This is a genomic window from Zhouia amylolytica, from assembly GCF_900116365.1.
In the GTDB taxonomy this organism is placed as follows: Bacteria; Bacteroidota; Bacteroidia; order Flavobacteriales; family Flavobacteriaceae; genus Zhouia; species Zhouia amylolytica.
The window spans coordinates 1-57671 of record NZ_FPAG01000006.1; the positions used below are offsets into that span (position 1 = coordinate 1).

Below are 57671 nucleotides of genomic sequence, written 5' to 3' on the forward strand. Positions count from 1 at the left end.
GAGAATGGAACTGACTTAAGATATATTCAGTTGCTATTAGAGCATAACAGCACCAAAACTACAGAAATTTACACTCCTATAGCCAGAAATAGTTTTATTAAAATATAAAATCTGTTAGATTTGTAGGTGAACATATTAAATATAAATGCCATATGGGGTTTATGTAATTTTTGTAGGTAATTTAAGAAATGATATGAATAAATATTCTCCTTATTGGATTTTAAATCCTCTAAAAAATGACATAGACATTAAAAATCATGGAAATTGGAATTTTTATACATCTAAAGAAGTCATTGATGGCATATCTCCAGTAAAAGACTTAGGAGCTAAGTTTTATCAAATGTCACATCATCATGTAAGCCTTTATGACCACTGTTTATGGATATTTAATAATTCAGAATTTGATAGTGAAAATAGAAATAAGCTTGCAAGGATTTTAAAATCTGTTGCAGAATCATTTTGTAATTCTCTACTCTCTCAAACGGGAATTATTGTAACACTTGAAAATGGGGATATAATTAAACAACCTGCAACTCCTATACATTACGAATCAATTGGTGGAGAGAATTTAACAAACAATAAACTTATAACAATCATAAACATTACTGAAAGTATTTACCGAAAAAACCTAATTGAATATTTAGCTATTTTCGAATATTTAAGAGAAATTAAAAAATCAAGTACTTTTATAAGCGAATTAGCTTTATGGTCTTTCATTGAACAACATTGGATTGAAAACATTAATAGTAAAAATAGATTAGCCGAAAGTTTAAAAAAACTTAGCACAAAAGTATATGATAGAAAAGAACCTGTTTATGTCTTGTTTAAAGACAACCTAAAAAAGCTTATAGAAAGTACAGGAGGAAAAAAGAGTAATTTATCAGATTTAAGGAATCTTTTAGCACATGGGATATTTTACAAACAAAAAGACTCTTGGGATGACAACCAATGGAACCAATACTTTGAGGTTCATGAATTTCTGAATGAGATGGTTCTTTTGGGACTTGAAAAAGAAATAATTGAATTAAAAAACAAATAACAAAACGCACTACAACACCTTATAAAAATAATGCTTAAGTTTAATCCTAAATCAAAAGGTTAGTGTGTATTTGGACACTTTTATTTTCCTATGGAAATTCTCGGACATACAACCCGCAATTTACCATACACAAAATCGTTGTAAGCTATACGACCAAAACTTTGAAGCGAACTATATGATAAAATTAACAAGCCGACTTTTATTACTCACCCTATTTGTAACAACAATTGGTTGCAATAAATCAGTTGAACAAAAAAAGGCGATACCTCCTCAAGATAAATCTGACTTGAATGTTTCTATAAAAACAGAAAATGTAACTTTCGAGAGTGAGGGAGTTAAATTGGCAGGTACAATTTATAGTCCTAATCATCCGCATTCAGCGGTTGTCATTGTTCACGGCTCTGACCAAGTACCTCGAATGACCAAATTCGCTGAATTGTTGGCTGAAAATGATATTTTGGTATTGACCTATGATAAACGCGGAGTTGGAGAATCTGGTGGAGTTTATGCTGGGCCTGAAGTAGGAACGAATAACATCAGTGTTGAAAATCTGAATCTATTGGCAAAAGATGCAAGTTCTGCTGTTAACTTAATACATAAAAAAGGAGGAAATTTACCTACTGGACTAATTGGGGCGAGTCAAGCCGGTTGGATAATTCCAATTGTTGCAAGTGAAAATTCATTGGTCGATTTTATGGTGTTATTAAGTAGCCCAACAATAACTACTCTTGAACAATTAAGGTTTCAGTTTTATACAAACGGGAGAACAGATTTTTGGGATAATCATACCGAAAAAGACGCTCGCGAACATATCAAAAACGACCCCGACAAATATCAATTTGAAGCTACTGACCCAAAAGAGGTTTTGAAAACTCTTTCAATTCCTGGTCTTTGGGTTTTTGGAGAAAAAGATATTCAAATTCCTGTGAAAATGTGTATCGAGCATCTTAACAATTTGAAATTAGAGAACAAACCATTTGAGTATGTTTTGTTTCCATCACTAGGTCATAATACCAATAAGAGCGAACCGATAAGCATTTCAGTTAATTGGATAAAACAAAAATCGTTGAATATTAAGAATAATAAATAGAAATAAATCACTGCCTACCACACGGTGTATAAGTACTATCGGTTTAAGTGATAAAATAAAGTGTAAACATAAAACAACGGTCAGTGTTAATCTGAAAAGTTAGTGAATAGAAAGCCACGACTAATCATACACAGAACCGTTAGCACCAATTTGAGAATGACAAGAAATTATTCAGCAGATAATGAGTTAAGGGAATTGGATAATTACTATCCCAAGTCTGACTTGAACCACGTTTATCAAAAGAACAGAGACCAAATAATTAATCTGCTAAATACCATTGAAGCCGTCTGGAACACAAGTGAGTTGGATAATGAAAAATTTGAGATTCTATATGAAGGACTTCAAAATTCTTGGACTGCAATTTTTTACGATATTATTGGAAAGGAAATTAACTTGATGACCGGAAAAATCAATGGAGTTGAAAAACTAATCTATAATGGTATTAAGGACAGTAAATGGCGAACAAGATTTAATACTGTCGTGATAATGAAAGGGTTCGAACAGAAGAAAATTAAGAATGAAATAATTGACTTAGGTTTAAGTGATAAAAGCAAAAAAGTAAGAGAAATGGCTTTAGATGTACAAAATCATTGGACTGATTGAAAAACTGATCCCAACATTGTAAAACGCAATTTGATTACGCGCAGTTGGCTGTGCTCGTGTTGGCGGATTCGACTACTATTCGATTGTGATCGGGATAAACCAAGCGGGTGGTGTATACGGCGGTTCAAAAAGAATATTAACCATTGCAGTACAATAGCATACTAAGATACCCTCTTTTCTGGAGCCTGGATTGCGTTATCATAGTTTGTAGCAGAGGACTATAAGCTACCGCCTATACTCCCATGTAGCAAGAAACAGTTTTGTTGAAAAAATCTGTTAGATTTGTAGTAAACATATTGAAAATAAACACTATATGGTGTTTGTGCATTTGTTGTAGGCAAGTGATTAACAAAATAATTTAGAAAAAATAAAGAGATGAAAACAAACATTAAATTATTTGTGCTGGCACTTATGTTTGTTATTCTGGGTATATCCTGCCAGAATCAATCAAAACAAGAGTATGACTTGGTAATCCTTAATGGCCGTGTTATGGACCCGGAAACCAATTTCGATGCTGTTCGTAATGTGGGTATCGAGGATGGAAAAATCGCCGTCATTACAGAAAAGGAAATTAAAGGGAAAGAATCCATTGATGCCACAGGTTTAGTTGTCGCTCCGGGATTTATAGAACCACACGCCCACGGGCAGGACTTTTTCGCCTTTAAACTTTACTTGCGCGATGGTATCACCACGGCGTTGGAACTGGAGCTTGGTGCCTTCCCTGTAGAGGATTTTTATCAATATTTTGAAGGCAGGGCTCAACTCAATTATGGTGCAACTGTTGGTCATGGTTTTGCCCGCATGGCTGTGCTGGATAAGGTTAATCCCAAGGGTAGGGCCATGTATACAGGAGCGCTGGAGGAAACCATGAAGGATGGTTCACACTGGCAGACCAAGACCTACGATCCGGCAGATCTGCCCGCCCTAGAAGAGGCGATCGAGAATGGATTGAAACAGGGAGGTCTGGGAATTGGGTTCGCGGTAGGTTATTACAGTTCAGCGGGCGGGCCGGAAATCATGGCTCTCGCCAAATTGGCAAAAAAATATAACGCTTTCATTACGACGCACGTTCGCTTTCTCTCACAGTTACCTCCCAGTGGATATCTAGGAATTGAAGAAATGTTAACAGCTGCAAAGATGAACGACGTTCCGCTGTTAGTGCACCATGTACCGAGTAACTGCCTCGGTTTAACACCGTTATGTCTGGATGTAATCGACGAGGCTCGGAGACAAGGAATGAATGTGGTTGCTGAATTTTACCCCTATACTTTTGCCAATTCTTACGCCGGTGCCGATTACCTTGCACCTGGCTACGAGCAGCGGATCGGAATGGACCCCTCCGATATTGTCGTCACCGAGACAGGTCAACGTCAAACGGCTGAATCGTTTGCCAAGCTTCGCAAGGAAGCACCCTCAACGGGTGTTCTCATTTACACACAAAAAGATAAAGATATGATGGAGGCACTAAAGCGCCCCGGTGTTTTTTTGGGAAACGATGCCATTCCTTTCATCATGCCTGATGGTAAAGAACCAACCTGGAATACACCATATGGAGTTGGTAAGGGTCACCCTCGTGGTGCGGGTGCACACGCAAAGCTGTTGCGAATAGTACGTGAAGAAAATCCTATCTCTTTGATGGAAGCTATTGCCAAGATGTCGTACCTGCAAGCCAAGTGGTTGGAATCTACGGTACCTCAATTCAAAACCCGTGGACGAGTTCAAGAAGAAGCAACAGCGGATATCACCATCTTCGATCCAAAAACGGTACAAGACAATGCCACTGCGGAAGAGGGCAAGAACACGCTGCCATCTACAGGCATTCCCTATGTCATCGTTAATGGTAATATTGTGGTCAAGGACTCCAAAGTTCTCAAAGACGTTTATCCCGGGCAGGCCATTCGTAATCCGGTGAGGTAAAGGGAAGATAAGATAAGAGACTGTTGATGTAGAAGGTTGGGTCAAGACTTTTGCCATTTCTGTAGTTGAATAAGATGTAGGCCATGCAGCAGACTGGGTAAAAGATAATTATTGAATTGTTAACAGATGAAATACAAGCAAACACCTGCATACCACATACGGTATATTTCAGGCGGTAGGGATGTGCAACTTGAAAGGTTTGCAATACCTATTAAGGTTCGTAACGGTAGAAAGGTAAGTAGTTTCTAATACCGCCCGCAATATACCGTCACCGTTGTAGCACATTAAAATGAACCGAAATATGAAAATATCGACAGGACTAATTTCATTGGGACTTTTAGCGACTTTGATTTACAAGTTGACAGAAGTTCCGGGCGGAATGATTTTATCAGGACTATTTCTTGGTGGAATGTTAATCGCCTTGATTTTGGTTGGCGGATTTATCTTGAGTTGGCTGACAAAATTGATTTTAAAGCAACTTCCGTTTTGGACCGTTTATTTCACAATTACAACGATAGCATTTGCCGTTTTCCATTACCAACTCTATTCCCCGACTTTGAAAATTGTCGTACCTGAGAATTATACGGGACAAGTCAGTCTCATAAAATCGAATGTGACCGAAAACATTTTGACCTTAGATTCAAATGGAATCGGATACTTGAACGAATGGACATTCAAACACACTTATTCAAAACCAATCGTGGTAGACGTGAATGGTAAGAATTTGGAAGAGCAATTGGTAGGGTTCAATAATTCGTCATTTTTCGGATTAGGAAGTTCTACAACCTCAGAAAATCAAATTGAAATTAAATCAAAGTCATTCGAAATAGTCCCTGAAGACAAGACCAACGAAAAACAGTATTACCGCACGAATCTTTCAGAACTCGTGGACAAAGAAAAAATAAAATAAAAACGTGCTACAACAAATGTAGTCGTTGCACAAATGATTAATTGCATAAATACAATATCTAAACAAGCTCTTAAAAGGGCTTTTATTTTACGCTTTAGTTTCGTTGCAAACTAAAATAAAGGCTTATAAAGAAGTGAAATATATCGTAGGAGTACTTTTAGCACAAAACAGACGCCTTGCATACTTGCTGCTCCACTTTTTGTATGTTTTTCTATAAATTTCAGGTACTTCTTCAAATTGTAGGCAATGGCCGAGAGCTGTATATATTTACTGGAGAATGGAACTGACTTAAGATATATTCAGTTGCTATTAGAGCATAACAGCACCAAAACTACAGAAATTTACACTCCTATAGCCAGAAATAGTTTAATTAAAATAAAAAATCTGTTAGATTTGTAGGTGAACATATTAAAAATGAACACCATATGGTGTTTATACAATTGTTAGCTAACATTTGAAAATGAACAAACTGACCACAATTTTACTTCTTATTTTGATACTGGTTAGTTGTCAAAAAAACATTGAACGGATTGACACTGCAAATGAATTACGAGGAAATACATTCAATATGTCTTCAATTGGAGAAAAGGACACGATTACTATTGAATTCAAAGACTCTACATTTACTGTTTTTGAGTATGATGATAGAAGTTTACCTTGGCGAATTGCATCTTTTGAGAATAACAATATATTAGTTTTTGACAGTCGAGTAATTGCAATTGAGCAAATTGATAAGAACACTCTAAAAGGACTTTTAATATCCGAAAAGGACTATGAAATCATTCTTGAGAAAAGACAACTTCAATGGAATAAAGAGTTGCTAAATGGAATTTGGATTGAGGAAAAAAATTATGATTTGTTCTTTAATGACAGTATAGTAAAGCCACCATTACCACCTGCACCACCAGGAATAACCGAAAGTGATTTTCAATACCCACCTTTTTATGAAATTAAAGGCGATACTATTTCTGCATCATATTTTTATCAAGTTTCCAAATCTGGAATTGACATCAGTAATACAACAGAATTCTTAACCCTGGAATTACAAAGTGATTTGGATAAGGTTGAGAAACTATGGAAAATAAAAAAGCTGACCGACAGCATAATGATTATCGACAGAACTATAGAAAAAGAAAATAAAAAGTTTAGTATCTTAACGACAACTGAAGAAAATATAAAACTGATTAAAAAACGTTAGCTAACACCGGCTATAGTTCATTGCTTCTGACCTTCCTCTCGGAAAGTCCTCGCAAATTTGCTATCTTCGATTTACGGCGGAAAATCCTCGCGGATTTTATTCATGATATATTGATTGTTTAATTAGGTATTCATTAATCCTTTGGATTTCACGTACCGAAACCATAGCCAAACCGTTGTGTGTCATACCCGAAGAACGTAAATTGAATTTAAAACGGACAAAAAAACTGAAAAACAAATGTTTATTATAAATCTGACTTATAAAACGGAACTTGAAAAAATTGACCAATTTCTGATTGAACATATTGAATTTCTAAATGAACAATATGAATTAGGACATTTTCTCGCCTCAGGACGAAAAATTCCAAGAACAGGAGGAATAATTCTGTCTAATGTTAAATTACAATCAGAATTGGAAAAAATTATTGAAAAAGACCCTTTCAAGAAAAATGAATTAGCGAATTACGAGTTGACTGAATTCGTGCCGACTAAAACTTGTGAAGAACTGAATTTCTTGATGAAATAAAAAAGTACGAACACAATAATGGCTATAAGAAATTGCTTGTTCTCGCCTACTTCTGAAAATCTTCCGGGATTTTCAGCTTGGTGTGTACTTGTAAAGTTAAGTGCTAAACCACGCAACGCCTCTTATACAAACACGTTACCTTTCATAACCATAACCATGAAATATATTATTCTAGTATTAACATTTATAACTTCATTAACTTCAATTGCTCAACCAACCATAAGCTTCACTTTCGATGACGGCAGCATGTCGAAACGTGCTGGCTATGAGTTTGAAGAATGGAATAATATGATTTTGAGTGCTTTGGAGGATGCTGAAATCCAAGCGGTATTTTTTGTCAAAACCGAAGGAAAGTCTAATGCTCAGGGAAGGCATCTTTTAGAAACATGGAACAACAAAGGGCATTTTATTGCTAACCACACTCACTCGCATCCGAATTTTAATAGAGAAGAAATCAATGCAGAAGATTTTCGAATAGAACTTTTAAGGGCTGACTCCTTGATTAATTCCTTGAGTAACTACACCAAACTATTCAGATTCCCATATTTAAAGGAAGGAAACACAACAACTGAAGTAGATAGTATTCGGCAAATCATGAAATACTATGGGTATAAAAATGGTCATGTTACAATTGATGGGTCGGACTGGTATATTGACAGTCGATTAAGAAAGAGACTTAATCAAAACCCAAAGGCCCATATTGAAGATTTCAAGGATTTCTATCTGGAACACCTATTTGAACGTGCTAACTACTATGAAAACTTGTCGCTAAAGCTTACAGGTCGACATATCAACCATACGCTACTTCTTCATCACAACCTTGCAGCCGCACTTTTCTTAGATGATCTTATCGCAATGTTTAAATCAAAAGGTTGGAATGTGATTTCAGCCGATGAGGCTTTTAAAGATTCTATTTATGAACAAACTCCTAACCATGCAGGAGAAAGCTTAATTTGGGCTTTGGCTAAAGACTCTGGAAAATACGAAGATGAACTTAGATATCCGGCAGAAGACAGCAGGTATGAAAAGAAACGAATGGATGAGCTTGGACTTTAATAACGAAAGGTAACAGACACTAAAATGAAGATGCAAACCAAGCCATTTGATATGATATTACAAACCAGAAACTCCCGTGATTTTAGCAAGGGCAGCAGACTCATTTTAGTTAAGCGTTGGCACCAATTTGAAAAATGAGCATCTTAGAAAATAAAAAGCATTTCCTTCACAAACATCTTACTTTTCTTGAATCATATGGAAAGGAAGGAAAAAATGGTGGATTTGAGAATTTATTAAAACAGCTTGGAATTAAAGTTGGCGGAAAAAGTTGGGACGATGACCACTCAACAATTGATTGGAATTTAACGAATAATCATTTTCAATTCTTCTTCGATTATGAGAATAATGAGACGGAAATTAAAAATTGGCTAAAAAAAAGTCCAATATCCAGATATGAGACACTTTTGACTTGGCTATCTTGGGAAGACCCAATTATTCGAGTTAAATCAACTGATTTTATTGAAAATTGGGAGGAATTTATTATCGCCGGAGGTTGGGATGGACTTATTTTGACCACAGAGGACGGAAAATATTATTTAGAATTTACCGACACTTGGAAATTTCATTTGAACAGTAATTTTGAAATAAAACCTGGCACGAAAAAAATAAAAGCTAGTAGGTAACACCGCATATTATTTTTTAGGAGTTCATCAGTCGTTGCGCTCGTGTCTGTGGATTCGACTCCCGTTCGATTGTGCTCAGGATAAACGAAGCGGGTGGTGGAAACGGCGGTTCAAAAGAATATTAACCTTTTCCGTACAATAGCATACTAAGATACCTTCTTTTCTGGAGCCTGGATTGTATTATCATAGTTTGTAGCATAGGACTTTAAGCTACTAACTATCCTCCCATGTAGCAAGAAACAGTTTTATTGAAAAAATCTGTTAGATTTGTAGGTAAACATATTAAAAATAAACACCATATGGTGTTTATGGAATTGTTGTGGCCAATTTGAAATAAACACCCGATTAATAATGAAATCGGGCGAAAATTTAAATTTTAGCTAATGCTATTTTTATTCCCATAACTATAAAAATCAAACCACTTAATTTATTTAACCAACGTCCTGATTTAGGAATACTTCTTAACTTTTGACTGAAAACACTTGCGAATAATGTCAATATCAAAAACCATACAATCCCGATTAAGGCATAAGTTATGCCCAATAATAGGAACGGAATAGGATTATCCATTTGATTTACATTAATAAATTGAGGAAAAAAAGCTAGAAAGAATAATGCAACTTTCGGATTTAAAGCATTAGTTAAAAATCCAGTCCAAAAATCATTTTTTGAATTTTTGTTTAACTTATTTTTATCAGTTGGAATAAATTCCTCTTTGTTCTTCAACTTTAAAAATCCCAAATAAATCAGATATCCTGCACCAAGAAATTTGATTAAAGTCAATGCGAAAGTAGATTTTCCAATAAGCACCGACAAACCTAATGCAGCAAAAAATGTATGAACCAAAACACCTGCATTTACTCCAAAAGAAGCGTAAACACCTGACTTTTTTCCTTGACCAATTGACTTATTTAAAACAAAAACCGTGTCAATTCCAGGTGTCATAATAAATAACAAAGCCGTTACTATAAATGTCATTAAATTTTCAATTCCCATTGTGTTCAATCTTTTAGAATTAATAAAATATTATCAACAAAGAAACAGTTTTGATATACTTAAAAAAATACATATTATTGATCATCTAATGCAAAAACAGCATTATTAATGACGATTCAACAAATAAAATATTTTTTAGCACTTGCCAAAGAGCTTCATTTCTGGAATACGGCAGAGAAAGTTTTTATATCACAGTCTTCATTAAGCAGACAAATCCAAGCTTTGGAAGATGAATTACAAATACAACTTTTTGAACGGGACAAAAGAAATGTCAAGCTTACAAATGCGGGTAAATTTCTTCAAGAACATTGGACAGAGAAAATCAACGAGTTTGACCAAATTATAAGGCATGCAAAAAAAATTGACGAAGGAAAAGCGGGAACTATCTCTATATCGTATCCGGGTTCTATAGCTTATAAGTTTTTACCAATTTTTTTGGAGGTTTTAAGCAACAATCTACCCGATTTAAAAATAGAATTAACGGAACCGACAGACGAAAATCACGAAAAGCTTTTATTAAACTTTCAAACCGACATAGCATTTAGTAGAGACAAAATCAAAAATGCAAATATCGACTCTCAAAAACTTTATTCTGAACCAATATGTTTGGTTGTTCCTAAAAACCATAGGTTAAACAAAAAAGACAAAGCTGGATTAGAGAACGAAAAGTTCATTATTTCTGGTTTACACCAAACCACTTTTTTTGCTTCGTTATTAAGGTCGTGGTTTTCAAAAAATGAAATCGAACCCGAAATCATAATTGAATCGGACTTTGGAGGTATGATAATAAACCTCGTTTCTAAAGGGCTTGGAATCTCAATTTTACCTTTGTCATTTAAATCGGCACAAGTAGAAAATGTTGAGTTTATAGAATTAGAGGAAAAAATAGATTTATACATAAACTGGCGAAAAAAGGAACTGAACAACACGATTAAAAAAGTAATTGAACTTGCTAAAAATGTTGCATAAAAATAAAAACTGGTGCTTACAACATATATAAAAAATAGCGGTTTAATCGCTTAATCAAACAAAATGAATAAATTAAAGGTCAGTAACTATCCGAAAAGTTCGTGTGTAAAATCCGCTACTTTTCATATACAAGACCGTTGGCAGTAATTCTAAAATTCATGAAAAAATACCTACTTCGAACAATCATGGTGCTTATCGGATTCAATTGTTCCGCTCAAAGTATAGCGACCGCCTTAAGTCATGATCGTAAACCAGATATTAGAGAAAAACCCCATATTATCGAAATAACTACCACGACAACGTATTACAGAAAAAATGTAATGGAAACTTTAAAAACAGTTTCGACTTATAATATTCAAAATATGTTGGTATCTGAAATAAAATATGATAATGAAGAAAATATCAAGGCAAGATTAAACTTCATTTATGACTCAACAAATGCTAAAAGTATTACCAGAAAATTTGAAACCTGGAATAGAGTAATTGGCCATTCGGTAGAAATTACAGAGTACGTTTATGACGAAAAAGGTTATTTAATTGAGACAATTGATAAAAATGTCAATAACCAACCGTTTAGGATTAGTTCTTTAAAGAATAATGACCAAGGATATCCTATACAATTAGTATTAAAGGAATTAAATTCAAATTTTAATGGAGTCGAATTTGCTTCCTATGATTTTGACAAAAATTTAGTTAAAATATCTGTTCTCGATGAAAACGGAAAGACACTTTCTACAAATGAAATGAGAATTAATTTTGAAGAAAGGAAATTTAATGATCTTGTCTATAATGATTTTGGAGATTTAATAAAGTCCAATGGAAAGGAATATGAATATAAGTATGACAAATTCAACAATTGGATAAAAAAAACTTGGTATAAATATCTTGATGGTAAAAAAAGAAAGTATCAAGTTTCTACCAGAAAAATAAAATATAAAAAATAACTACAGCCAACAACATATAACCGCAATTTGCTTACGCCATTACGCAGCGCTCGTGCCTGTGGATTCGACTCCCGTTCGATTGTGCTCAGGATAAACCAAGCGGGTGGTGGAAACGGCGGTTCAAAAATGATATTAACCTTTGCAGTACAATACGATACTAAGATAGTCTCTTTTCTGGAGCCTGACTTGCGTTATCATAGTTTGTATTATAGGACTTTGAGCTACTGCTTATCCTCCATGTAGCAAGAAACAGATTTGTCAAATAAATCTATTAGATTTGTAGGTAAACATATTAAAAATAAACACCATATGGTGTTTATGTAATTGCATGTAAATAAAAAATCATGAGGGAGTTCATCATCATTGCAATCTTTTTAACAAGCCTGAATATTGGGTTTTGTCAGGATACAAGTATGAATGAGAAGCTAAATTTGACCATAGAAGCTTACGAAAAAGTATTTGGTTTTTCAGGTACAGTTAAAGTTATAACAGACAATAATAACACCTTTGAGAAAAGTTACGGGCTCGCTAACAGAAGCTTTAAAATCAAGAATACACCTAATACAAGATTCTCCATAAATTCAATCTCAAAAACATTTACGGCTACGGCAATTTTGATTTTAATCGAGGATGGTAGGATCGACATTGAAGCACCTGTTGCAAGATATTTACCTAATTTAGAAACCAATTGGGCGGATAACATAACCGTGCATCATTTGCTTACGCATACTTCAGGTCTTTCGAGAGAATCTGGTGTTCAACCACATGATGAATTGACTTTCCAAGAACAAGTCGAACTTGTCGAAAAACAAACCCTTCTTTTTACCCCTGGAGAGCGATATGAATACTCTAACGCTGGCATCATTTTATTGGGTGCTATTATCGAAAACGTTAGTGGCATGTCTTACCAAGCATTTATTAACGAAAACATCATTCAACCCTTGAACTTGAATAATACAGGTTATTATAGAGGAAGGAATGTTGTTTCAAACCTTGCGGTACCATACCGAATTTCTTCGAATGGATTAGAGTTTGCTCAAAGAAGTAAGCATTATGGAGATAATGCGGGAGGTGGCCTTTACTCAAATCCTTCGGATCTTTTTAAGTTCGTACAGGGTTTGGAGGACTATAGAATTCTTAGTAAAAAATATGTTGACATGATGTTCAAGGCTCATGTACAAAGTGGTGAAAATGATTTTGAAGGTTATACCTGGAGCATTAAATATTTCGGCGATAAAAAGATATATTTTGCAGCCGGTAGCGGTTATGGCTCCAAAAGTGTAATTATTAGAATGGCAGAATCCGGAGGCTTTATAGGAATAACGTCAAACTGGGGAAATACGCCTATACTTCAGCTATTACGTGATTTATATCTTGCTATCACAAATAAAGATGTAGTATTACCTTCTGAAAACAAATTAGCTAACCCCAATTCTTATAAAAGGCAAATTGGAACTTATATTTTCGACAAAAAAGAACTCACTAAGCACTTGGGAATTAAACGGGCTAAAATTGTTTTACATGAAGTTGATGGTCGTTTATTCTTAGACGATGAGTTATTAGCCGAAGAGGCTAACCTTTTGATGCTAACCTATACCAATGAATTGAAAATCAAGTTTAATGGTGATAAAATGATTATAAATATGAATGACAATACCATCGAAGGGGTTAAAAGGCATCGAATCAACTAGTTAACCTGCCTTTCGGAGAGAAATGAAGTGAGCTTCTCAAATATTTATATTCATAAAGTCCTTATTAAAAAAAGAAACAAAACCCTGAGGCCACCAGCGTACTCTTCGGCTGTCGCTCAGGATAAACCAAGCGGGTCGCATAAAAGGCAGTTCAAAAAGAATATTAACCTTTGCAGTACAATACGATACTAAGATACCCTCTTTTCTGGAGTCTGGCTTGCGTTATCATAGTTTGTAGCATAGGACTTTGAGCTACTGCCTATCCTCCCATATAGCAAGAAACAGATTTGTCAAATAAATCTATTAGATTTGTAGGTGAACATATATAAAATAAACACCCTATGGTGTTTATACAATTGCTATATGCAAGCCTATGAAAAAAATCCTACTTACATTTTTAATTCTAACAGTATTTAGCTGTCAAGAAAAAAAGAAAGAAATTAGTTCTGAAATTTCAATTATAAAAGAAAAGGAAATTAAGAAAAAGAATGAGGTTGTAATAAGTGTAAATGACACTATAAATTCATTTTTCACTAACCTTTTCGTGGATGAAATGCAGGACAATCCTGATATGCTATATCTCGGAAAGAAAGAAAATAGAACATCAGTAACAATACCAATACAAAATACTGTAAAAATTATTGGTGGAGACCCATTCATTTCATTTTTCTATGAATTACAACTTGACAAAGGAGATAGCCTTTTAATCGCAATTAAAAAAATAGACGTTAACCAATCGAAACAAATTGATTATCCGATATTTACATTGTTGAATAGTAATAGAAGGTGGAGTGAAACCAACTTCGATTATATTTTATACAGCTACAATTTAAAAAGCAAAGCAATAGTAATAGATGAAAATAAATTTCAAAATAACAAGTATGATTCAGAAAAAATATACAAAAACTCAATTAAATTACTGGATAGCTTAAAGTCTAATAATAGCATATCAGATAAATTTTATTCAACAAACAGAATTAATCAAAAATTAAAGTTTGCTACTTCCAGGATAAGAGAAGCAAAAAATCAAAATCTAGAGTTAGAAATTGAGAGTTTAGGTGTTAAACTTAATGAAGATAAATTACTTAACAATAAAGAATATGTGAGTTTTTTGAGGGCATTGATGTTATACAAATATTTTAATGAAGATAAACGAGTTAAGAATTCTGTTCTATTTGACTTTGTTAATGAACACGAAACATTTTTGAATAAATCCGCAAAAGACGTTCTATTGGACTCATATCTTAAAAGTATTTTTTTCGTTGAAAAGCCTAAATTTGACAAGTATCTTACCAAGTTTAATTCTGCTAATGAAAATGATGAATTAAAAAACAAATGGAATTCTGTTGTTGCTAATCAAAAGGCGAACTCAAAAAAATTAAACGCAACTAATAGAACTGCAGGGCTGTTGACTAATCTCGTCAACGACAACGAATTGACTTTCGAACAAGTGCTTTCAGGACATAAAGGAAAAATTGTTTTAGTGGACTTTTGGGCAAGTTGGTGTTCGCCATGCAGGAAAGAAATGCCATTTTTAAAAGATTTAAAATCAAAGTTTAATGAAACAGAACTTAAAATTATTGAAATTTCGATTGATAAGGACTATTCAGCTTGGGTAAGGGCATCAAAATTAGAAAACCTTTCAAAAGAAGAAGGAAACTATATAATATCAAATTGGGAGAAATCAAATCTGTACAAAAATTTTAGGATTAAGACAATTCCGAGGTATCTTCTTTTTGATAGAAACGGAAAAATAATTGACGATGATGCACCGAGACCAAGTGAAAATGAACTTGAAGAATTAATAAAGGCCAGCATATAACTCCGTGTATAACTTATTGTGGCTGAAATTCCTAATTGGAATGCATTGCAATTTGCTATCTTGCGGTCACGGTAGAAAATCCTAGCGGATTTTATTCATGATTTATTGATTGTTTAATTAGGTATTCTTGAATTCTTGGGATTTGGGTAACGGAATCATAGCCAAACCGTTGGGCAGCATATGAAAACAAACTTTCTATTAAATATAATAATCGGGTTTCTATTTACCTCTTGTGTTGCACAAAATGAACGGATTGAAAATTTAATAATGGATTGTGCATTTCAATCCTTCGCTGATAATGGTATAGCATACAAGAAACAAATCTCTGACTACGAAAACTTGTTAATTGACGAGAAAATATTGACAGACAATAGCGGGCAAAGCTATCGACAACTTTTAATGGACATTGCAGACGAGAAGGAATTTGACAAAGTTCCATCCAAATTCTTTGTAGTGGAATTACAAAAAATTGAAAAACCTAATTTTGAAGAGGCACAGAAATGCAAAGAAATAATAGTTAAGGATTCTGCCAAATATGATATGACTAAACTCAAAGGTTTCGAACAAGTAATTGATAAGGCTCAATATTCTGGTAATTTCCAACCTGATGCAATTGCGAAAGGCCTTTTAAAAGTGCTGACAGAAGAGGACTTAGAGCTCGATTTCTATAAGTTAAGGACTTTTCTTTTATTCAGCATAATTGATACAAATTCCGGAATGAACAAGCAATTGTCGGATTTTGAAAGCGACCAGACAGAAGTTGATCTGACAAAGGCTTTACGAATAACCCTTGATGATAAAAATCAAATCTTTGTAAACGAAAAGAAAGTAAGCCTCGATGATTTAAAAAAGCTCGTCCGGGAATACGAATCCGAACTTAAATCGGAATCTGTGATTTTATGGAAAACAGACAGAGCAACAATGTATCGAAACTATATTGACGTACAAAATGCGATTGTAGGAGAGATCCAATATTTAAGAAATAAACTAGCTATAGAAAAATATAAAACGGAATTCGACAAACTGATTGAAGAACAGCAATCTGAAATAAAAAATATCTATCCGAAGCGAATAATTGAATAAAATACCTTGCCCAAAGATGTGTAATGCAATTTATTTACGGCATATTATTTTATACGTCTTCATCAGTCGCTGCGGTGGTGTCGGCGGGGTTGTCAGAATCCACACAAAACTGCTAACGCAAGTCCTAAAGCGAAAAATATTAACTTTAATCCCAACTAACCATTATACCGGACTTTTACGCGTGTTACTGACCGAACATTAAATGGATAAAGCAATGACTTTTAGGGAGGCAAATAAAGCCGATATAAAACAAATTCAAATCGTCCGAAACTCTGTGGCCGAAAATACATTATCAAACCCTGATTTAGTAACGGATGATGATTGTTTGGATTTTATAACGAAAAGGGGAAAAGGATGGGTTTGCGAAATTGATAATAAGATTGTCGGTTTTTCAATTGTAGATCTAAAAGAACATAATATTTGGGCTCTATTTGTACATCCATTCTATAGCGAGAAAGGCATTGGAAGAAAATTGCACGACATAATGTTGGATTGGTATTTTAATCAGACTTATCAAAATGTATGGTTGGGAACTGCACCAAATACCAGAGCAGAGATGTTTTATAGAAAAGCGGGATGGACCGAAGTCGGAACTCATGGAAAAGGAGAGATAAAATTTGAAATGACATTCGAAAATTGGAAAGGGAACAGAACAGCAGGTAACGATGTGTAAGTGCAATTTATTCAAGACATATTCTTTTTAGGAGTACATCAGTTGCTGGGCTCGTGTCGGCGGATTCGACTCTCCTTTGGCTGAGCTCAGGGGCAGGCTGGAGTCCACCTGGAATTGCGAGTGTCGGTGCTTAAGCGAAAAATAATTAATTTTAAAACCTTAACTGACGGATATACGATTCGTTACAAGAAAACCTAATAAAATCGGGATATGAAAATTAAACATATTTTTCTGGCAGTATCATCTTGTTTATTATTGTTTTCTGTAATGGGTTTTGCCCAGGAAAAATCACATCCAAATATTATTATAATCATTACCGATGACCAGGGGTATGGGGACCTTGGTATTACTGGAAATCCTCATGTGCAAACTCCCGTAATTGATAAGTTGGCAACTGAAAGTATTAGCTTTAATAACTTTTATGTTTCTCCGGTATGTGCCCCAACCCGTTCAAGTCTTATGACCGGTCGCTATTCGTTGCGCACAGGGGTAAGAGATACGTATAACGGGGGAGCAATAATGGCATCAAACGAGGTGACTATTGCTGAAATGCTAAAACAAGCTGATTACAAAACCGGGGTTTTTGGTAAATGGCACTTGGGTGATAATTACCCGAGCAGACCGAGTGATCAGGGTTTTGATGAATCTCTGATCCACCTTTCCGGCGGAATGGGACAAGTTGGTGATATTACAACCTATTTTAAAGGGGATAAGAGTTATTTTGATCCTGTACTTTGGCACAATAATAAAAAAGAAGCCTACAAGGGTTATTGCTCAGATATTTTCACAGAAGAGGCTATAAAATTTATTGAAAAAAATAATGAAGCACCCTTTTTCTGTTATCTCGCTTTTAACGCTCCTCATACTCCTTTGCAGGTTCCGGATAAGTATTATCAACAATATAGAGGAATTGACCCGGCATCTGGTTTCGAGAACGATAACAGGCCCTTTTCGGAAATGACAGAGAAAGATAAAGAGGATGCCCGAAAAGTGTATGCAATGGTCACAAACATCGATGACAATATTGGTAAACTTTTAAAAAAACTAGATGACTTAAATATTGCAGATGATACACTCATTATTTTTATGACTGATAATGGTCCGCAACAAACAAGATATGTAGGTGGCATGCGAGGTCGGAAAGGGGATGTTTATCAAGGGGGTGTTCGGGTACCATTTTATATTAAATATTCCTCTTTTGAGAAGCAGAAAGATATTGAAACCATGGCTGCTCATATTGATGTTTTGCCGACTATCGCACAGATATGCAATGTTCCATTGCCCACTGAAAGAAAGATTGATGGTAAAAGTCTACTCCCGCTTATTAAGGGTAAGGGGGGTGATTGGGATAACAGATCGTTATTTTTTTACTGGACAAGGCGTTATCCTGAACTTAATTATAATATGGCCTTGCGAAAAGGAAATTATAAACTGGTAGGAAAGACAGATTATAATGCCCCGATTAAGGACTTTGAACTGTTTGACCTTGAAAAGGATCCATACGAACAAAATAATATCGTTTTAGAAAATCAAACAATTGCAAATAATCTTAAGGAAGAACTCCATGAAACTTATAATGAATTAATTGCCTCTGAAAATCTCATTCAACATCCTCGGATTATTATCGGAAGTACCCATGAAAATCCTGTTATCCTAAACAGGAATGACGCGGGAGGACAACGCAGAATTTGGGATCAAGAAGAACTATATGGCAAATGGAGGGTTAGCATAGAAAAAGGATATTACGATATAAAATTTAAATTTATTAAGCCGGTTAAAGCAAATGGCAGGATGTATTTAGAAACCAATGGATTGGTAAATCACGTACTAAATAAAAAAGAGGGGACAGATATCATTGAGATGAAGAATGTCTTCTTTTCAGAAATGGATTGCGATTTGATACCATTCTATGCTATTGGCTCAAAAAACATTTTCCCATTTTGGGTTGAAATGAAAAGGATTGATTAATGCCTATGTGTGTAATTTGAGATGAAAGTAATTAGACTGATATTTAAATTATTGATTGGAGCAGGCATAATTTACGTTATTTCTGTAATGGTTTTAGCATTAAAACCTGGTATCAATGATTTTTTCAACCGGACTGAATTTGTAAGCAGGGAATGGATTAATTGGGAAGATACTGAATCATCGTTTGGAGTAAGATGGAATATGACTCATGATTTAATTCAAAACTATGATTTAATAGGAAAGACCAGGAAGGAAATAGAACAACTACTAGGAAAACCAACTAGGGAAACGAAATACGAAATGAGATACTATCTGGGTTTGACAGGGCATGGAATTAATACAGGGGCTTTGACTTTTGAATTTAAAAATGATCGCGTAACAAAATTTGAAATTTGGCAAGGTTAAAGGCTGTATACAACTTTTGGTATAGTTCATTGCTTCTGATTTTTCTTGTGGAAAGTCCTCTCAAATATGGTATCTTCGGTTTACGGCGGAAAATCCTCGTGGGTTTTGTTCATCATATCTTGATTGGTAAATTAGGTATTCATGAATCCTTGGGATTTTGGGCAACGGAATCATAGCCAAACACGTTAGCTAATATTTGAAAATGAAATCAAAAATATGATTGAAAATAACAATTCTGACCAAGAGAACCCTTGGTTGAAATGGGCTATTGAGCTTCAGTTTATTTCTCAAGCTGGAATTACTTATTCAAAAGACCCTTTTGACTTGGAAAGATTTGAAAGGATAAGAGAAATTTCAGCGGAAATAATGAGTTTGAAATCTGGGTGGAACCTGGACAAAGTAAAAAACGTTTTTTGCAATGAAACAGGTTTTCAAACACCAAAACTTGATACAAGAGCAGCTATTTTTAGAGATAATAAAATCCTTTTGGTTAAGGAGAATAATGGCACCTGGTCTTTACCAGGTGGATGGGTTGATGTTAACGAATCAATAAAATCAAATACAATAAAAGAGGTAAAAGAAGAATCGGGATTTAACGTTAAACCTTTAAATCTAATCGCGGTTCAGGACAGAAATAATCATAATAAACCTTTATATGCTTATGGTGTTTGCAAAGTTTTTGTCCGATGTGAGATTTTGGAAGAAGATGTTGAATTTATTCCCAATATTGAAACAATTGAACGGAATTTTTTTACAGTAGATAGTTTACCTGTACTTGCAACTGAAAAAAATACGGAAGAGCAAATAAAGCTATGCTTTAAGGCAAATTCTTCAGACCATTGGAAAACAATCTTTGATTAATAATAGTTGCACCTAACCATGGCTATGAAATCATAGCGCCCTTCGGGATGTTAATGCATATAGCTAAACCGTTAGTAACACTATAAAATGAACTAATTTGACAATTACTGAACTTATAAGTGACATTGGAAAAATCATCGTTTTTTTAATGATCTTGATGTCCATTTTCTTGATTACTGTCAAGTCTTCAAAAAAACTATCTAACTACCTGTTTGCAGCCTTTCTTTTGGTTACTGCTATTGACTTTTCAGGACTGTTTTTATCGATTCAAAATACTACCTGGAATAGTCTGAAAATCGCTTCGGTTTTGCTACAAATGCCATTATTCTATTTGTATGTGCAATCTGTTTGTTATTTCAACTTCAATCTAAAAACAAAGCACTTACTACATGCCCTTTTATTTTTTGGTATGTTTATACTATTGATGGCTACTTCTGTTTCTGCTGAAAACTATATGCTTTATGAGATAATAAATAAAGTACAGTACTATAGTTATATGGTTGCTGTATTATTCACTTTGAGTCATTTCAAAAAACTATATCAGGAAAACTATTCCGCCAATCATTACAACACCTATAAATGGCTGTTGCAAATCACCATTTTATTTTTAATCGGAAGCTGTTTTGTCTTACTAAGAGGCTTTATCCCAAATGGAGAAAATGACATATTACTAACGAGTTTAAACTTGTTGATATTTGTTTTTGCCTTGTTTGTTGTATGTTGGTTTGTATTAAAAGCGCTTTACAGGCCCAGTTTATTCCTGGGAGTTGACAAAAATTTAAGCCTCCTTAAATCCAAAGAAAAATCAGATACTGAAGTCGAACAAACTTTGGAGCAACTTACCAACTATATGATTTCTGAAAAACCATACCTGGACTCCGAAATTAGCTTACAAAAACTAGCGTTGCTTCTAAATCTTCCGGAGAAACAACTTTCGCAACTTATTAACCAACAAACAGGAAAACACTTTTTTGATTATATCAATGAATTTCGAATAAATGAAGCCAAGATACTCTTAAAGGAAAATCCGGATTTAACTGTTCTGGAAATATTGTATGATATAGGTTTTAATTCAAAATCATCTTTTTACACGGCATTTAAAAAACAGACCTCCCAAACCCCCACGGCCTACAGAAAATCAATGAATTAACAATGGTCTGACTTTAAATCGAACTCTTTTTTTTATGAAAAAGCAGTCCGATTTCCGATACTCGGACTCTTTTTATAGCCTTATGATTCACTTTTGTCCGGAACAAAAGTTATATCAACATGAATCATAAAGTTTTTATTGTTTTCTCACTTTTAATATCGTTATCTACATTTAGTTTAGCCCAAAACAATGCCATTGAACGGGTACCCTACACCAGGATTGATTCTATTTTTCAATCATACTGCAATCCTGATGAACCTGGAATGGCCATTGGAATTGTTAAAGATGGAGAAGTTATTTATAAGGGTTCGAGAGGAATGGCAGATCTTTCCAATAAGCTTTCAATAACTGATACGACTGCCTTTAATATTGCTTCTGTATCTAAACAGTTTACAGCATTATTGGCTCTTATGGCAGAGCAAGAGGGGAAAATTAAGTTGGATGATGACATCAGACAGTACCTGCCAGAGTTAAAGCATCTTCCAAATAAAATTACTATCAAGCAACTTGCGAATCATTCTCACGGTTTGCCAAACTACTCTGATGTAATGGCTATGATAGGTTTTGGATTGTCTTCGCCAATGCGTAACGACCGGGCAGTAGAAACCTTATTGCACGTAAAACGGGTCAACTTTAAAGCTGGTACACAATATCAATATGGAAACTCCGGATTTATGCTTCTTGCTGAGATCTTAAAACGTGTTTACAAAAAGCCATTCCCAGTCCTTATAAAGGAAAAGATATTTAAACCACTCAATATGACTCATACTGATGTAATTGATAACTCCAACGCCATTATCAATAATATCGCAATAGCATACTCAAAGAGGGGTAATGCGTATATGGAATATCCAAACAGACAGATGGAAAGTGGCTCATCTAATGTGCATACGTCATTGAATGACATGATCAAATGGGTGAAAAATTTTCAAAATCCTATAGTAGGTTCTGAGAATCAAATCAATCGGTTATCAAAAAAGACCATATCTATTACTAAAACCGGGGATTTAAATTACGGCTTAGGACTTTATACTGAAACTTACAAGGGGCAAAAATTCGTTTTTCATGGTGGTGGAACTGCGGGATATCGTGCATATGTTTTGCATGTGCCTGAACATAATTTTTCAATCATCACATTAGGTAATCAGCAAAGCTTTGATTGTCTGCATGTAATTTACGATATATTAGAATTGTATTTTGGAACCTATTTTGAAGAACCTACTGCGGAAAAAATCTCTTACACTGAAGAAGCGTTAAAAACATATGCAGGAACCTACAGGTTTCAACCCGGACAGTATTGGACGTTTAAGGCAAAAGGGAAAAATCTCTACTTTGAGGGCGTAGAACAGCCTCTTTCTTCGGTTGGTAAAGGCAAATTTGAATTCTTTCTACCATTTTCGTTTATTACTTTTCACCCAAACGCTCTGGAATTTCGAATCAGTGATATGAATTATCACTGCGAAAAAATAGATTTTAATGTACCTGTTTTTAGTAAAGAAGAACTGGAGGCTTATGTTGGTGTTTTTAAAAATGAGGAATTCAACGTGTTTTATGAGCTATTAATAATCGAAGACCATCTTGTGGCAAAGCATCTAACAAATGGTGAAATTATTTTAACTCCACTATCAAAAAACAGCTTTTATGCTCAATATCCCTTAGGGGAATTGGATTTTCAGCTCAACTCTGAAGGAAAGGTAAATGGATTTGTTTTGAATGGTCAGAATTTCAGTAATCTAAAATTCATGAAAGTGAATTAAAATTTAGCTATATTCATATCAATGAAATTTAGTTCGGCGGAAAGAATCCTGTGGGTTATATTCATCCCGAAATCATAAAAAGTTTTATTTAAGTGAACCGTTAGGGTGATGTTTTATCTTATTAACCTCCAATTTTAGCCATTGAGTACGTTATTACAATTTGAACAATTTTATTTAACGGTAAAGCGCAACCGATGGTATTGGTTGTTTTCCATCTTTTGTCGCGTAAGTTTAGCTTTTGCGTTTATTGTTGCCGGGATGGTAAAGATAGTTGGTGAACGGTTTGCGAGCGGGTTATCGGTTGTGCATCCGATGGGGGCTTATCTTGAAGCCTTGCATCACACGGGTTACTATTATACTTTTATTGGGGTTGCCCAGGTAATAGCTGCTATTTTGTTGTTAATCCCCAGAACGGTTGCCTTGGGTGCCTTGCTTTATTTTTCAATTATATTCAATATCTGGGTGCTCTCGTATGCAGTACGGTTTGAAGGTTCTTTTGTGACTTCTCCTTTGATGGTATTAGCAAACATCTTTCTTCTTGTCTGGAATTATGACCGGTTAAGATTTATTTTACCGATTAAGCAGTTTTCTGCAATCGGGATTTTTGAGAAGCCAAAAAAATACTCCACTAAGTTCCCATGGAAATTTTTTATGGGGGTTTTCCTAACTGTTGTTTTGACCATTGCTTTTGCCGAGTTTGGTTATGAGGTGATGCCAAGGAACTCATTGTCGGATTGTCAGAAGCAATTTAAAGGGACTGCAAATGAAAAGTCGGGGTTTGAGTTTTGTGAATGTATTCATGTTAACGGAAATTCATTGGATGACTGCCTGGAGGAATTTGAGCGGGCAAAAACGAAGATGGATTCCGCAACAAGTGCGGAATGACATGGAGTGGGAGTGCCCAGTGGGGGATGGATTCCGCAATGAATGCGGAATGACAATGAGAGCGATGAAGGCCTAGTGGGAATGGATTCCGCAACAAGTGCGGAATGACATAAAGGAAAAAACAATTTCCTCCTTTAGGGGGTTAGGGGGTAAGAATTTATTTTGTGTTACGTCATTGCGAGCCTTGTGTTAACAAGGCGTGGCAATCTTTTCAAAAGAAGTCACCAACCTTCATAAGATCTCCCAAATTATAATCTATTGTTCATTTTTGTATTCGAGAGGTTATCTATTGTTTTTAAAGGTTCTCATGATGTGCTTCGCAGTTCTTGAAACAAAAACGAACCAAAAAATTCAAGACTGTAATAGGAAATTGCTATCGCACCATTCTTCCCTGGCGCCGGCTGGCTCCTTCGCTAAAAATGTATACTATACATTTTAATAACGCTTGGCCCTATGCTTGAAACAAGTTTCGCACTTTCGTTTTTCCGCTCTTTATTTACTCACCTTTTTTTAATTGTAAATTAGGTGTTCGTGATGTGCTTCGCAGTTCTTGATTACAGTCGATATAAAGGAAACCCCAAACAAATGTCATTGCGAGCCTTGCGATAGCAAAAATACCTCTCGACGGGCGCCCTTTTCTTTGGTTCGTTTCTTTTGGGTGGTCAAAAGAAATGAATAGCGAATTGTGTTTGAATGAAGATTATCATTGGGAATAATTTTAATCCTTGGAATAGGTATTTAGAAACCATACGAAAAAGTGGATTCCGCAACAAGTGCGGAATGACATCGTGTGGATTCCGTGACAAGCACGGAATGACATGGAGTGGGGAATGACAAGTAATAAGAAAACCTTTTGATAATGCGATTATTTTGCGGGGTGATATATAAATAGTACTTTTGCGCCCTTTAAAACTAACCCATTATGACTGAGTTTATTAGAAAGATAATGCCCAACACTAAAGATGATGTTTTAGCCGGAATTACGGTTTCCTTAGCTATGATACCAGAGGTTGTGGCTTTTGCGTTTGTTGCGCAAATAGATCCTTTAATGGCTTTATCCGGAGCTTTCATCATTGGATTGATCACTGCAATTTTTGGTGGTCGGCCGGGTTTGATTTCCGGAGCTGCTGGTGCTGTTGCGGTTATTTTTGTTAGTATGATCTCTGAAGGTCATACCAAGGGGATGTTGTTTGATCAGCCTGTAGAGAATATGGGCTTTTTCTATTTAATGGCTTGTGTGGTCTTAATGGGGGTTATTCAGGTTTTAGCCGGTGTTTTTAAACTTGGGAAATTCGTTCGTCTTATTCCACATCCTGTGATGTTAGGGTTTGTGAATGGTCTTGCCATAGTAATATTTTGGGCGCAGGTAAAAATGTTTTCTCATAAAACTCTGGAGGTTACTGCTGATGGTGTGAAGACCTACATAAGTACTTTTATGCATGGTGCCGAGTTATACACCATGATTGGTTTGGTATTGCTTACCATGGGAATTATCTGGGGTTTGCCTAAGCTAACTAAGAAGTTACCTGCGGCATTAACGGCAATTCTTGTAACGACTTTTGTGGTGGTTGGTTTTGATCTTAATGTTTCTACGGTAGGTTCTTATATTATTGAAGGAGGGGGAACTGGTCTGAAAGGGGAGTTGCCAACACCAAATATGGAATTGTGGGCAAATCTTCCTTTTAATATGGATACGCTTTCGTTTATATTGCCTTATGCATTTTTGGCTGCCTGTGTTGGTTTGATAGAGACTTTAATGACGATGAACCTGGTTGACGAATTGACCGAAACCAGGGGGAATGGTAACCGCGAGTGTGTAGCTCAGGGAGCAGGTAATATTCTTTCCGGATTCTTCGGTGGTACAGGAGGCTGTGGTATGATCGGTCAGACTGTAATTAATATTAAAGCTGGGGGTAGAGGTAGATTGTCTGGTGTGATGATGGCCTTAACCTTATTGACCTTTATCTTATTTACAGATAAATTGATTGAACAGGTGCCAATTGCTGCTTTGGTAGGGGTGATGTTTATGATGGTTATCGATACATTCGCCTGGTCTAGTTTTAGAATCATTAGAAAAATACCAAAGTCGGATGCCTTTGTATTGGTGATCGTATCTGCCGTTACCGTGATATTTGATCTTGCTATCGCCGTATTTGTTGGAGTTATTATTTCTGCATTGGTATTTGCGTGGGAAAGTGCTAAACGTATCAGGGCTCGTAAGCGAGTGAAAGAAGACGGTACTAAAATATACGAGATCTGGGGACCTTTGTTCTTTGGAAGTATCCAGGCTTTCAACAATAAATTTGATGTAAAGAACGATCCTGAAAAGGTGGAAATAGATTTTGTCGAATCAAGAATAAGTGATCACTCTGCTTTGGAAGCTATTTTTAACCTGGTTGAAAAATACGAGGCGGAAGGTAAATCGATACGACTGAAGCATCTTAGTGAGGATTGTAAAGCATTATTATATAAGGCTAGTCCGAAATTCAGGGAAGTGATCGTGGAGGCTATTGATGATCCGCGTTATCATCTGGCAGCGAATCCTGAAGAATTTCCAAAGTCACTTTCGGAATATAAACTTTTATAGACCTGATGATCTAAATCAAAAAGAGCCCTGTGATTACACAGGACTCTTTTTGTTGGTTAGGGTGGTATGAGGTTAGCGTGGTTTTAGGGGTGCCACTTCATGTGATCATGCTTAATGACATGGTGTGGATTCCGCAATGAATGCGGAATGACAGTGAGAGAAGAATGAAAGCCTAGTGGGAATGGATTCCGAGACAAGCACGGAATGACATAGATTTGGAGTGCCTAATGGGGGATGGAATCCGCAATAAATGCGGAATGACATGGAGTGGGAGTGACAAAAGTGAGATGGATTCCGCAATAAATGCTTAATGACAATGGGGGTGGATTCCTGATGGGGATGGATTCCGCAATGAATGTGGAATGACATCGTGTAGATTCCGAGACACGCACGGAATGACATTTTGGTGGGAAAGGAGGTTGAAGTGGGCGATTAATACTTCGGGATATCTCTGTCGAAAGTGGGCTGGAGATCAATTCGATACCATTATTTTTATTAAAAGTTCTTGATCTATTTTTCAATTCGCAAATAACTTTTGAGAATAATCTGTTTTATGCTCGTTAAAAAACCAGTCTGTTATGTACTGATATACCTTTATGATTGTATAGGTTTGTAGGTGTTTTAAAAATAATTTATCTGTAATTAATACATTATGAGGCTAGTTAAATCTTCCTTGGTGTCGTCGCTGTTGTTGTCGGCATTATTCTTTGTTTCCTGCAGTAAGACGACGGTGTTTAATATGAGTGATTTTGGTCTGAAGGCCGAACCTGGGTTTGATAATTCTCGTCTTTTGGCTAATGCTTTAAAGGAAATTGCCGAGACTTCTAAACCGGGAAAAGAGATCGTTATCAACTTTGACGAGGGACGTTATGAGTTTTTTCCCGAAACGGCCGATACTACCTTGTATTTTATTTCGAATCACGACCAGGTAAAGACAAGGCGTACTGCTTTTAATTTTGATGGATTAAAACAGGTTACCCTCGACGGAGGAAATTCCTCCTTCATCTTTCATGGAAGAATGTTGCCCATGGCTGTTTCAGCATGTGATGGTATCACTTTAAAAAATTTTTCCATAGATTTTGAAAATCCGCATATTGCTCAGGCTACTATAGTCGAGAATGATACCATTAATAAAAGCATTACCTATGAGTTGGCGCCCTGGGTGTCTTATAGTGTAAAGGATAGTGTCTTATTCACTAAGGGAAGGGGCTGGGAGCATACGCCTGGAGCCGGAATCCCTTTTGAAAAAGATACCAAAAGAATTCTTTATCAGACCGGTGATATTCGCATGGGTGTAAAAGGAATTGTTGAGGTTGCACCTCATTTGATCAAGGCTCCCTGGGATGACGCGCGTTTAGTTCCGGGAACCGTGATTGTAATGCGCACCTGGAATCGACCTTCGCCGGGAATTTTTGTCCAATACAGTAATGACGTCTCTTTAGATGGGGTTACGGTGCATTATGCAGAGGGTATGGGGTTGTTAGCTCAAATGACAGCGAATATCAATCTTAATAATTTTAATGTTGCGTTAAGGGGCGATGATGATCCGAGGTATTTTACGACTCAGGCGGATGCAACGCATTTTTCGGGATGCAAGGGGGTGATTATCTCTAAGAATGGTTTGTATGAAAATATGATGGACGACGCTATTAATGTACATGGCACCTATTTAAAAGTTACTAAAAGGGTTTCTGAGAAGATAGTGAATGCTAAATATATGCATTCGCAGGCCTGGGGTTTTGATTGGGGTTATCCGGGAGATGAGGTTCAGTTTGTAAAAGCGAACACGATGGATGTATTGCATGAGAAAACGGCCATTGCTTCTATAAAGCCTTTGGATAGTAAGACGAACCTGGGGGCGAAAGAATTTCAGATCGAATTCAAGGACGTGATTCCACAGGAGATTAACGGCACGGAAGCTTTTGGTATTGAAAACCTCGAATGGACTCCGGAAGTCGTCTTTTCGGACAACATTGTTCGTAACAACAGGGCTCGTGGCGCTTTGTTCAGCACGCCATTAAAAACGGTAGCTGAAAATAATATCTTTGATCATACCTCGGGAACGGCCATATTGTTGTGTGGCGATTGTAATGGTTGGTATGAGACCGGATCCTGTACCGATGTTACTATTCGAAATAATAAGTTTATCAATGCCCTTACCAGTTATTATCAATTTACCAATGCCGTGATTTCTATATATCCGGAGATTCCAAACCCGAAAGCGCAGGAAAATTATTTTCATGGGGATAAGATCGTTATTGAGGATAATTATTTTGAAACCTTCGACAGTCCGATTCTTTATGCAAAATCTGTTAATGGCATCACGTTTAGAAATAACGTAATAGATACGAACACCGCTTACAGTCCTTTTCATTGGAATAAAGCAAATTTTTTATTCGAGCGGGTCATTAACTACGATATACAGGACAACGATTTTGAGGGGGGATATGATGAGGCAGAGGATCTGATTATAAAGTAGTGAAAGTTAGCGTTTCCGGGTTTTCGATAGCTGTCGGAATTTAATGGATTCGGTATGTAACGAAAAAGAAACAGCAGGTAAGGGAGCCCTAATCTGCTGTTGTATATATAACCACTTTCTTGCTATTTGAGTTGTAAGCGAACTGTTTCCGGTACCAGTCCGGTATAATCTCCTCCATTTCTTATGACGTCACGAACAATGGAAGAGCTAATGTATGACTTACCAGAGGAGGTAAGTAAAAACACTGTTTCTATTTCTGATAGTTTTCTGTTGGTATGGGCAATGGCTTTTTCAAACTCGAAGTCGGCAGGATTTCGGAGTCCCCTGAGAATAAACTGCGCATCGATCTGTTTGCAGAAATCGACTGTCATGCCTTCGTAGGTCATGACTTTTATTTTGGGCTCATCTTTAAAAGCTTCTTCGATAAATCGTTTGCGTTCATCGAGTGTGAACATATAATTTTTTTCTGCATTTATACCTATGGCAATAATAAGCTCATCGAAAAGGGAAACCCCTCTCATTATGATATCATAATGTCCCAATGTAATCGGATCGAATGATCCTGGGAAAACAGCTCGTTTCATCTGTTTGATTTTTTTAAGTTGTTTAAAGTGAATTTTTTTCAAAATTATTCACCCGTGGAAATTCGTATTTTTCTTCGTGATGTTTTACGTTAAAGATCAATACTTACTTCATTACATAAAGTTACAATTTTTGAATTAAGGCTTCTTCTATGGCGTTTTCGAAGAGCATTGATAAACTGATGCCGGCATGTTCGGCCTGTTGTGGAAGAATGCTTGCTTCTGTTAAGCCAGGGGTTGTATTTAATTCTAATAAATAGGGTTCGTTATCTACAAAGATGTATTCGCTTCTGCTAAATCCTTTCATTTTGAGTGTTTGATATACTTTCTTCGCGGTTGCTGCCACTTTCTCCGTCCATTCTTCAGGGATACGAGCCGGGGTGATTTCCTGTGATTTTCCGAGGTACTTGGCTTCGTAATCAAAGAAATCATTTTCAGAAACAATTTCAGTGATCGGCAGGACCTTGATCTCTCCTTTATAGGTGATTACCCCTACAGAAACTTCGGTGCCATCTAAAAAGGATTCTATGATGATTTCATCGTCTTCATTATAGGCGGTTTCAATTGCTGGAGCCAGTTCGTCTTTGGTCATGACCTTTGTGATTCCAAAACTACTTCCGGCTTTATTGGCTTTGACAAAGCATGGTAATCCGACCTTGGCGATGATTTCATCTTCATTGACTTCATCTCCCTCGTTTAGATAATAGGCTTCAGCAGATTTAATACCATAGGGTTTCAGGGTGGAAAGTAAATCGCGCTTATTAAAGGTTAGGGCCGATTGGTAAAAACCACATCCTGTAATAGGTATTCTTAGCAGTTCAAAATAGGCCTGCATATAACCATCTTCTCCGGGAGAACCGTGAATTGCATTAAAGACACAATCAAAGGTGATTCTTATTCCATTAATGGTTACTGAAAAGTCATTTCGATCTACAGGGATCTCAATATTTTCTTCATCTACATATACCCATTTTTCTTTATAGATGTGAATTTTATAAAGGTTGTATTTGTCTTTGTCAAGATAGTTATAAACTACATCTCCACTTTGTAGTGAGATGATATACTCACTCGAGTATCCGCCCATGATAATGGCTATGTTCTTTTGCATGTACCAAAACGATTAATAATACGTTAAACAAAAATATCAATTTATTATTGTAACTATTCATATCAAAACAGTTTTATATATTTCCTAAAATAAAGTTGATATTTGTAGACTAAATTTTACAAATTTGCATTTTATAATAAAAAGCGCCGAAATAAATAGTTTATCTTCGTTTGCCCTTTAAATAACAATTATGAGTTTAATTAAATTTGTTGCCAGTAAGTCATTTTTAAAACAATTAGGTTTGGCTGTTGTAGTACTGATTCTTTTGGTTTTTGGAATTATGCAATGGTTGAAAGTTTCTACTAATCACGGTGAATATATCGAAGTTCCTGATCTATCTAAAAAGACGATCAATGAGGTGCAACAGGTTTTAGAAGATTCAAATCTTAATTTTGTGGTGTTGGATTCCACTAATTTTAATCCGGCATATCCGCGTTATTCGGTTATTGAACAGAATCCACCTGCGGGAAATAAGGTGAAGGAGGGTAGAAAAATATATTTAACTATAAACCCATCGGGTTACCGTAAGGTGAGTGTTCCTAAAGTGATTCAGGAAACGCTTCGTACCGCTACTTCTATTATAAAAGCGGTAGGACTGGAAGTAGGAGAGGTTACTTATGTTGATAATATTGGGAAGGATATGGTATTGGGTGTTAGATTTGAGGGTAAGGATATTCAGCCTGGAGATTTACTTCCAAAGAAATCGAAGATAGATTTAGTTTGTGGAAACGGTAATAAATAATAGCATGAGGGAAGAGGATCAGCATGAATTGGATAACCAGGATGATGAATTGTATGAGCATTACAGCTTTGACGCCGGAAAGTTATCAACCCCATTACGAGTTGATAAGTTTTTAATGAACTTTATAGAGAATGCTACACGTAATAAAATTCAGCAGGCTGCTAAAAATGGTAATATTCATGTAAACGGTAAACCGGTAAAGCAGAACTATAAGGTTAAGGCTAATGATGTAGTCAAGGTGCTTTTTGAGTATCCTCCCTATGAACATTTGTTGACTCCGGAAGATATTCCTTTGGACATTGTTTATGAAGATGATACTTTACTGGTGGTGAATAAACCTGCTGGTATGGTGGTACATCCCGGGCATGGTAATTATTCGGGAACCTTAATTAATGCCTTGGTATATCATTTTGACAACTTACCTGCCAACAGTGATAACCGTCCCGGATTGGTGCATAGAATAGATAAGGATACTACCGGACTCCTGGTGATCGCTAAAACTGAGCATGCTTTAAATCACCTGTCGAATCAGTTTGCTGAAAAAACAAGTGAGCGAGAGTATGTTGCCTTGGTTTGGGGTAATGTTAATGAGGATGAAGGTACTGTAGAAGGTCATATTGGACGTCATAAGAAGAACCGTCTTCAAATGGATGTATATGAAGATGGCAGTCATGGAAAGGAAGCTGTAACTCATTATAAAGTGTTGGAGCGATTGGGATACGTTACTTTGGTTTCTTGTAAACTGGAAACGGGTAGAACGCATCAGATCCGTGTACATATGAAGCATATTGGGCATACACTTTTTAATGATGCTCGTTATGGTGGTGATAAAATATTAAAAGGAACTTCGTTTACGAAGTATAAGCAGTTTGTAGAAAATTGTTTTAAAATCCTTCCACGTCAGGCATTGCATGCAAAAACCTTAGGGTTTGAACATCCGGTAACGGGTGAATTTATGTGCTTTGATTCTGAGCTTCCGGAAGATATGGTAGCTTGTCTTGATAAGTGGCGTCATTATGCGAAGCATAAAGATCTTGAATAGATAATCATTATTATTAAATAAGATAAAAATTTAAGGAATTCTTCTTAAAAATGGCTTTGAGTCTTAACTTTATCTTCAGTTAAAATGAAGGTTAAAGAACTCATATTATACACTACAAATATTGAAAAGCAACGATCTTTTTATCGGGATACGTTGGAATTTTCATTATTGGCGGATAGTCCGGGTAAAATTTCTTTTCAAGCAGGAAGTAGTGTGTTGAGTTTCGTGGAAGCCTCCACATCAAAGCCTTATCATTTTGCCTTTAATATTCCCCCCTTTAGTGAAAATAAGGCTTTAACCTGGTTGAAGGAGCGGGTCACTTTATTACCTTTTGAGGGTGAGGAAATCATCGATTTTTCGAGTTGGAATGCGAGAGCTTTATATTTTTATGATGCCGATCGTAATATTGTTGAATTCATTGCCCGAAGAAATTTAAATGTAGATAGGATAGCAGATTTTCAAAGTACATGTGTTCTCCATATTAGTGAAGTTGGAATTGCAACCACGGAGATTGAAAGCATCTATTTTATTTTGAATAAACAAAAGGAATTACCGGTTTTCGACGGGTCTTTTGCCAAGTTTTGTGCAGCCGGAGATGAAGAGGGGTTATTTATTTTAGTGAATAAAGATGAAAAAAAATGGTTCCCCACAGGAGACGACATTGCTGTGACCGATCTTCAAGTTGTCGGGGACTATAATTTTGAATATAAAAACGGAATAATTTTAATATCAGATAAGGAATGAAATTAGTTATATCACCAGCAAAGTCACTTGATTTTGAAACGCATGTTCCAACGGCCATAAATTCAGAAGCTTGTTTTCTGGGGGAAGCGGAACGTATCAACAAATTGCTTAAGAAAAAGTCTGCCAGGAGTCTCTCGAAGCTCATGAGTATTTCTGACAGTCTGGGGCAAATGAATTATGAGCGAAATCAAGAATGGAGTTTGCCTTTTACCCCGGATAATGCCCGTCAGGCTGTTTATGCATTTAGCGGAGAGGTTTATCGTGGGATAGATGCTTATGAAATTCCGGAGGAAAAGCTGGATAAATTACAAGATACGGTGCGTATAATTTCTGGTCTTTACGGGATTTTAAAGCCATTAGACCTGATTCAACCTTACCGATTGGAAATGGGGACTAAGTTTCCGGTTGGGAAGAACAAGAATCTATATGAATTCTGGAAGCAAAAAATAACTAAAGCTCTTAACGAGGAGCTGGAGGATGATGAGGTGTTTTTGAACCTTGCAAGTAATGAGTATTTTAAGGCCATCGATAAGAAGGCTTTAAAGGTACCTGTGATCACGGCTAATTTTAAGGATTTTAAAAATGGTCAGTATAAAACGATTATGACGTATGCTAAGCAGGCCAGAGGGTATATGACTCGTTACATTATAGATCATGATGTGGACACTATTGAAGCGCTGAAGGGTTTTAATTATGAGGGTTATGGTTATAGTGAGGAGATGTCTTCGGAAAATGAATTGATGTTTATACGGTAGTTGGTTGGTATTGTTTTGTGATTGCGTTGTTTATGGATTCCGCAACAAGTGCGGAATGACATAAAGGAAAAAACAATTTTCCCCTTTAGGGGTGTAGGGGTAAGAAATTGTGTTTCGTCATTGCTATAACCATTCGTTTATAATTTTATATTCCTTGTTCATTTTGTATTCGAGAGGTTGTCTATTGTTTTTAAAGGTTCTCATGATGTGCTTGGCAGTTCTTGAAACAAAAACGAACCAAAAAATTCAAGACTGTAATAGGAAATTGCTATCGCACCAATCTTCCCTGGCGCCGGCTGGCTCCTTCGCTAAAAATGTATACTATACATTTTATTAACGCTTGGCCCTATGCTTTGTTAGCTATCGCTAACGCACTTCCACTTGAGCCACAGCTATTTCATGAAAACCTTCATTTAAATCCGATTAGAAATATAATCAAGCGATTCCGCAACAAGTGCGGAATGACAGGTGGATGGATTCTGTTATGGTGAGAAGGATAATGATCGGGGTTGCAGTCTCTAAATGTTAAATACCATCCTTCAATGGATCGTCAAACTTTAATTTGTTTCGTTCGTGATGATGGGATGTAATATTATAATCTATTGTTCATTTTTGTATTCGAGCGGTTGTCTATTTTTTTTAAAGGTTCTCATGATGTGCTTTGCAGTTCTTGAAACAAAAACGAACCAAAAAATTCAAGACTGTAATAGGAAATTGCTATCGCACCATTCGCTCTCAAAACTACATGCCTGAAACAAGTTTCGCACTTTCGTTTTTTCGCTCATTATTTACTCACCTTTTTTTAATTGTAAATTAGGTGTTCGTGATGTGCTTCGCAGTTCTTGATTACAGTCGATATAAAAGAAACCTCGAATAAATGTCATCCCATCTTCTTTACAAACATAGGATGACAATGAGAGCGAAGAAGGCCTAGTGGGTGATGGATTCCGCAATAAATGCGGAATGACAGGGGGGGGTGGAAGGACAATGGGTTTGAATGATGAGAGGAGAATGGATTCTGTGATAAGCACGGAATGACAAATTTTAGGATTTTATAATTTTAATAGTATTTTGGTATAGCATTGTTTACGCATCAACATCCATATGAGCCATTTATCCCTAAGGGGGCTACGAAACTGATCGTGGGTACATTGCCGCCTCCAAGATTTACGACCGGGCAATTCAAAGCCGGGGATGTAGATTTTTGTTATGGGAGTCGTGATGGTTATTTATGGCCTATTCTGGACAGAATTTTTGATTTGAATCTCAGTTTTGAAACTACCGATAAGGCTGTTGAAGAGCGAAAAGCGTTTTTAGTAAAACACAAAATTGGTATATGTGATATCGTAGAGAGGGCCTATAGAGCGAAAGTAGATGCTTCTGATTTGGGTATGCAGGATATCGAGTTGCGTGATTTACTGGAGATCTTAAAAGTCCATGAAGTGATTGATACGTTATTGTTCATGGGCGGTAATAGTAAGAATGGACCCGAATATTTTTTTAGAAAACATTTGAAAGGTACTGGTAAGGTGTTGCATGAGGTTTCAGGGGATGTGCCCAGAATACATAATCTTCAATTGGGAAAGAGGATAATCAAAACGGTTTCATTGATTTCTCCTTCGGGTGCAGCGAACAGGGCTGTGGGATCATTGCAAGATTATAAACGCATGAAAAAAGAAAACCCTGAAATCAATACACTTGACTTCAGGGTTGTTCAATATGCCAAGTATTTCAGAGGTTAAGCCTTCTGATTTACTTTTTCACTTTTTACCGGGTCTGGTTTTACTTTGAATTTGCTTCTTCGAGGGCGCAGTCTTCCATAAGACCCGATATGGATTTTGCCCCGTTTCGTTTTCTTATCTCCTTTACCCATTTTATAAATTTTTATTGGTTTAGCTACAATTTAATAAAATAGGTAATTGAAGTCAAATTATTAACGAATAGACTTTACAAATTCTTCGATTCCATCAATTCCTTTACTGTTCAGTGTTTTAATAAAGGCAGATCCGATGATTGCACCTTTTGCTAATTTCGTGGCAGCATTAAACGTATCTTTATTACTAATTCCAAATCCTACAATTTGAGGGTTTTTAAGTTGGAGTTGATCGACACGCTCAAAATATTGCGTCTGCACATCACCAAAGGTGTTTTTGGCACCAGTAACACTGGCAGAGCTTACCATGTAGATAAAACCGTCTGAAACCGAATCTATAAAACGAATACGTTCGTCTGAGGTTTGTGGTGTAATAAGGAAGACATTGGAGAGTCCGTATTTTTCAAATAGGGCTTTGTATTCTTCTTCATAAACATCTACGGGAAGATCGGGTATAATGAGGCCGTCAATGCCTATTTCTGCACATTTGGCGCAAAATGCTTCTACACCATACTGCATCATTGGATTGAAGTAACCCATTATGATCAGTGGAATATGTACCGTTTCTCTAATGTCCTTTAGTTGTTCGAACAGTTTTTTCGTCGTCATCCCATTTTTCAGAGCTTTGGTAGAGCTTTCCTGAATGGTTGGTCCGTCGGCAAGCGGGTCACTAAACGGTAATCCGATTTCTATCATATCGACCCCGTTGTTTTGTAATCGCTCAATAATCGGAACGGTATCTTCCAGGTCGGGATAACCTGCCGTGAAATATATAGAGAGTAACTTCTTGTCTTCTTCTAACTTTTTATGAATTCTATTCATTTTTATACGTATTGGGTATTGATCATTGATTTTTGAATCTCATGGTAAACATGAGTGTTCTTCTTTATAAACCAAAGTAATCAATGTATGTATTTAAATCTTTGTCTCCTCTTCCTGATAGTGCTACTACTACGATATCATCAGGTTTAAATTTTGTGTTCTCGAAAATGGCAAGTGCATGGCTGGTTTCGATGGCAGGGATAATACCTTCCAACTTACATAATTCCAGACCTGCCTTCATGGCCTCTGCATCGGTAATAGCTTTAAATTCGGCTCTGCCTGTTGCGTACAAATGAGAATGCATAGGTCCGACGCCCGGATAATCCAAACCTGCAGAAATTGAATAAGGCTCTGTTATTTGTCCGTCGTCTGTTTGCATTAACAAAGTTTTACACCCATGAATGATTCCTTTATGGCCTAGTACTGAGGTTGCAGCACTTTCTCCTGAATGAACTCCTTTTCCGGCTGCTTCGACTGCAATGATACCTACTTCTTCTTCGTCTAAGAAGTGATAAAAGGTGCCGGCGGCATTACTCCCTCCTCCAATACATGCTACCACATAATCGGGATTTTCGCGACCTTCTTTTTCTTTCAACTGGGTTTTAATTTCGGCTGAAATTACGCTTTGAAAGCGGGTTACCATGTCTGGATACGGATGGGGTCCGATTGCAGAACCGATAATATAATGGGTGTTTACCGGATTGTTAATCCAATCACGGATCGCTTCATTGGTAGCGTCCTTCAGGGTACGGCTTCCTGATAATGCCGGGCGTACTTCGGCTCCAAGCATTTTCATACGCGCCACATTGGGTGCTTGTCTTGCAATATCAATTTCTCCCATATAGACAATACACTCCAATCCCATTAAGGCACACACGGTAGCCGTTGCTACGCCGTGCTGACCAGCCCCGGTTTCTGCAATAATACGGGTTTTACCCAGGCGCTTTGCCATGAGGATTTGTCCGATGGTATTATTGATTTTATGTGCACCGGTATGGTTGAGGTCTTCTCTTTTTAGATAAATTTTTGTTCCATACTTTTCAGACATTCGCTTAGCGAAGTACAGGGGTGACGGGCGACCAACGTAATCTTTTAATAATTGATTGAATTCTTCTTTAAATGAAGGTTCATCCATTACTTTTAAATACTGTTGACGCAACTCTTCTACATTCGGATACAGCATTTCAGGAATAAATGCTCCTCCGAACTCTCCATAATATCCTTTTTCGTTTACGTGATAACTCATTGCTTTATGTTTTCATTCTGGTGGCTTTTTAAGAAGTCACCTAATTTATCTTTGAATTGTTTTAGTTGTTCTATGTTTTTTTGTCCGGGAGCAATTTCAAATTTGCTATTCACATCGATGGCATAGCAATATTTTGACTCCTCTCTGCTAAGAAATGACAGTACCTCGTTAATTTCATTCAGACCGATTCCTCCGCTTAGGAAGTAGGGTTTTTGTGAGGGGTATTGTTTTAAAACCGACCAATCGAAGGTATAGCCGTTGCCCCCCGGCAGTTTTCCTTTTGTGTCAAAAAGAAAGTAATCGACATAAGGTTCATAGGCCTTCAGGACATTAAAATCGAAAGTGTCTTTTATGGAAAATACCTTGATGAGGGAAGGTGCTCCTGACTTGCTTTCGGATGCGAGTTTGTTTTTTAACTCTTTACAAAATTCGGGAGTTTCGTTACCGTGAAGTTGGATTGCATTGAGTTCATATTCATTGATTTTATTTGAAATATATGCTTCTGATGCATCAACAAATACTCCGACTTTTTGAATGTTATCAGAAATATTAGGTATTGATCTATCGAAATACCTGGAAGATTTACTATAAAAAATATAGCCAAGATAGTCTGGTTGCAAAGCAGCAACGGCTGTCATGTTATCCGGATATTTCATTCCACAAACTTTCAGTTTCATTTCTCAAGAGCTTTAATAAATTCATAGGCACTTTGGCCAGGGTTTTCGGTCTTCATAAAGTTTTCCCCGATTAAAAATCCTTGATAGCCATACTCCTGTAATTCTTTGATGGGTTCGATCGCGCTGATACCGCTTTCTGAAACCTTCACAAATTCATCAGGGATTAAAGCGGATAGCTTTTTACTGGTTTCAATAGTGACATCGAAGGTTTTAAGGTTTCGGTTGTTTACACCGAGCATGTCAAGGGTAGGCATGATGGATTTATGTAATTCTTCTTCATTATGAACTTCTAAAAGAACATCTAATCCCAGGTCTTTAGCGAGCTTAGAAAGTGTTGATATTTCATTTCTATTCAGGATGGCCGCAATCAGAAGAATAACATCTGCACCATGGGCTTTGGCTTCAATAAGCTGGTATTCGTCGATAATGAATTCTTTTCTTAGCAAAGGAGTGTTTACTGATGCCCGGGCTAATAAGAGGTCGTCCAGGGATCCTCCGAAATATTTACCATCGGTAAGAATGGACATTCCGCATACGCCCGCATTACTATAGCCTTCAGCAACTTCAGCGACACTAACTTTTTGATTAATAACGGATTTAGAAGGTGAGCGTCTTTTGTGTTCGGCTATAATTCCGGTTTTACTCGTTTTGAGAAGTGTTGCCAGCGAATTACATGGTCTTTCGAATAGCACTGATGCTTCCAGTTGTGAAACAGGAATCAGGCGCTTTTTCAAATCGACTTCCTTTCTTTTATCAATGACTATTTTGTCTAATATATTCATGTGTTGTTGTTATTATTGACTTCCGACTCCTATCACTTACTTAATTCTTGCAGGGTCTTCAAAACCTTTAATCCATTTCCGGCCATCAAGCTTTCTTTTGCCGTATGAAAACCTTCAACAGGTGATAGGTCGTTTACCGTTGCAATGGCCATACCAGCATTGGCACATACCACATTGTTTTGTGCTTCGGTTCCTTTACCTTCAAGGATGTTCATGAAGATTTTAGCTGATTCTTCGATGCTGCCACCACCATAGATGTCGGATGCTGCCACGGCATTTACTTCAAAGTCTTCCGGGGTGATCATTTTCTCTGTTTGGTTTCCGATCGCTTTAGTGGCTCCTGTTAATGAAATTTCATCATATCCATCGAGGGCATGAATGATATTGTATTTTTTATCGGTGTTTTGATAGAGGTAGCTATACATTCTTGCCAGTTCTAAATTGAAAACCCCTAATAATTGATTTTTAGGGAATGAAGGATTCACCATGGGGCCCAGCATGTTAAAAAAGGTTTTCACGGCTAGTTCTCTGCGTATAGGAGCTACGTTTTTCATAGCGGGGTGAAAGAGCGGAGCGTGTAATATGGTAATCCCGGCCTGATCTACAGATCTTTTTATGAAATCCTGATCGCTTGTGAATTTAATACCCAGGTATTCCATTACGTTACTGGATCCACATTTGGAGGACACCCCATAATTACCGTGTTTAGCTACTTTAATACCTGCACCAGCAGTGATAAAAGAGGATAGGGTCGATATGTTAAAGGTGTCTTTTCCGTCGCCGCCTGTCCCTACAATATCAATGGTATTAAATTCGCTGAGGTCGACTGGAACACAAAGTTCCAATAGTGCATCACGAAATCCTTCCAGTTCTTCGATGGTAATGCTACGCATCATGTAAACGGTTAGAAAGGCTGCAATCTGACTAGTGTTGTATGCTCCTTTGGAAATGTTTACCAGTACATTTTTAGCTTCACCTTTTGAAATGGTTTCGTGGTTAATAAGTCGGTTTAGTATTTCTTTCATGTTTTCTTCATTATCATCCCATAGTTACTACGGGTATATTCTGTTTTGTTTAAGCTTATCGGGGTTCCTTTTTCAGCAATAATTAACAGGAAACCGTTGTTAAGACTTTACCCAGTTTTCCAGTATTTTTTTACCATGAGGCGTTAGAACCGACTCAGGATGGTATTGGACTCCTGAGACATCGTATTCGATATGTCTTAATGACATTACTTGTCCGTTTTCATCATAAGATGTTGGTTTCAGTACATCGGGCAGATTAGGGTCAACTACCCAGCTATGATATCGACCTGCTTCAAACTCTTTGGGAAGGTCATTAAAAAGCAGATCATCTTCGACTACGGTGACTTTGGTAGACACCCCGTGATATACTTTATCGAGGTTGATTAATTTTCCTCCAAAAACCTCTCCTATGGCTTGCATTCCCAGGCATACTCCAAAGATACTTTTTGTGGGAGCATATTTTTTTATGATTGATTTCAAAAGCCCTGCTTCATCGGGTATACCCGGTCCTGGTGATAAAACAATTTTTTCGAAGGGTTCTACTTCTTCCAGGGTAAGCTGATCATTTCGTTTTACGATTACTTCACAATCGAGGTCCTCCAGGTAGTGTACCAGGTTGTAAGTAAAACTATCGTAATTATCGATGACTAATATCTTTTTCATTTGAATGTGTATTCAGTAGTTGTGTTAAATGCTTTCTGCCATATCGAGTGCTTTGTTCAGGGCACCAAGTTTGTTATAGACTTCTTGTAATTCGCTTTCAGGGTTGGATGCTGAAACGAGTCCGGCGCCTGCCTGATAGTGTAATTCGTGATTTTTACTTAGAAATGTTCTGATCATGATGGCATGATTAAAGTTGCCGTGAAAATCCATAAAGCCAATAGCTCCTCCATAGAAGTTTCTGTTGATGGTTTCATACTTATCTATGAGTTGCAGTGCCATATGTTTTGGTGCTCCACTTAAGGTTCCTGCCGGAAATGTATCGGCTACGACTTGCATAGTCGGGGTATCTGGTTTTTTCTTTGCAGTAACCTTGGAAACCAGGTGAATGACATGCGAAAAGAATTGAACTTCTCGGTATGTTTCAACTTTTACGTTATTTCCGTGTCGGCTCAGGTCGTTTCTGGCAAGGTCAACAAGCATGACATGTTCGCTGTTCTCCTTTTCGTCCTTAGCCAGCTTTTTGGCTAATTCAGAATCTTTTTCATCATTCCCGGTACGTTTGAAGGTACCTGCTATCGGATGAATTTCGGCTTTATTACCTTTTATGACCAGTTGTGCTTCCGGAGAGCTTCCGAAGATTTTAAAGTTTCCGTAATCGAAGTAAAACAGGTAAGGGGAAGGGTTAATACTTCTCAAGGCTCGGTAAACGTTAAATTCATCTCCTTTAAATTTTTGTGAGAAACGCTTACTTAGCACCAGTTGAAATACATCGCCACGGGCACAATGTCTTTTGGCTAGTTCTACATGTTCTTTGTATTCATTATCGGTAAGGTTTGAAACCGGGTCACCTTCTTTATTGAAGTTATAGGTTGCAAAGTTCTTCGAACTTAACAGTTGTTCTATTTGCGGGATGTTATTTTCTGAATTGTAACAATGAGCAAATATATAGGCCTCATTTTTAAAATGGTTGATAGCTATGATGTTTTGATAAATAGCATAATAGATATCTGGGATATTGAGGTGGTCTTCTTTTTGCGTAATATCGACTTGTTCGAAGTAACGAACGGCATCGTGAGCTATATATCCGAACAGTCCGTTATTTATAAATTTGAATCCGTTTTTTTCTGCTTTGAATTGTTGCGCAAACTCTTCTATGGCCTGCGGGACATTTATTTGCTTGTCGATTGCTATTTCTTCGCTTGTGCCGTCCGGGTATTGTTTGGTAATGATTTCATTGGCCACATTAATCGAGGCAATCGGATTGAAGCATATATATGAAAAACTATTATCGTTAGCATGATAGTCGCTACTTTCGAGCAAGATACTATTTGGGTATCGATCTCTTATTTTAAGGTAGACACTCACCGGGGTAATGGTATCGGCAAGTATTTGTTTGTAATGCGTTGTTAAGTTATATGTTTTCATATGGTTTAATGAATTTCAAATGTTTTTAAAATCAAAAAAGGCTTGTCGTGTTTGACAAGCCTTTTTGTATATTAAGTTTTAATTTATACTATAGCGGTGCCTCTCACGACGTCTGACGTAAGTTGATCCACCACCAAGTATTGTTTAAAATATTGTTCATTCTCGTTTTGAATATGGGGTCAAATATAGAAATGAAATTTTAATTTTCAAACGGGTTTTAAAAAAATAACAAAAGAAGTATGAAGCTGTTACAAAAAGAGAAAGCTCCACTATACGAATAAAGTGAAGCTTTCAAACCAACCACCTTTGATTGTCTAGAACTCTAAATCAACAACCAAGTCAAATTCGTCATATATGGTTTTATCTCCCAGGTTGTCAAAAAAGCTACCTGAACCATACTTAACATTGTATTTACTTCTGTCTATTTTAAGGGTAGCAGTTGCTTTGCTGCCATAAACAGATACATCGAAGGTTACGGGGTTTGTAATTCCTTTTATCGTCAGGTCTCCGGTAACTTCGTATGAGTTTTTACCAGTAGCCTTTACATTTTTGAATACTAAAGTAGAGGTCGGGTGATTTTCAACACCGAAGAAATCATCCGATTTTAAGTGTCCGTCTAATTTTGTTTTCCATTCTCCTTCAAGGTCGGTAGACCCAATGGTAGTCATATTAACTACAAATTCTCCTCCGGTAAGTTTGTCACCGTCGAATTCTAAGTGACCATCCTTTAGTGCTACGGTTCCCTCATGAGAACCGGTAACCTTATATCCTTTCCAGGTTACGGTACTTTTTTCTGCATTTACACTTTTTTTCTCAGTTTCGATTGAATTAGCAGAAGCAGTTCCAACTACTAAAGCTAAGGTAATGGCTAATAAATTTTTCATTTTGTTCGTGTTTTAAATTGTTGTAAATAATTCTGTTTTTGGTTTTCTTACTTTTATATATTCCTGGGTATTGTCTTCTTCACTTCTGTAACCTACAGGTGCAATTACGGCTGCGTTTAACCCTTTTTCATTCAGTCCGAGAATTTCATTGAACTTATCTGCTTCAAAGCCTTCCATAGGACATGAGTCTATTTTGAGTTCGGCGGCGGCAGCTAATAGGTTACCTAAAGCGATGTAGGTTTGTTTAGAAGTCCAAACTGCCTTCGCGTCTTCAGGAAGACTGTTTACCACCCCATTTATCATTTCGCTAAAACCGTTAAGGCTATCTACCGGAATGTTTCTGGTAGCACTGATATTATTCATATAGGCTTCAGTGTCTTTTGGACTTAAGTTAACCTTATTGGCGAATACAACCAAATGCGATGCGTCAGTTATTTGGGTTTGGTTCCAAGCTGCCGGCTTTAACTTTTCACGGATTTCCTGATCTTCAATGATTAGCACCTGGTATGGTTGTAATCCGTATGATGAAGCGGATAACTGAATAGCTTCCTTTAGTGTTTCTAAATCCTGGGGACTAATTTTCTTTGACGGATCAAATTTTTTAGTCGCATATCTCCATTTAAGATTTTCAATGATATTACTCATGATAATTGTGTTTACTATAATTGTATATACAAATGTTTATTTAAATTTTTTTATACTCTAAGTTTGTCCAGCAGGTTATTGAGGGTGTTAAGTTCTTCTTTACTTAATTCGACAATTATCTGCTGTTCGGCTTCGCATACTGCTTTATCCATTTCAATTAAAGCGTTCAGTCCATCGTTAGTGATAAAGATCTCTACTTTTCTTCTGTTTTGTTCGCAGGTATGACGTTTTACAAAATTTTTATCAATTAGTTTATCGACCAAACGAGTCGTGTTGCTCATTTTGTGAATCATTCTTTCCTGGATGGTCGAGAGGTTCGCCGGTTTTCCTTTTTGACCTCTGAGTATTCTCAGCACATTGAATTGAGGAGTGGAAACGTCAAATGGTTTAAGTGCATCTGTTATTTTATCACTTATAATATTTGCTGTATAAACCAAATTGACTACCGCTTTTGTGTGGTCAGACATTGTTTCTGTTTTTATGATTTCCTCTATCTTCAATTGTATTGACAAAATTTGTTGGTACAAATGTAATGTAAATATTTGTATATACAAGTGTTGTGGTGATAAATTTTTGTTAAAGAGGTAATGTGTTGATATTCTATGTCTTTATTTTGTAGGTGAGATATAATCAAATTGTGTGCTATTGGCATAAATTAAATTATAGTATTGATGAAAAATGGAGTTGTTTTTTTATTTTTTGTATTTTTAATAGTAAACAAGGGTTTAGGACAATATCAAAACAAGGATGTTGCCATTGCTGATTTGGCGGCTGATGCAAATAGTTTGTCGGTTAAGACTTATAATTTTGATGAATTAGAGCCTTACTTACATATTAAAGATGACAAAATTTACGTTATAAACTTTTGGGCCACCTGGTGTAAGCCATGTGTAGAGGAGTTGCCTGGTTTTGAAAAGATCTTAAAGGAATATAAGGATAAAGATGTGGAGGTAGTGTTGGTGAGTTTAGATTTTCCAACGATGTTGCGAACCAACCTTATTCCTTTTGTCAAAGAACACGATTTACAATCGAAAGTTGTATTGCTGGATGATCCGAAGCAAAACGTATGGATTCCCAAAGTAAATGCTGAATGGAGTGGCGCCATTCCGGCTACGATTATTTATACGAAGGATAAAAGATTGTTTTTTGAGGATACTATGACTTATGAAGCATTGAAAGCGAATATCGACCAGCTTATAAACGAATAACCACTTTTTAGATTATGAAGACTTCAATAAAAACCATTTCACTCATTTTATTAGTATTTATAACGAGTGCATTTACGATAAATGATTCGGGGTATGGAATTGGGGATTATGCTACTGATTTCGAATTAAAAAATATCGATGGGAAAAAGGTTTCTTTAAAAGATTATAAAGAAGCCAAGGGTTTCCTGGTAATTTTCACCTGTAATAGTTGTCCGTATGCTGTTGCTTATGAAGATCGCATTATTGCTTTGGACAAGAAATATAAATCGCTCGGGGTACCTGTTATAGCGATTAACCCGAATAATCCGGAACTACAACCAAGAGATGGTTTTGATCAAATGAAAAAGAGAGCGGCGGATAAGGGGTTTACTTTTCCTTATTTGTTGGATGAAGAGCAGGATATTTTTCCGCAGTATGGTGCTACCAGAACTCCTCACGTATTTTTATTAGAGAATACTTCTAAAGGATATTTAGTTAGGTATATTGGGGCTATTGATGATAATTATCAAGATGCTTCCCAGGTGGAGACGAAATACGTCGAGGATGCTGTCGAGGCTATGTTGGCAGGTGAGGAAATAAAGATAACAACCACCAAGGCTATTGGCTGTGCGATAAAGGTTTAATAAATAGATAAATGAATTTAATAGATCCGGGATGTAACATCTCGGTTTTTTTATAGATAAATATTACATTTGAAAAAAAATAAAAAATGGCAGATTTAACACAACAAGAGTGGGTAGAACAATTAGAGAAAGATGATAACGCTGTTATCCTTGATGTAAGAACTGATGAAGAGGTAGAGGATGGGTATATTCCTAATTCTGTACATATTGATATTTATATGGGTCAAGGGTTTATTGATGAGGTTGAGAAGCTTGATAAGTCTAAGAATTACTATGTGTATTGTCGTTCGGGAAATAGAAGCGGTCAGGCTTGTACCTTGATGGGACAGTTAGGATTTGAAAGTACTTACAACTTGCTTGGCGGATTTAATGAATGGGAAGGAGAAGTAGTGGAATAAGTTAAAATATAAAAATTTTCTTACAAAAAATCTCGTTTTTTAAACGGGATTTTTTATTTTCAATGCATGAATGAGCAGTTCTTGCATTATATATGGAAGTTAAGGAAGTTTGATTTGAATGGAGTGTACCATGCTACAAATGGCCGAATCAGGGTTATATCGGTAGGTGTTCACAATCATGATGCAGGTCCTGATTTTTTTAATGCAAAGATTGAAATAGATGGTCAGCTATGGGCAGGGAATGTGGAGATACATGTAAATGCATCTGATTGGTATGTACATGGTCATGAAAAAGATCACAACTATCAAAATGTGATATTGCATGTGGTCTGGGAAGATGACGTGGTGGTTTATTCCTATGATGGACGAATTATTCCTGTGCTTGTAATGAAGCCTTTGATTGGTTTTGTTACTCTTAGTAATTACGAGAAACTTATAAAGACTCAAAAGCAATTTATTAATTGCGAGACTCGTATTCATGAGATTGATCACTTTTTATGGGGGCGTTGGCTTGAACGTCTTTTTTTTACGCGGTTACAATCGAAATCTGCATTCATTGAAGGTTGTCTGCAGCAGAATGGCAATGATTGGGAGGCAACTTTGTTTCGTGTTTTAATGCGTAACTTTGGATTTGCTATAAATGCCGATTCATTTGAAAGTGTCGCTACGGCAGTTAATCACAGGGTTATCCGAAAAATGCAAAATGATTATACGGCATTTGAGTCATTCTTATTTGGAATGACAGGATTATTGGAAGGGGAATATAGCGATTCTTATTTTAGAGATTTAAAGAAGTTGTTTCGCTTTCAGCAGCGTAAATATGGTTTAAGTTCAGGCGCTGTTATCGCCCCTAAATTTCACAGGCTTCGTCCGCTGAACTTTCCAACGATTCGATTGTCTCAAATTGCTCATTTATATAGTAAGGAGGTGCATCTGTTTTCAAAGATTATGGACTCAAACACGAAAGAGGCCTTTTATGAATTATTTGATGTCGTTGCCGGGCCTTATTGGGATACACATTATACTTTTGACAAACCTTCACCTAAGAAATCCAAAAAAAGGACTTCCAAGGCATTTATAGATCTTATTATTATCAACACGGTCATTCCTTTGAAATTTAAATATGCCCAATATGCAGGTGCGTCTTTTGATGAGGACCTTATCGGATTGATGGAGGCACTTCTTCCTGAAAAGAATTCTATAATAGTCAAGTTTACCCAATTAGGAGTTAAGGTACCCAATGCATTCAGGAGTCAATCGCTTTTACAGTTGTATACTGAGTACTGCAGGAAGAATAAATGTCTTCAATGTGAGGTAGGAAATAAATTAATTAACGAATAGTTATTATATTTACCACGATGAACAACATAAGCAACATACGTTATTTTTTTGAAAAACACGGATTTGAAGTTTCCTCTCGTCTGGCTGAAAAGATGGGAGTTAAGGCTAAGAATGTAAGATTGTTTTTTATATATGCCTCCTTTGCAACGCTGGGGGTTTGGTTTATTGTGTATTTAAATCTCGCGTTTTGGTTGCGTTTAAAAGATTTAGTTTATACCAAGCGTACGTCTGTTTTTGATTTATAGGATTTATGTTTAAACTCTTCAGGTCGAAATTCTATATCGCTATTGCACTACTGGTGTTTGTTTTTCTATTTGGGATTTTTGGATACCGTTATTTTGGGGAATACAACTGGATCGATGCGGTTTATATGACGGTTATCACCGTTACAACTGTTGGATTTAGTGAGGTTAGGCCTTTGGATGGGGAAGCAAAAATTTTTACTATAATTTTAATTATATCCAGTGTATTCATTTTTGCTTTTGCCATATCAATTATTACAGAATTTCTATTGGTTAGGAGTACGGTTCAGCAAATAAAACTTAGAAAGATGAAACGAAAAATCAATCAACTCAAAGACCATGTTATCATATGTGGTTATGGTAGAAATGGAAAACAAGCGGCTCTTAAGTTATTGCGATATAAGAAACCATTTGTTGTGATAGAGAGTAATGAGGAAGTTATAGAAAAGGAGCAGGATGATCAGGTTTTGTTTATTCTGGGGAATGCTAATGAAGATGAGGTGTTGCTTGAAGCCGGAATAGAAAAAGCCCAGGTATTGATAACTGCCTTGCCGAATGATGCCGACAACCTTTTTGTGGTGTTATCGGCTCGTCAGCTTAATAAGGGGTTAAACATCATCAGCCGGGCTTCTGAAGAGTCGTCTCAACGGAAGTTAACCCTTGCCGGAGCTGACAGGACCATAATGCCGGATAAGATAGGGGGAGATCATATGGCTTCTTTGGTCGTGTTACCCGATCTGGTTGAATTTGTTCGACAACTAGCTATTGAGGGGAAGGATACTATTACTTTAGAAGAAGTTTCTATGGATGATCTGCCTGAAAAATACAAGTATAAATCACTTATAGATTTGAATTTGCGAAGTGTAACCGGGTGTACGGTGATTGGGTATAAGGAAGCTTCAGGAGACTTTATTATTAATCCTGAGGGCGATACAAAATTGCTTCCTAATTGCAAATTGGTGGTATTGGGCAGACCGGAGCAAATAAAGAAGCTCAATGAAATGTTTAATATAAAAGAAAGCTTTGTGTAGTACACTGTTGTTCCTTATCGACATAACCAGGTAGCTTGTTTTTATCTTGTTGAAAGTAACTTATAAATAGCTTTCTATTCGAAGGTAGAATCAGTGAGGTTGCAGGCGTTTTAAGGTTTTCAATCAGTGAATTCTCGAGTTGTTTGAATTGATTTTCAATGTAAAGGGGCTTTAGTTATAACACTTAAAATTTGTCTTGGATGATATTTTTTAAGATATTGGCGTCCTGTTTAACAAATCCTAACCTAAAATTAACGAAAAATTACATTATGAAGAAACCTTTTCTCTTGCTAATAATGTTAACTGTGACCGCTTTTTCTTTTGCGCAAGAACTAACGGTAACGGAGACAATAGATAACCCTTCCAAAATTATAAATGACGGACAAATATCTATTAAAGTAGAAGGAGGGCAAGAGCCTTATACCTACAAGTGGAGTAATCAATCGACCTCATTAAAGTCTAATATTGCTTCCGGATTAACGGAGGGAGTGCCCTATTCAGTTACGGTAACAGATGCTAATGGGCTTTCGGTAACCAAGGAGTATGAAGTGCCTACCAGAGCGATAACTGAGGTTTTTAATAGTACGATGACACCGGCAGTAGCAGCGCTTGGTTCTGTCTTGTTTTGGGATCCATTTGCGGCCATTGGAATTTATGATCCGGTGAAATATGCTGATGCTAAAATGGTAGGTATACCAAGCTGGAATGCGCGAACCACGAATAAATATACTTTAAAGAAGTGGTTGATCAATGAAGGGGTTCATGTAAATAAAGGTGATGAAATTGCCATTGTTTCCAAACGTACCGGAGAAGATGAAACAGTAACGGCTAGTGTAAGTGGAAAGTTGAATCACCTGGTTAAGGAAGGTCAAATTATTTACAATGCAGACAACCCAGAGCATGTTATTGAAACTAACGCGGATGTTTTTGCAAAAATAGAATATGATGAAAAGGTGCCATTGTTGCATCCTAATGGTGATAAGCAAACCAGCAGTATTCCATTTATCGTAGTATGGTTAGTTTTAGGAGCTACCTTCTTTACACTCAGAATGGGATTCATCAACATAAGAGGTTTCAGGCATTCACTTGACTTAGCAAAAGGTAAATTTGATGATCCTAATGCACCTGGGCAGATTACCCATTTCCAGGCATTGGCTACGGCAGTTTCAGCTACCGTTGGATTAGGAAATATAGCCGGGGTTGCGGTGGCGATATCCTTAGGGGGAGCCGGAGCTACTTTCTGGATGATTCTTGCAGGATTGCTAGGGATGTCATCTAAGTTTGTAGAGTGTACCTTAGGTGTAAAATACAGAGATATACTTCCTGATGGAAGAGTATTTGGAGGACCGATGAACTATCTTCGTTATGGTCTTGAAAAGAAAAACCTTAAAGGGTTTGGAAAAGTGCTAGCCGGAATTTTTGCTGTGTTATGTGTTGGGGCTTCTTTTGGGGGCGGAAATATGTTTCAGGCAAACCAATCATTTGCAATTCTTTCCAGTCAATTACCAGCTTTAGAGGGTAACGGATTCTATTTTGGATTAATCGTGATGATTCTTGTAGGTGTTGTAATTATTGGTGGAATCAAGAGTATTGCAAATGTAACAGGTAAAATTGTTCCGTTTATGGCAGCTGTTTATGTTTTGGGTGCCTTAGCGGTTATAATATTCAATATTAAAAACGTAGGTCCTGCAATTTCGGCCATTATAGATGGAGCTTTCAGTCCTAGTGCACTTAAAGGTGGATTTATAGGTGTATTGATCGTAGGTTTTCAACGTGCGGCATTCTCGAACGAAGCTGGAGTTGGATCGGCGGCAATTGCGCATAGTACTGCTAAAACGAACCATCCACCATCTGAAGGGTTTGTGGCTTTATTAGAGCCTTTTATAGATACCGTAGTAGTTTGTACCTTAACTGCTTTAGTGCTTATTTTTACAGGGATGCATGAGGTTACCGGGGTAGCCGGGGCCGAATTGACATCAACTGCATTTGGTAGTGTAATATCGTGGTTCCCTTACGTGTTGGCTATTGCAGTGTTCTTATTTGCTTTCTCTACTATGATTTCATGGTCGTATTACGGGATGAGAGCCTGGACTTATTTATTTGGAAAGAGTAAACGTACGGAATTGGCATACAAACTTTTATTTTTAGTGTTTGTAGTGGTCGGTGCATCAGTGAGTTTAGGGGCTGTTCTTGACTTTTCAGATATGATGATTCTTGCCATGTCGTTTCCGAACATTATCGGTCTTTATATAATGAGTGGTGAGGTACGTAAAGACTTAAATGAGTATTGGGCTAAATTGAAGAGCAATAAGCTTTTTAGAAAACAACAACAAAAAGAAACTCCGGACACACAGCAGGCTGCGAGTTAAATAAAAGTATATATGAAAACGGCATCCCATTTCAGGTTGAATAAAAACCAACGAAATGGGATGTTTTTTTTGATTCTTATTATTCTTACCCTTCAGGGAATTTATTATTTCTTTTCCGCAGGTTATATGAAGGGGACTTCTTCGAACATTCCTTCGGAGTCATGGTCCTTATATCATGATTCTTTGCCTATTGCATCTCCATTAAATTCAGGTATTCTTTATAAATACGATCCGAATTATCTCGATGACTATAGCGGTTATGTTTTGGGATTAGATCCGGAGGTCCTGGATAGATTGTATGCTTACAGAGCTACGAATGCTTTTGTGAACTCGATTGAGGCATTTCAGGAAGTTACCAAAGTTTCGGACTCCGCAGTTTTGGCTATACGTTCTCAATTGAAGTTTCGACAATGGAATGACACGTATAGATTTAGAGAGCGTCAGGATATTGAAAGGCCTTTGAGGTTAACAGTTCAAAAGCAGGATTTGAATGCTGCGACTCCTGCTGATTTGACCCGGGTTCATGGAGTGGGTGCTGTTTTTTCTAAACGTATCGTGAAATACAGAGCTCTTTTAGGAGGTTTTGTTGAGGAGGCGCAGTTGTATGAGGTTTATGGGTTGGATAGTTTGGTTGTTCAGAGAATCATTAAGGCCTTTGAAATTGATGACCTTTCCGGCGTGAGGAAAATCAATATAAATGAGGCGAGTGTTAAGCAATTGGCTTCCAATGTGTATATTGACTATGATTGCGCTCGGGCAATTGTTGCCTACCGGACTAAAAGGGGAAAAATCAGGGATTTAAAGGAATTAACAAAAATTCAAGGTTTTCCTTCAGAAAAAATAAATCTAATTCAAGTATATTTGGAGATTGAATAAAAGGTATTGACGCAATGAATACAGAATTGGCAAAAACAATGAATTTTGATTATTCCGAAACGCAAGAAATGGTGGCTAATTCGGCCAGAGATTTTGCTAAACAATATATAGCACCTTATGTATTAGAGTGGGATGAGTCTCAGGTTTTTCCTGTTGATGTTTTTAAGAAGGCAGGAGAGATGGGTTTTATGGGAGTTTTGGTTCCAGAGCAGTATGGTGGTTCAGGGCTTTCATATCACGAGTATGTTGCTATAATAGAGGAGATATCTAAGGTGGATCCTGCAATCGGTCTTTCGGTGGCAGCACATAATTCTTTATGTACCAATCATATTTTGGAGTTTGGTAATGAAGAGCAGAAAGCCAAGTGGTTGCCTAAACTTGCAACTGCGGAATGGATAGGAGCCTGGGGGCTTACGGAGCACAATACAGGATCTGATGCAGGTGGTATGAATACTACTGCGGTTAAGGATGGTGATGCCTGGGTGTTGAATGGAGCAAAAAACTTTATTACTCACGGTATTTCCGGTGACATAGCTGTCGTTGTTGTACGCACCGGAGAGAAAGGTGATTCTCATGGAATGACGGCTTTTGTAATAGAAAAGGGAACGCCTGGTTTTTCAAGTGGAAAGAAGGAGAATAAACTGGGAATGCGTGCCAGTGAAACTGCCGAATTGATTTTTCAAGATTGTAGAATTCCTGATGCCAATAGATTAGGAGCTGTGGGTGATGGATTTATACAGGCCATGAAAGTTTTGGATGGTGGTCGTATTTCTATAGGGGCGCTGTCTCTTGGGATAGCTAAAGGAGCTTATGAGGCCTCGCTTAAGTATTCGAAGGAACGTGTGCAATTTGGTAAGCCTATCTCGGAATTTCAGGGGATTTCTTTTAAGTTGGCTGATATGGCTACTGAAATAGAAGCTTCTGAACTATTATTGCACAAAGCTGCTTTTGAAAAAAATGCTGGTCGCAAGATGACTAAGATTGGGGCGATGGCTAAAATGTATGCTTCTGAGGTTTGTGTGAAGGTTTCTAACGAGGCGGTTCAGATTCATGGTGGGTACGGTTATACGAAAGATTTTCCTGTTGAAAAATTCTATAGGGATTCTAAGCTATGTACCATTGGTGAGGGAACCACGGAAATACAGAAATTAGTAATTTCTCGTAACCTGCTGAAATAGGGTAGTTTATTTTTTTATTTTTTTAGTTGCGCGATTTTGATTAATTAGTATATTTGCCGCGCTAAAAGAAAGGAGGTGTGTAGAGCATGCTAGTAATACCAATAAAAGAAGGAGAAAATATAGACAGAGCGCTAAAGCGTTATAAGCGAAAGTTCGATAGAACAGGTACTATGCGTCAGCTAAGAGGCAGACAGCAGTTTACAAAACCTTCTGTTGAAAGAAGAGCTGAAATACAAAAAGCACAATACATTCAGGGATTAAGAGATCAGGAAGAGATCTAGTCTTATTGATGTAAATGTTTAAGCCGTTATTGGGCAAAGTTTTTTAACTTTGTTTAATAACGGTTTTTTTATGCCTTTTAAAAAATTTCACGATTATCTTGCTTTAGAAAAGAACTATTCAGTTCATACTATTACTGCCTATCTGAATGATCTTGAGGAATTCTCTTCGTATTGTAGTGAAGCATTTGGAGAAGGTGTTATCGATATGGTGAATTATTCACAGATTCGTTCCTGGATTATTGAATTGGTGGAACGAGGTGTTGCAAACAGGTCGGTTAACCGAAAGATATCGTCTTTAAAAGCTTACTATAAATTTTTAATTAAAGTAGGGGTTATAGAGGTCCATCCGTTAGCCAAGCACAGGGCTCTTAAAACATCAAAAAAAGTAGAGGTTCCTTTTTCTGAACAGGAGATGATGAAGGTTTTTGAATCTTTATCGCCGGAGGATACGTTTGAGGCTACGAGGGATCGATTAATGATTGAATTGTTTTACGGTACGGGAATACGGCGGGCGGAGTTGATTAATTTAAAGGAAGGTGATTTAGATCTCTCGGGGAAAACTATTAAGGTATTGGGTAAAAGAAATAAGGAGCGCTATGTTCCTTTATTGCCATTTGTGGAAGATTCTCTTCAGCGTTATTTGAGGCATAAGAGGGTTGTGGAGCATTCGGATTCAGGAGGCTTTTTATTTTTGTTAAAATCGGGTTATAAAGTTTATGAAACGTTTGTTTATAGAGTAATAAATAATTATTTTAGTAAAGCATCTACGAAAGTAAAAAAGAGTCCACATATTCTCAGACATACATTTGCTACTCATTTACTAAATAAAGGTGCGGATTTAAATGCGGTGAAAGAATTACTGGGGCATTCCAGTCTGGCATCGACTCAGGTGTATACGCACAATAGTATAGAGGAGTTGAAGAGGGCATATGGGAAAGCACACCCCAGAAACAATTAAATTTAATTCTTCCCGTTTTATTTGTTTAACCTTAAAAAATCAAACGAAATGAAAGTAAACACTCAATCTGTTAATTTTGCAGCAGACCAAAAGTTGGTGGATTTCATTCAGAAAAGAATGGATAAGCTAGAGGTTTTTTATGATCGGGTAGTCCATTCGGATGTATACCTTAAAGTGCAGAAGACGAGTCAAAAGGAAAATAAAATTGTAGAGGTTAAAGTTCATGTCCCGGGAGATGAGTTTATGGTTAAAAAGCAGTGTAAGACTTTTGAGGAGGCGGTAGATAGTGCTGTCAGTTCTTTAGAGCGGGTGTTGGTAAAACGTAAAGAAAAGTTAAGAGCTCACATCTAGAATAAAAATTTTAGATATTTTGTTTTGAAAAAAAAATAAAATATATACATTTGCAGTCCGTTAGAAATAGCGGACTTTTTTATTGTGTTTGCCGATGTAGCTCAGCTGGCTAGAGCAGCTGATTTGTAATCAGCAGGTCGTGGGTTCGAGTCCCTCCATCGGCTCAATAGAAAATAAAGAGAAAGTTCATTAAAATAATGGTTTGGGGAGATACTCAAGCGGCCAACGAGGACAGACTGTAAATCTGTTGGTTTTTACCTTCGCAGGTTCGAATCCTGCTCTCCCCACTAAATAATGTTAACGACTCTATTGTTGAGTTGTTTGTTTAATAAGCGGGAGTAGCTCAGTTGGTAGAGCGTCAGCCTTCCAAGCTGAATGTCGCGAGTTCGAATCTCGTCTCCCGCTCTTTTAAATTTTCAAGCCGACGTAGCTCAGGGGTAGAGTGCTTCCTTGGTAAGGAAGAGGTCACGGGTTCAAATCCCGTCGTTGGCTCATGTGTTGTTTATTATTGAACACTAATATATAACTAAGATTAAAATTATTAAATCATGGCAAAGGAAACTTTTGATCGTTCCAAACCGCACTTAAATATTGGTACTATTGGACACGTAGATCACGGTAAGACTACCCTAACTGCTGCAATTACTAAGGTATTGGCAGATGCTGGTTTTTCAGATGCTCGTTCATTCGATTCTATCGATAACGCACCGGAAGAAAAAGAAAGAGGTATTACAATTAATACTTCACACGTAGAATATCAAACAGCGAATCGTCACTATGCACACGTTGACTGTCCAGGTCACGCCGATTACGTTAAGAACATGGTAACTGGTGCTGCGCAAATGGACGGTGCTATCTTGGTAGTGGCTGCTACAGATGGTCCAATGCCACAAACTCGTGAGCACATCCTATTAGGTCGTCAGGTAGGTGTTCCAAGAATCGTTGTATTCTTGAACAAAGTTGATATGGTTGATGATGAGGAGCTTTTAGAGCTTGTTGAGATGGAAGTAAGAGAATTGCTTTCTTTCTACGAGTATGATGGTGACAATGGTCCTGTAGTTGCAGGTTCTGCTTTAGGTGCACTTAACGGTGAGCAAAAGTGGGTTGATACAGTATTGGAGCTTATGGAAGCTGTTGATAACTGGATTGAACTTCCTCAGCGTGACGTTGATAAGGATTTCTTAATGCCTATTGAAGATGTATTTACAATTACTGGTCGTGGTACTGTTGCAACTGGACGTATCGAAACTGGTATTGCTCACACTGGTGATGCAGTAGATATTATCGGTATGGGAGCTGAGAAGCTTACATCGACTATTACAGGTGTTGAGATGTTCCGTAAGATTCTTGATGAAGGACAAGCTGGTGATAACGTAGGTATCTTATTAAGAGGTATTGAGAAGACCGATATCAAAAGAGGTATGGTTATCTGTAAGCCAGGTTCTGTAACTCCTCACTCTAAATTCAAAGCTGAGGTTTACGTTCTTAAGAAAGAAGAAGGTGGTCGTCACACTCCGTTCCACAACAACTATCGTCCGCAGTTCTATTTAAGAACAACTGACGTTACTGGTACAATTTCACTTCCTGACGGAGTTGAGATGGTTATGCCAGGTGATAACTTGACTATTACGGTTGAACTATTAAGCCCGGTGGCTTGTAACGTAGGTTTACGTTTCGCTATCCGTGAAGGTGGTAGAACTGTAGGTGCTGGTCAGGTAACTGAAATTTTAGACTAATTTCACAATATATATAGTTTTAAGGTGTCTGCATGCGGATGCCTTAAAACTTGAATACGGGTGTAGTTCAATGGCAGAATAGCGGTCTCCAAAACCGTTGATGGGAGTTCGAATCTCTCCACCCGTGCTAGAAAGACTTAAGCTATGACAGTAATAAACTACATAAAGGAATCTTTTGATGAGTTGAAAAACAATGTGACCTGGCCAACCTGGGCTGATGCTCAGAAATTAATGGTAACGGTTGCTGTTTTTTCTATTTTGTTTTCTTTAGCGACTTGGGGTGTTGATACGGTATTTACCAAGTTGATTGGTCTGTATTTTGATTTAATTGGTTAAACCAGAAAGAAGATGGCAGAGGGCTTGAAGAAACAATGGTATGTAGTTAGGGCTGTTAGTGGTCAGGAGAACAAGGTGAAATCTTATATTGAAAATGAGGTTTCTCGTCTTGGTTTTGAGGATTACGTAGAAGAGGTATTGGTTCCTACCGAGAAGGTGGTTCAGATCCGAAATGGCAAAAAAACAAATAAAGAACGCGTTTACTTTCCGGGGTATGTAATGGTGAAAGCCAATCTGGGTGGTGAGGTGGTTCACGTTATTAAATCTATTACAGGAGTGATCGGTTTTCTTGGTGAGGTAAAGGGAGGAGATCCTGTGCCTTTGAGAAAATCTGAGGTGAACAGAATGTTAGGAAAGGTTGATGAGCTTTCTGTAAAAACTGATAATGTAGCAATACCGTATACTGTTGGGGAGACTGTTAAAGTTATTGATGGTCCTTTCAATGGGTTTAATGGTACTGTAGAAAAGGTAAATGAAGAGAAGCGTAAACTTGAGGTA

The 57671-nt window shown here is 36.9% G+C and carries 57 protein-coding genes and 5 tRNA genes (1 of these 62 running past the window's edge); 48 read left to right on the top strand and 14 right to left on the bottom strand.

The genetic code is table 11. From position 1 onward, the window contains the following. The first annotated feature begins 193 nt into the window (after positions 1-193). The 9 genes from BM361_RS10135 (at position 194) to BM361_RS10185 (ending at position 8961) form a co-directional block, all read left to right on the top strand. The gene (locus tag BM361_RS10135) at positions 194-1039 is read left to right on the top strand and encodes a hypothetical protein (protein WP_217643770.1); all 846 of its coding nucleotides are present in this window, start codon (positions 194-196) and stop codon (positions 1037-1039) included. Positions 1040-1214: 175 nt separating this feature from the next. Further along, positions 1215-2129: an alpha/beta hydrolase family protein gene (locus BM361_RS10140; protein ID WP_083425921.1), complete on the top strand. Its 915-nt coding sequence runs from the start codon at positions 1215-1217 to the stop codon at positions 2127-2129. A gap of 156 nt (positions 2130-2285) precedes the next feature. After that, a complete protein-coding gene (locus tag BM361_RS10145) occupies positions 2286-2732 on the top strand; it encodes a hypothetical protein (RefSeq protein WP_074978653.1) in 447 nt (148 codons plus the stop codon). Between the two features lie 375 nt (positions 2733-3107). Then, positions 3108-4649: an amidohydrolase family protein gene (locus BM361_RS10150; protein ID WP_074978654.1), complete on the top strand. Its 1542-nt coding sequence runs from the start codon at positions 3108-3110 to the stop codon at positions 4647-4649. Positions 4650-4950: 301 nt separating this feature from the next. Then, the gene (locus BM361_RS10155) at positions 4951-5559 is read left to right on the top strand and encodes a hypothetical protein (RefSeq protein ID WP_139226698.1); all 609 of its coding nucleotides are present in this window, start codon (positions 4951-4953) and stop codon (positions 5557-5559) included. 460 nt (positions 5560-6019) lie between these two features. After that, positions 6020-6757 (top strand): hypothetical protein, encoded by a 738-nt coding sequence (locus tag BM361_RS10165; RefSeq protein ID WP_074978657.1) that lies wholly within the window; start codon positions 6020-6022, stop codon positions 6755-6757. Between the two features lie 237 nt (positions 6758-6994). After that, positions 6995-7282 carry a YciI family protein gene (locus BM361_RS10170; protein WP_074978659.1) on the top strand — a complete coding sequence of 96 codons (288 nt, stop codon included), beginning with the start codon at positions 6995-6997 and terminating at the stop codon, positions 7280-7282. Positions 7283-7438: 156 nt separating this feature from the next. Next, entirely contained in the window at positions 7439-8338 is a 900-nt protein-coding gene (locus BM361_RS10180; RefSeq protein ID WP_175496575.1) for a polysaccharide deacetylase family protein, read from the top strand. Positions 8339-8472: 134 nt separating this feature from the next. Next, complete coding sequence (locus BM361_RS10185; RefSeq protein ID WP_074978662.1) at positions 8473-8961, top strand: hypothetical protein; 489 nt, start codon at positions 8473-8475, stop codon at positions 8959-8961. A 369-nt stretch (positions 8962-9330) separates the two neighbouring features. Here BM361_RS10185 and BM361_RS10190 read toward each other — a convergent pair whose 3' ends face one another. Further along, entirely contained in the window at positions 9331-9957 is a 627-nt protein-coding gene (locus BM361_RS10190) for a LysE family translocator (RefSeq protein ID WP_074978663.1), read from the bottom strand. Between the two features lie 108 nt (positions 9958-10065). Here BM361_RS10190 and BM361_RS10195 point away from each other — a divergent pair, with 108 nt between their 5' ends. The 14 genes from BM361_RS10195 to BM361_RS10260 all read left to right on the top strand — a co-directional run bounded on the left by BM361_RS10195 (position 10066) and on the right by BM361_RS10260 (position 29231). Then, a complete protein-coding gene (locus BM361_RS10195) occupies positions 10066-10926 on the top strand; it encodes a LysR family transcriptional regulator (protein WP_074978665.1) in 861 nt (286 codons plus the stop codon). 158 nt (positions 10927-11084) lie between these two features. After that, positions 11085-11870, top strand: a complete 786-nt coding sequence (locus BM361_RS10200; RefSeq protein ID WP_074978666.1) for a hypothetical protein — start codon at positions 11085-11087, stop codon at positions 11868-11870. 344 nt (positions 11871-12214) lie between these two features. Further along, entirely contained in the window at positions 12215-13561 is a 1347-nt protein-coding gene (locus BM361_RS10205) for a serine hydrolase domain-containing protein (protein ID WP_083425923.1), read from the top strand. 373 nt (positions 13562-13934) lie between these two features. Continuing rightward, on the top strand, positions 13935-15383 hold the full coding sequence (locus tag BM361_RS10210; RefSeq protein ID WP_074978669.1) for a TlpA family protein disulfide reductase: 1449 nt from the start codon (positions 13935-13937) through the stop codon (positions 15381-15383). A 180-nt stretch (positions 15384-15563) separates the two neighbouring features. After that, a complete protein-coding gene (locus BM361_RS10215) occupies positions 15564-16466 on the top strand; it encodes an ExbD/TolR family protein (RefSeq protein WP_074978670.1) in 903 nt (300 codons plus the stop codon). A 214-nt stretch (positions 16467-16680) separates the two neighbouring features. Continuing rightward, entirely contained in the window at positions 16681-17139 is a 459-nt protein-coding gene (locus tag BM361_RS10220) for a GNAT family N-acetyltransferase (RefSeq protein ID WP_074979042.1), read from the top strand. A gap of 210 nt (positions 17140-17349) precedes the next feature. After that, on the top strand, positions 17350-19107 hold the full coding sequence (locus BM361_RS10225) for an arylsulfatase (protein WP_074978672.1): 1758 nt from the start codon (positions 17350-17352) through the stop codon (positions 19105-19107). A 21-nt stretch (positions 19108-19128) separates the two neighbouring features. After that, complete coding sequence (locus BM361_RS10230) at positions 19129-19512, top strand: hypothetical protein (RefSeq protein WP_074978673.1); 384 nt, start codon at positions 19129-19131, stop codon at positions 19510-19512. 216 nt (positions 19513-19728) lie between these two features. Continuing rightward, positions 19729-20373, top strand: coding sequence for an NUDIX hydrolase N-terminal domain-containing protein (locus BM361_RS10235; protein ID WP_074978674.1), 645 nt, complete (start codon positions 19729-19731; stop codon positions 20371-20373). Positions 20374-20470: 97 nt separating this feature from the next. Next, entirely contained in the window at positions 20471-21523 is a 1053-nt protein-coding gene (locus BM361_RS10240) for a helix-turn-helix domain-containing protein (RefSeq protein ID WP_139226702.1), read from the top strand. A 119-nt stretch (positions 21524-21642) separates the two neighbouring features. Continuing rightward, positions 21643-23280, top strand: coding sequence for a serine hydrolase domain-containing protein (locus BM361_RS10245; protein ID WP_074978677.1), 1638 nt, complete (start codon positions 21643-21645; stop codon positions 23278-23280). 141 nt (positions 23281-23421) lie between these two features. Continuing rightward, complete coding sequence (locus tag BM361_RS10250; RefSeq protein WP_074978679.1) at positions 23422-24165, top strand: DoxX family protein; 744 nt, start codon at positions 23422-23424, stop codon at positions 24163-24165. 922 nt (positions 24166-25087) lie between these two features. Next, positions 25088-26752, top strand: coding sequence for a SulP family inorganic anion transporter (locus BM361_RS10255; RefSeq protein ID WP_038261182.1), 1665 nt, complete (start codon positions 25088-25090; stop codon positions 26750-26752). A gap of 652 nt (positions 26753-27404) precedes the next feature. Beyond that, positions 27405-29231 carry an alpha-1,3-galactosidase-related protein gene (locus BM361_RS10260; protein WP_074978681.1) on the top strand — a complete coding sequence of 609 codons (1827 nt, stop codon included), beginning with the start codon at positions 27405-27407 and terminating at the stop codon, positions 29229-29231. Positions 29232-29353: 122 nt separating this feature from the next. Here BM361_RS10260 and coaD read toward each other — a convergent pair whose 3' ends face one another. Together coaD and BM361_RS10270 are read right to left on the bottom strand one after the other, a co-directional pair. Further along, on the bottom strand, positions 29354-29815 hold the full coding sequence (gene coaD / locus BM361_RS10265) for a pantetheine-phosphate adenylyltransferase (RefSeq protein ID WP_038261190.1): 462 nt from the start codon (positions 29813-29815) through the stop codon (positions 29354-29356). Positions 29816-29936: 121 nt separating this feature from the next. Further along, complete coding sequence (locus tag BM361_RS10270; protein WP_038261194.1) at positions 29937-30920, bottom strand: D-alanine--D-alanine ligase; 984 nt, start codon at positions 30918-30920, stop codon at positions 29937-29939. A 190-nt stretch (positions 30921-31110) separates the two neighbouring features. On the opposite strand from BM361_RS10270, the gene BM361_RS10275 reads away from it, so the two are divergent. From BM361_RS10275 to BM361_RS10300, 5 genes are all read left to right on the top strand, one after another. After that, positions 31111-31662, top strand: coding sequence for a PASTA domain-containing protein (locus BM361_RS10275; RefSeq protein WP_038261198.1), 552 nt, complete (start codon positions 31111-31113; stop codon positions 31660-31662). 4 nt (positions 31663-31666) lie between these two features. Further along, positions 31667-32704, top strand: coding sequence for an RluA family pseudouridine synthase (locus BM361_RS10280; RefSeq protein WP_074978683.1), 1038 nt, complete (start codon positions 31667-31669; stop codon positions 32702-32704). Between the two features lie 84 nt (positions 32705-32788). Beyond that, positions 32789-33448 (top strand): VOC family protein, encoded by a 660-nt coding sequence (locus BM361_RS10285; protein ID WP_074978684.1) that lies wholly within the window; start codon positions 32789-32791, stop codon positions 33446-33448. Continuing rightward, positions 33445-34203 carry a peroxide stress protein YaaA gene (yaaA, locus tag BM361_RS10290; protein ID WP_074978685.1) on the top strand — a complete coding sequence of 253 codons (759 nt, stop codon included), beginning with the start codon at positions 33445-33447 and terminating at the stop codon, positions 34201-34203. Before BM361_RS10285 ends, yaaA begins: the two co-directional genes overlap by 4 nt. 1082 nt (positions 34204-35285) lie before the next feature. Continuing rightward, positions 35286-35945, top strand: a complete 660-nt coding sequence (locus BM361_RS10300) for a uracil-DNA glycosylase family protein (RefSeq protein ID WP_074978688.1) — start codon at positions 35286-35288, stop codon at positions 35943-35945. Here BM361_RS10300 and BM361_RS10305 read toward each other — a convergent pair. From BM361_RS10305 to BM361_RS10355, 11 genes are all read right to left on the bottom strand, one after another. Further along, positions 35942-36076 (bottom strand): 30S ribosomal protein THX, encoded by a 135-nt coding sequence (locus tag BM361_RS10305; RefSeq protein WP_074978689.1) that lies wholly within the window; start codon positions 36074-36076, stop codon positions 35942-35944. The genes BM361_RS10300 and BM361_RS10305 overlap by 4 nt on opposite strands. Before the next feature lie 60 nt (positions 36077-36136). After that, the gene (trpA, locus tag BM361_RS10310; protein WP_074978691.1) at positions 36137-36898 is read right to left on the bottom strand and encodes a tryptophan synthase subunit alpha; all 762 of its coding nucleotides are present in this window, start codon (positions 36896-36898) and stop codon (positions 36137-36139) included. Positions 36899-36962: 64 nt separating this feature from the next. Continuing rightward, positions 36963-38144, bottom strand: a complete 1182-nt coding sequence (gene trpB, locus BM361_RS10315; protein WP_074978692.1) for a tryptophan synthase subunit beta — start codon at positions 38142-38144, stop codon at positions 36963-36965. Further along, the gene (locus tag BM361_RS10320) at positions 38141-38821 is read right to left on the bottom strand and encodes a phosphoribosylanthranilate isomerase (protein WP_074978694.1); all 681 of its coding nucleotides are present in this window, start codon (positions 38819-38821) and stop codon (positions 38141-38143) included. The genes trpB and BM361_RS10320 overlap by 4 nt, the downstream gene beginning before the upstream one ends. Further along, positions 38818-39603 carry an indole-3-glycerol phosphate synthase TrpC gene (gene trpC, locus BM361_RS10325; protein ID WP_074978696.1) on the bottom strand — a complete coding sequence of 262 codons (786 nt, stop codon included), beginning with the start codon at positions 39601-39603 and terminating at the stop codon, positions 38818-38820. The genes BM361_RS10320 and trpC overlap by 4 nt, the downstream gene beginning before the upstream one ends. Before the next feature lie 32 nt (positions 39604-39635). Then, entirely contained in the window at positions 39636-40628 is a 993-nt protein-coding gene (gene trpD, locus BM361_RS10330; RefSeq protein WP_038261228.1) for an anthranilate phosphoribosyltransferase, read from the bottom strand. Between the two features lie 99 nt (positions 40629-40727). Further along, a complete protein-coding gene (locus tag BM361_RS10335) occupies positions 40728-41291 on the bottom strand; it encodes an anthranilate synthase component II (RefSeq protein ID WP_038261231.1) in 564 nt (187 codons plus the stop codon). 24 nt (positions 41292-41315) lie between these two features. Then, positions 41316-42716 carry an anthranilate synthase component I family protein gene (locus BM361_RS10340; RefSeq protein ID WP_074978697.1) on the bottom strand — a complete coding sequence of 467 codons (1401 nt, stop codon included), beginning with the start codon at positions 42714-42716 and terminating at the stop codon, positions 41316-41318. A gap of 314 nt (positions 42717-43030) precedes the next feature. Further along, a complete protein-coding gene (locus tag BM361_RS10345) occupies positions 43031-43600 on the bottom strand; it encodes a YceI family protein (RefSeq protein WP_074978699.1) in 570 nt (189 codons plus the stop codon). A gap of 12 nt (positions 43601-43612) precedes the next feature. Next, entirely contained in the window at positions 43613-44245 is a 633-nt protein-coding gene (locus BM361_RS10350) for an NAD(P)H-dependent oxidoreductase (protein WP_074978700.1), read from the bottom strand. 50 nt (positions 44246-44295) lie between these two features. Further along, positions 44296-44712: a MarR family winged helix-turn-helix transcriptional regulator gene (locus tag BM361_RS10355; RefSeq protein ID WP_235444230.1), complete on the bottom strand. Its 417-nt coding sequence runs from the start codon at positions 44710-44712 to the stop codon at positions 44296-44298. Positions 44713-44916: 204 nt separating this feature from the next. Between BM361_RS10355 and BM361_RS10360 the strand changes: the two genes are divergently transcribed. From BM361_RS10360 to nusG, 20 genes are all read left to right on the top strand, one after another. Then, positions 44917-45453, top strand: a complete 537-nt coding sequence (locus BM361_RS10360; protein WP_038261245.1) for a TlpA disulfide reductase family protein — start codon at positions 44917-44919, stop codon at positions 45451-45453. A 14-nt stretch (positions 45454-45467) separates the two neighbouring features. Next, positions 45468-46076: a thioredoxin family protein gene (locus BM361_RS10365; RefSeq protein ID WP_074978702.1), complete on the top strand. Its 609-nt coding sequence runs from the start codon at positions 45468-45470 to the stop codon at positions 46074-46076. An 86-nt stretch (positions 46077-46162) separates the two neighbouring features. Then, a complete protein-coding gene (locus tag BM361_RS10370) occupies positions 46163-46474 on the top strand; it encodes a rhodanese-like domain-containing protein (protein ID WP_074978703.1) in 312 nt (103 codons plus the stop codon). Between the two features lie 66 nt (positions 46475-46540). Beyond that, positions 46541-47815, top strand: coding sequence for a DUF2851 family protein (locus tag BM361_RS10375; protein WP_074978705.1), 1275 nt, complete (start codon positions 46541-46543; stop codon positions 47813-47815). A gap of 17 nt (positions 47816-47832) precedes the next feature. Next, on the top strand, positions 47833-48060 hold the full coding sequence (locus BM361_RS10380) for a hypothetical protein (RefSeq protein ID WP_038261257.1): 228 nt from the start codon (positions 47833-47835) through the stop codon (positions 48058-48060). Positions 48061-48065: 5 nt separating this feature from the next. Beyond that, entirely contained in the window at positions 48066-49088 is a 1023-nt protein-coding gene (locus tag BM361_RS10385) for a potassium channel family protein (protein WP_038261261.1), read from the top strand. Between the two features lie 269 nt (positions 49089-49357). After that, positions 49358-51457 (top strand): amino acid carrier protein, encoded by a 2100-nt coding sequence (locus BM361_RS10390; RefSeq protein WP_038261825.1) that lies wholly within the window; start codon positions 49358-49360, stop codon positions 51455-51457. Between the two features lie 12 nt (positions 51458-51469). Continuing rightward, positions 51470-52333 (top strand): ComEA family DNA-binding protein, encoded by an 864-nt coding sequence (locus BM361_RS10395; protein ID WP_074978706.1) that lies wholly within the window; start codon positions 51470-51472, stop codon positions 52331-52333. Positions 52334-52371: 38 nt separating this feature from the next. After that, the gene (locus BM361_RS10400) at positions 52372-53511 is read left to right on the top strand and encodes an acyl-CoA dehydrogenase family protein (protein ID WP_038261828.1); all 1140 of its coding nucleotides are present in this window, start codon (positions 52372-52374) and stop codon (positions 53509-53511) included. A gap of 86 nt (positions 53512-53597) precedes the next feature. After that, the gene (rpsU, locus tag BM361_RS10405) at positions 53598-53792 is read left to right on the top strand and encodes a 30S ribosomal protein S21 (protein ID WP_038261268.1); all 195 of its coding nucleotides are present in this window, start codon (positions 53598-53600) and stop codon (positions 53790-53792) included. Between the two features lie 70 nt (positions 53793-53862). Then, positions 53863-54750, top strand: a complete 888-nt coding sequence (locus BM361_RS10410; protein ID WP_074978708.1) for a tyrosine-type recombinase/integrase — start codon at positions 53863-53865, stop codon at positions 54748-54750. 48 nt (positions 54751-54798) lie between these two features. After that, positions 54799-55101, top strand: a complete 303-nt coding sequence (gene hpf, locus BM361_RS10415; RefSeq protein WP_038261274.1) for a ribosome hibernation-promoting factor, HPF/YfiA family — start codon at positions 54799-54801, stop codon at positions 55099-55101. A gap of 90 nt (positions 55102-55191) precedes the next feature. After that, positions 55192-55265: transfer RNA gene (locus BM361_RS10420), tRNA-Thr, on the top strand. Between the two features lie 40 nt (positions 55266-55305). Next, positions 55306-55388, top strand: a tRNA-Tyr gene (locus BM361_RS10425). Between the two features lie 45 nt (positions 55389-55433). Then, positions 55434-55506: transfer RNA gene (locus BM361_RS10430), tRNA-Gly, on the top strand. Positions 55507-55521: 15 nt separating this feature from the next. Beyond that, positions 55522-55593, top strand: a tRNA-Thr gene (locus BM361_RS10435). Between the two features lie 56 nt (positions 55594-55649). Further along, positions 55650-56837, top strand: a complete 1188-nt coding sequence (tuf, locus tag BM361_RS10440; RefSeq protein WP_038261277.1) for an elongation factor Tu — start codon at positions 55650-55652, stop codon at positions 56835-56837. Between the two features lie 56 nt (positions 56838-56893). Next, positions 56894-56964 (top strand) — tRNA-Trp (locus tag BM361_RS10445). Positions 56965-56981: 17 nt separating this feature from the next. Beyond that, a complete protein-coding gene (secE, locus tag BM361_RS10450; protein ID WP_038261278.1) occupies positions 56982-57173 on the top strand; it encodes a preprotein translocase subunit SecE in 192 nt (63 codons plus the stop codon). 12 nt (positions 57174-57185) lie between these two features. Continuing rightward, positions 57186-57671: the 5' portion of a transcription termination/antitermination protein NusG gene (gene nusG / locus BM361_RS10455; RefSeq protein WP_038261281.1), read on the top strand. The gene runs 66 nt beyond the window's last position; only the first 486 of its 552 coding nucleotides appear in the window; it begins with the start codon at positions 57186-57188; the stop codon falls past the right edge of the window.

Coding starts and splice junctions, on each gene's coding strand:
- BM361_RS10190 (WP_074978663.1), bottom strand. CDS start 9,957: ATGGGAATTGAAAATTTAATGACATTTATAGTAACGGCTTTGTTATTT.
- coaD (WP_038261190.1), bottom strand. CDS start 29,815: ATGAAACGAGCTGTTTTCCCAGGATCATTCGATCCGATTACATTGGGA.
- BM361_RS10235 (WP_074978674.1), top strand. CDS start 19,729: ATGATTGAAAATAACAATTCTGACCAAGAGAACCCTTGGTTGAAATGG.
- BM361_RS10200 (WP_074978666.1), top strand. CDS start 11,085: ATGAAAAAATACCTACTTCGAACAATCATGGTGCTTATCGGATTCAAT.
- BM361_RS10350 (WP_074978700.1), bottom strand. CDS start 44,245: ATGAGTAATATCATTGAAAATCTTAAATGGAGATATGCGACTAAAAAA.
- BM361_RS10155 (WP_139226698.1), top strand. CDS start 4,951: ATGAAAATATCGACAGGACTAATTTCATTGGGACTTTTAGCGACTTTG.
- hpf (WP_038261274.1), top strand. CDS start 54,799: ATGAAAGTAAACACTCAATCTGTTAATTTTGCAGCAGACCAAAAGTTG.
- BM361_RS10380 (WP_038261257.1), top strand. CDS start 47,833: ATGAACAACATAAGCAACATACGTTATTTTTTTGAAAAACACGGATTT.
- BM361_RS10395 (WP_074978706.1), top strand. CDS start 51,470: ATGAAAACGGCATCCCATTTCAGGTTGAATAAAAACCAACGAAATGGG.
- BM361_RS10410 (WP_074978708.1), top strand. CDS start 53,863: ATGCCTTTTAAAAAATTTCACGATTATCTTGCTTTAGAAAAGAACTAT.
- trpC (WP_074978696.1), bottom strand. CDS start 39,603: ATGAATATATTAGACAAAATAGTCATTGATAAAAGAAAGGAAGTCGAT.
- BM361_RS10150 (WP_074978654.1), top strand. CDS start 3,108: ATGAAAACAAACATTAAATTATTTGTGCTGGCACTTATGTTTGTTATT.
- BM361_RS10140 (WP_083425921.1), top strand. CDS start 1,215: ATGATAAAATTAACAAGCCGACTTTTATTACTCACCCTATTTGTAACA.
- BM361_RS10230 (WP_074978673.1), top strand. CDS start 19,129: ATGAAAGTAATTAGACTGATATTTAAATTATTGATTGGAGCAGGCATA.
- BM361_RS10270 (WP_038261194.1), bottom strand. CDS start 30,920: ATGCAAAAGAACATAGCCATTATCATGGGCGGATACTCGAGTGAGTAT.
- BM361_RS10390 (WP_038261825.1), top strand. CDS start 49,358: ATGAAGAAACCTTTTCTCTTGCTAATAATGTTAACTGTGACCGCTTTT.
- BM361_RS10165 (WP_074978657.1), top strand. CDS start 6,020: ATGAACAAACTGACCACAATTTTACTTCTTATTTTGATACTGGTTAGT.
- BM361_RS10340 (WP_074978697.1), bottom strand. CDS start 42,716: ATGAAAACATATAACTTAACAACGCATTACAAACAAATACTTGCCGAT.
- BM361_RS10225 (WP_074978672.1), top strand. CDS start 17,350: ATGAAAATTAAACATATTTTTCTGGCAGTATCATCTTGTTTATTATTG.
- BM361_RS10180 (WP_175496575.1), top strand. CDS start 7,439: ATGAAATATATTATTCTAGTATTAACATTTATAACTTCATTAACTTCA.
- secE (WP_038261278.1), top strand. CDS start 56,982: ATGACAGTAATAAACTACATAAAGGAATCTTTTGATGAGTTGAAAAAC.
- BM361_RS10375 (WP_074978705.1), top strand. CDS start 46,541: ATGAATGAGCAGTTCTTGCATTATATATGGAAGTTAAGGAAGTTTGAT.
- BM361_RS10355 (WP_235444230.1), bottom strand. CDS start 44,712: ATGTCTGACCACACAAAAGCGGTAGTCAATTTGGTTTATACAGCAAAT.
- BM361_RS10360 (WP_038261245.1), top strand. CDS start 44,917: ATGAAAAATGGAGTTGTTTTTTTATTTTTTGTATTTTTAATAGTAAAC.
- BM361_RS10195 (WP_074978665.1), top strand. CDS start 10,066: ATGACGATTCAACAAATAAAATATTTTTTAGCACTTGCCAAAGAGCTT.
- BM361_RS10400 (WP_038261828.1), top strand. CDS start 52,372: ATGAATTTTGATTATTCCGAAACGCAAGAAATGGTGGCTAATTCGGCC.
- BM361_RS10255 (WP_038261182.1), top strand. CDS start 25,088: ATGACTGAGTTTATTAGAAAGATAATGCCCAACACTAAAGATGATGTT.
- BM361_RS10185 (WP_074978662.1), top strand. CDS start 8,473: ATGAGCATCTTAGAAAATAAAAAGCATTTCCTTCACAAACATCTTACT.
- BM361_RS10385 (WP_038261261.1), top strand. CDS start 48,066: ATGTTTAAACTCTTCAGGTCGAAATTCTATATCGCTATTGCACTACTG.
- BM361_RS10220 (WP_074979042.1), top strand. CDS start 16,681: ATGACTTTTAGGGAGGCAAATAAAGCCGATATAAAACAAATTCAAATC.
- BM361_RS10320 (WP_074978694.1), bottom strand. CDS start 38,821: ATGAAACTGAAAGTTTGTGGAATGAAATATCCGGATAACATGACAGCC.
- BM361_RS10335 (WP_038261231.1), bottom strand. CDS start 41,291: ATGAAAAAGATATTAGTCATCGATAATTACGATAGTTTTACTTACAAC.
- BM361_RS10345 (WP_074978699.1), bottom strand. CDS start 43,600: ATGAAAAATTTATTAGCCATTACCTTAGCTTTAGTAGTTGGAACTGCT.
- trpD (WP_038261228.1), bottom strand. CDS start 40,628: ATGAAAGAAATACTAAACCGACTTATTAACCACGAAACCATTTCAAAA.
- BM361_RS10205 (WP_083425923.1), top strand. CDS start 12,215: ATGAGGGAGTTCATCATCATTGCAATCTTTTTAACAAGCCTGAATATT.
- BM361_RS10280 (WP_074978683.1), top strand. CDS start 31,667: ATGAGGGAAGAGGATCAGCATGAATTGGATAACCAGGATGATGAATTG.
- BM361_RS10260 (WP_074978681.1), top strand. CDS start 27,405: ATGAGGCTAGTTAAATCTTCCTTGGTGTCGTCGCTGTTGTTGTCGGCA.
- tuf (WP_038261277.1), top strand. CDS start 55,650: ATGGCAAAGGAAACTTTTGATCGTTCCAAACCGCACTTAAATATTGGT.
- BM361_RS10215 (WP_074978670.1), top strand. CDS start 15,564: ATGAAAACAAACTTTCTATTAAATATAATAATCGGGTTTCTATTTACC.
- BM361_RS10210 (WP_074978669.1), top strand. CDS start 13,935: ATGAAAAAAATCCTACTTACATTTTTAATTCTAACAGTATTTAGCTGT.
- yaaA (WP_074978685.1), top strand. CDS start 33,445: ATGAAATTAGTTATATCACCAGCAAAGTCACTTGATTTTGAAACGCAT.
- rpsU (WP_038261268.1), top strand. CDS start 53,598: ATGCTAGTAATACCAATAAAAGAAGGAGAAAATATAGACAGAGCGCTA.
- trpA (WP_074978691.1), bottom strand. CDS start 36,898: ATGAATAGAATTCATAAAAAGTTAGAAGAAGACAAGAAGTTACTCTCT.
- BM361_RS10370 (WP_074978703.1), top strand. CDS start 46,163: ATGGCAGATTTAACACAACAAGAGTGGGTAGAACAATTAGAGAAAGAT.
- BM361_RS10305 (WP_074978689.1), bottom strand. CDS start 36,076: ATGGGTAAAGGAGATAAGAAAACGAAACGGGGCAAAATCCATATCGGG.
- trpB (WP_074978692.1), bottom strand. CDS start 38,144: ATGAGTTATCACGTAAACGAAAAAGGATATTATGGAGAGTTCGGAGGA.
- BM361_RS10245 (WP_074978677.1), top strand. CDS start 21,643: ATGAATCATAAAGTTTTTATTGTTTTCTCACTTTTAATATCGTTATCT.
- BM361_RS10275 (WP_038261198.1), top strand. CDS start 31,111: ATGAGTTTAATTAAATTTGTTGCCAGTAAGTCATTTTTAAAACAATTA.
- BM361_RS10285 (WP_074978684.1), top strand. CDS start 32,789: ATGAAGGTTAAAGAACTCATATTATACACTACAAATATTGAAAAGCAA.
- BM361_RS10145 (WP_074978653.1), top strand. CDS start 2,286: ATGACAAGAAATTATTCAGCAGATAATGAGTTAAGGGAATTGGATAAT.
- BM361_RS10135 (WP_217643770.1), top strand. CDS start 194: ATGAATAAATATTCTCCTTATTGGATTTTAAATCCTCTAAAAAATGAC.
- BM361_RS10170 (WP_074978659.1), top strand. CDS start 6,995: ATGTTTATTATAAATCTGACTTATAAAACGGAACTTGAAAAAATTGAC.
- BM361_RS10365 (WP_074978702.1), top strand. CDS start 45,468: ATGAAGACTTCAATAAAAACCATTTCACTCATTTTATTAGTATTTATA.